This is a genomic window from Halorubrum yunnanense, assembly GCF_026586675.1.
Classification (GTDB): domain Archaea; phylum Halobacteriota; class Halobacteria; order Halobacteriales; family Haloferacaceae; genus Halorubrum; species Halorubrum yunnanense.
In genome coordinates this window covers 44597-100933 of sequence record NZ_JAODIX010000035.1, presented here as the reverse complement: position 1 = coordinate 100933, position 56337 = coordinate 44597, and the positions used below count along the sequence as shown (strand labels likewise).

Annotated in this window: 54 protein-coding genes and 2 pseudogenes (1 of these 56 running past the window's edge); 37 read left to right on the top strand and 19 right to left on the bottom strand. The window is 68.9% G+C overall.

The features are described 5' to 3' along the window. A protein-coding gene (locus N5096_RS09940) for an MGMT family protein (protein WP_267664359.1) crosses the window boundary here: on the bottom strand, positions 1-401 show its 5' portion. Its footprint begins 64 nt before the window's first position; only the first 401 of its 465 coding nucleotides appear in the window; its start codon is at positions 399-401; its stop codon lies off the left edge, out of view. Between the two features lie 137 nt (positions 402-538). Here N5096_RS09940 and trpC point away from each other — a divergent pair, with 137 nt between their 5' ends. The 4 genes from trpC to N5096_RS09920 all read left to right on the top strand — a co-directional run bounded on the left by trpC (position 539) and on the right by N5096_RS09920 (position 4450). Then, positions 539-1351 carry an indole-3-glycerol phosphate synthase gene (gene trpC, locus N5096_RS09935; protein WP_267664357.1) on the top strand — a complete coding sequence of 271 codons (813 nt, stop codon included), beginning with the start codon at positions 539-541 and terminating at the stop codon, positions 1349-1351. Beyond that, positions 1348-2652, top strand: coding sequence for a tryptophan synthase subunit beta (gene trpB / locus N5096_RS09930; RefSeq protein WP_267664355.1), 1305 nt, complete (start codon positions 1348-1350; stop codon positions 2650-2652). The genes trpC and trpB overlap by 4 nt, the downstream gene beginning before the upstream one ends. Further along, complete coding sequence (trpA, locus tag N5096_RS09925) at positions 2653-3576, top strand: tryptophan synthase subunit alpha (protein ID WP_267664353.1); 924 nt, start codon at positions 2653-2655, stop codon at positions 3574-3576. 82 nt (positions 3577-3658) lie between these two features. After that, positions 3659-4450 (top strand): 2-amino-3,7-dideoxy-D-threo-hept-6-ulosonate synthase, encoded by a 792-nt coding sequence (locus N5096_RS09920; RefSeq protein ID WP_267664343.1) that lies wholly within the window; start codon positions 3659-3661, stop codon positions 4448-4450. A gap of 39 nt (positions 4451-4489) precedes the next feature. On the opposite strand, the gene N5096_RS09915 is transcribed toward N5096_RS09920, so the two are convergent. Continuing rightward, positions 4490-6004 carry an HTTM domain-containing protein gene (locus N5096_RS09915; protein WP_267664341.1) on the bottom strand — a complete coding sequence of 505 codons (1515 nt, stop codon included), beginning with the start codon at positions 6002-6004 and terminating at the stop codon, positions 4490-4492. Between the two features lie 155 nt (positions 6005-6159). Between N5096_RS09915 and N5096_RS09910 the strand changes: the two genes are divergently transcribed. Continuing rightward, the gene (locus N5096_RS09910; RefSeq protein ID WP_267664339.1) at positions 6160-7332 is read left to right on the top strand and encodes a 3-dehydroquinate synthase II; all 1173 of its coding nucleotides are present in this window, start codon (positions 6160-6162) and stop codon (positions 7330-7332) included. 131 nt (positions 7333-7463) lie between these two features. Here N5096_RS09910 and N5096_RS09905 read toward each other — a convergent pair whose 3' ends face one another. After that, a complete protein-coding gene (locus N5096_RS09905; protein WP_267664338.1) occupies positions 7464-7856 on the bottom strand; it encodes a winged helix-turn-helix domain-containing protein in 393 nt (130 codons plus the stop codon). A 108-nt stretch (positions 7857-7964) separates the two neighbouring features. Here N5096_RS09905 and N5096_RS09900 point away from each other — a divergent pair, with 108 nt between their 5' ends. Both N5096_RS09900 and N5096_RS09895 read left to right on the top strand, forming a co-directional pair. After that, a complete protein-coding gene (locus N5096_RS09900) occupies positions 7965-8633 on the top strand; it encodes a DUF7509 family protein (protein WP_379790266.1) in 669 nt (222 codons plus the stop codon). Positions 8634-8694: 61 nt separating this feature from the next. After that, positions 8695-9309, top strand: coding sequence for a hypothetical protein (locus N5096_RS09895; RefSeq protein WP_267664334.1), 615 nt, complete (start codon positions 8695-8697; stop codon positions 9307-9309). A gap of 1 nt (position 9310) precedes the next feature. Here the strand turns inward: N5096_RS09895 and N5096_RS09890 are convergent, their stop codons facing one another. Beyond that, a complete protein-coding gene (locus N5096_RS09890) occupies positions 9311-10837 on the bottom strand; it encodes a carboxypeptidase M32 (protein ID WP_267664332.1) in 1527 nt (508 codons plus the stop codon). A 103-nt stretch (positions 10838-10940) separates the two neighbouring features. Between N5096_RS09890 and N5096_RS09885 the strand changes: the two genes are divergently transcribed. The 13 genes and pseudogenes from N5096_RS09885 (at position 10941) to N5096_RS09825 (ending at position 24418) form a co-directional block, all read left to right on the top strand. Further along, entirely contained in the window at positions 10941-11990 is a 1050-nt protein-coding gene (locus N5096_RS09885; protein WP_267664331.1) for a threonine aldolase family protein, read from the top strand. 50 nt (positions 11991-12040) lie between these two features. Next, positions 12041-12130: pseudogene (locus N5096_RS09880) on the top strand (DUF2209 family protein); the annotation flags it as partial. After that, on the top strand, positions 12127-13476 hold the full coding sequence (gene hflX / locus N5096_RS09875; RefSeq protein ID WP_267664329.1) for a GTPase HflX: 1350 nt from the start codon (positions 12127-12129) through the stop codon (positions 13474-13476). The pseudogene N5096_RS09880 and the gene hflX, both read left to right, overlap by 4 nt. Positions 13477-13564: 88 nt before the next feature. After that, positions 13565-15526: an acetate--CoA ligase gene (gene acs, locus N5096_RS09870; RefSeq protein ID WP_267664328.1), complete on the top strand. Its 1962-nt coding sequence runs from the start codon at positions 13565-13567 to the stop codon at positions 15524-15526. A 68-nt stretch (positions 15527-15594) separates the two neighbouring features. Beyond that, on the top strand, positions 15595-15831 hold the full coding sequence (locus N5096_RS09865) for a DUF2061 domain-containing protein (protein ID WP_267664327.1): 237 nt from the start codon (positions 15595-15597) through the stop codon (positions 15829-15831). Between the two features lie 208 nt (positions 15832-16039). Beyond that, complete coding sequence (locus N5096_RS09860) at positions 16040-17809, top strand: bacterio-opsin activator domain-containing protein (RefSeq protein ID WP_267664326.1); 1770 nt, start codon at positions 16040-16042, stop codon at positions 17807-17809. A gap of 145 nt (positions 17810-17954) precedes the next feature. Further along, positions 17955-19949 carry an acetate--CoA ligase gene (gene acs, locus N5096_RS09855; protein ID WP_267664325.1) on the top strand — a complete coding sequence of 665 codons (1995 nt, stop codon included), beginning with the start codon at positions 17955-17957 and terminating at the stop codon, positions 19947-19949. A gap of 113 nt (positions 19950-20062) precedes the next feature. Next, complete coding sequence (locus N5096_RS09850) at positions 20063-20515, top strand: DUF4212 domain-containing protein (protein ID WP_267664323.1); 453 nt, start codon at positions 20063-20065, stop codon at positions 20513-20515. Beyond that, a complete protein-coding gene (locus tag N5096_RS09845) occupies positions 20512-22251 on the top strand; it encodes a sodium:solute symporter family transporter (RefSeq protein ID WP_267664322.1) in 1740 nt (579 codons plus the stop codon). The genes N5096_RS09850 and N5096_RS09845 overlap by 4 nt, the downstream gene beginning before the upstream one ends. Further along, the gene (locus N5096_RS09840) at positions 22251-22712 is read left to right on the top strand and encodes a universal stress protein (protein WP_267664320.1); all 462 of its coding nucleotides are present in this window, start codon (positions 22251-22253) and stop codon (positions 22710-22712) included. Before N5096_RS09845 ends, N5096_RS09840 begins: the two co-directional genes overlap by 1 nt. 86 nt (positions 22713-22798) lie before the next feature. After that, the gene (locus N5096_RS09835) at positions 22799-23059 is read left to right on the top strand and encodes a DUF8119 family protein (RefSeq protein ID WP_267664318.1); all 261 of its coding nucleotides are present in this window, start codon (positions 22799-22801) and stop codon (positions 23057-23059) included. Between the two features lie 515 nt (positions 23060-23574). Further along, on the top strand, positions 23575-23769 hold the full coding sequence (locus tag N5096_RS09830; RefSeq protein WP_267664317.1) for a cold-shock protein: 195 nt from the start codon (positions 23575-23577) through the stop codon (positions 23767-23769). A gap of 109 nt (positions 23770-23878) precedes the next feature. Beyond that, on the top strand, positions 23879-24418 hold the full coding sequence (locus N5096_RS09825) for a hypothetical protein (protein ID WP_267664315.1): 540 nt from the start codon (positions 23879-23881) through the stop codon (positions 24416-24418). 15 nt (positions 24419-24433) lie between these two features. On the opposite strand, the gene N5096_RS09820 is transcribed toward N5096_RS09825, so the two are convergent. Next, entirely contained in the window at positions 24434-25408 is a 975-nt protein-coding gene (locus N5096_RS09820; protein ID WP_267664314.1) for an oxidoreductase, read from the bottom strand. Positions 25409-25587: 179 nt separating this feature from the next. Between N5096_RS09820 and N5096_RS09815 the strand changes: the two genes are divergently transcribed. Both N5096_RS09815 and N5096_RS09810 read left to right on the top strand, forming a co-directional pair. After that, on the top strand, positions 25588-28050 hold the full coding sequence (locus N5096_RS09815; RefSeq protein ID WP_267664312.1) for a DNA topoisomerase VI subunit B: 2463 nt from the start codon (positions 25588-25590) through the stop codon (positions 28048-28050). Beyond that, on the top strand, positions 28050-29135 hold the full coding sequence (locus N5096_RS09810) for a DNA topoisomerase IV subunit A (protein ID WP_267664310.1): 1086 nt from the start codon (positions 28050-28052) through the stop codon (positions 29133-29135). The genes N5096_RS09815 and N5096_RS09810 overlap by 1 nt, the downstream gene beginning before the upstream one ends. A gap of 34 nt (positions 29136-29169) precedes the next feature. Here N5096_RS09810 and N5096_RS09805 read toward each other — a convergent pair whose 3' ends face one another. After that, positions 29170-29406, bottom strand: a complete 237-nt coding sequence (locus N5096_RS09805; protein ID WP_267664308.1) for a CDGSH iron-sulfur domain-containing protein — start codon at positions 29404-29406, stop codon at positions 29170-29172. A gap of 105 nt (positions 29407-29511) precedes the next feature. Here N5096_RS09805 and msrB point away from each other — a divergent pair, with 105 nt between their 5' ends. Next, positions 29512-29931, top strand: coding sequence for a peptide-methionine (R)-S-oxide reductase MsrB (gene msrB / locus N5096_RS09800; RefSeq protein ID WP_267664306.1), 420 nt, complete (start codon positions 29512-29514; stop codon positions 29929-29931). A 21-nt stretch (positions 29932-29952) separates the two neighbouring features. On the opposite strand, the gene N5096_RS09795 is transcribed toward msrB, so the two are convergent. Further along, entirely contained in the window at positions 29953-31155 is a 1203-nt protein-coding gene (locus N5096_RS09795; protein ID WP_267664304.1) for an acyl-CoA dehydrogenase family protein, read from the bottom strand. Positions 31156-31357: 202 nt separating this feature from the next. On the opposite strand from N5096_RS09795, the pseudogene N5096_RS09790 reads away from it, so the two are divergent. The 6 genes and pseudogenes from N5096_RS09790 to N5096_RS09765 all read left to right on the top strand — a co-directional run. After that, positions 31358-31672: pseudogene (locus N5096_RS09790) on the top strand (RNA-guided endonuclease InsQ/TnpB family protein); the annotation flags it as partial. Between the two features lie 80 nt (positions 31673-31752). Continuing rightward, positions 31753-32985: a mandelate racemase/muconate lactonizing enzyme family protein gene (locus N5096_RS09785; protein ID WP_267664303.1), complete on the top strand. Its 1233-nt coding sequence runs from the start codon at positions 31753-31755 to the stop codon at positions 32983-32985. A gap of 97 nt (positions 32986-33082) precedes the next feature. Further along, complete coding sequence (locus tag N5096_RS09780; protein ID WP_267664302.1) at positions 33083-33952, top strand: universal stress protein; 870 nt, start codon at positions 33083-33085, stop codon at positions 33950-33952. 73 nt (positions 33953-34025) lie between these two features. After that, positions 34026-35090, top strand: a complete 1065-nt coding sequence (locus tag N5096_RS09775; protein ID WP_267664301.1) for a CNNM domain-containing protein — start codon at positions 34026-34028, stop codon at positions 35088-35090. Between the two features lie 162 nt (positions 35091-35252). Continuing rightward, a complete protein-coding gene (locus N5096_RS09770) occupies positions 35253-36113 on the top strand; it encodes a M48 family metallopeptidase (protein ID WP_267664413.1) in 861 nt (286 codons plus the stop codon). Further along, the gene (locus N5096_RS09765) at positions 36114-36350 is read left to right on the top strand and encodes a DUF6199 family natural product biosynthesis protein (protein ID WP_267664300.1); all 237 of its coding nucleotides are present in this window, start codon (positions 36114-36116) and stop codon (positions 36348-36350) included. Positions 36351-36445: 95 nt separating this feature from the next. Here the strand turns inward: N5096_RS09765 and N5096_RS09760 are convergent, their stop codons facing one another. The 8 genes from N5096_RS09760 to N5096_RS09730 all read right to left on the bottom strand — a co-directional run bounded on the left by N5096_RS09760 (position 36446) and on the right by N5096_RS09730 (position 43645). Continuing rightward, complete coding sequence (locus N5096_RS09760; protein WP_267664298.1) at positions 36446-36904, bottom strand: DUF4112 domain-containing protein; 459 nt, start codon at positions 36902-36904, stop codon at positions 36446-36448. Between the two features lie 108 nt (positions 36905-37012). Further along, positions 37013-38104 (bottom strand): DUF7972 family membrane protein, encoded by a 1092-nt coding sequence (locus N5096_RS09755; RefSeq protein ID WP_267664297.1) that lies wholly within the window; start codon positions 38102-38104, stop codon positions 37013-37015. A 963-nt stretch (positions 38105-39067) separates the two neighbouring features. Then, positions 39068-39289: a DUF8106 domain-containing protein gene (locus N5096_RS16655; RefSeq protein ID WP_464387855.1), complete on the bottom strand. Its 222-nt coding sequence runs from the start codon at positions 39287-39289 to the stop codon at positions 39068-39070. A 276-nt stretch (positions 39290-39565) separates the two neighbouring features. Then, a complete protein-coding gene (locus tag N5096_RS09750; RefSeq protein WP_267664411.1) occupies positions 39566-40351 on the bottom strand; it encodes a PHP domain-containing protein in 786 nt (261 codons plus the stop codon). Positions 40352-40435: 84 nt separating this feature from the next. Then, entirely contained in the window at positions 40436-41608 is a 1173-nt protein-coding gene (locus tag N5096_RS09745; protein ID WP_267664295.1) for an MFS transporter, read from the bottom strand. Between the two features lie 76 nt (positions 41609-41684). Further along, positions 41685-42251 carry an MOSC domain-containing protein gene (locus N5096_RS09740; RefSeq protein ID WP_267664293.1) on the bottom strand — a complete coding sequence of 189 codons (567 nt, stop codon included), beginning with the start codon at positions 42249-42251 and terminating at the stop codon, positions 41685-41687. Further along, positions 42248-42655, bottom strand: coding sequence for a hypothetical protein (locus N5096_RS09735; protein ID WP_267664291.1), 408 nt, complete (start codon positions 42653-42655; stop codon positions 42248-42250). Before N5096_RS09735 ends, N5096_RS09740 begins: the two co-directional genes overlap by 4 nt. A gap of 72 nt (positions 42656-42727) precedes the next feature. Further along, the gene (locus tag N5096_RS09730) at positions 42728-43645 is read right to left on the bottom strand and encodes a PLP-dependent cysteine synthase family protein (protein ID WP_267664290.1); all 918 of its coding nucleotides are present in this window, start codon (positions 43643-43645) and stop codon (positions 42728-42730) included. A 126-nt stretch (positions 43646-43771) separates the two neighbouring features. Here N5096_RS09730 and N5096_RS09725 point away from each other — a divergent pair, with 126 nt between their 5' ends. After that, complete coding sequence (locus N5096_RS09725) at positions 43772-44152, top strand: TlpA family protein disulfide reductase (protein WP_267664289.1); 381 nt, start codon at positions 43772-43774, stop codon at positions 44150-44152. Between the two features lie 28 nt (positions 44153-44180). Here the strand turns inward: N5096_RS09725 and N5096_RS09720 are convergent, their stop codons facing one another. The 3 genes from N5096_RS09720 to N5096_RS09710 all read right to left on the bottom strand — a co-directional run bounded on the left by N5096_RS09720 (position 44181) and on the right by N5096_RS09710 (position 47270). Continuing rightward, complete coding sequence (locus N5096_RS09720; RefSeq protein WP_267664288.1) at positions 44181-44777, bottom strand: DUF7109 family protein; 597 nt, start codon at positions 44775-44777, stop codon at positions 44181-44183. 3 nt (positions 44778-44780) lie between these two features. Then, a complete protein-coding gene (locus N5096_RS09715) occupies positions 44781-45986 on the bottom strand; it encodes a glycosyltransferase family protein (protein WP_267664286.1) in 1206 nt (401 codons plus the stop codon). A 99-nt stretch (positions 45987-46085) separates the two neighbouring features. After that, positions 46086-47270, bottom strand: coding sequence for an MFS transporter (locus N5096_RS09710; protein WP_267664285.1), 1185 nt, complete (start codon positions 47268-47270; stop codon positions 46086-46088). 172 nt (positions 47271-47442) lie between these two features. Here N5096_RS09710 and N5096_RS09705 point away from each other — a divergent pair, with 172 nt between their 5' ends. Then, positions 47443-47613 carry an HVO_0758 family zinc finger protein gene (locus N5096_RS09705; protein ID WP_267664284.1) on the top strand — a complete coding sequence of 57 codons (171 nt, stop codon included), beginning with the start codon at positions 47443-47445 and terminating at the stop codon, positions 47611-47613. A 137-nt stretch (positions 47614-47750) separates the two neighbouring features. On the opposite strand, the gene N5096_RS09700 is transcribed toward N5096_RS09705, so the two are convergent. After that, positions 47751-48878 (bottom strand): aldo/keto reductase, encoded by a 1128-nt coding sequence (locus tag N5096_RS09700; RefSeq protein ID WP_267664283.1) that lies wholly within the window; start codon positions 48876-48878, stop codon positions 47751-47753. A 153-nt stretch (positions 48879-49031) separates the two neighbouring features. On the opposite strand from N5096_RS09700, the gene dacZ reads away from it, so the two are divergent. The 6 genes from dacZ (at position 49032) to N5096_RS09670 (ending at position 56057) form a co-directional block, all read left to right on the top strand. Further along, a complete protein-coding gene (gene dacZ, locus N5096_RS09695) occupies positions 49032-49841 on the top strand; it encodes a diadenylate cyclase DacZ (protein WP_267664281.1) in 810 nt (269 codons plus the stop codon). A 6-nt stretch (positions 49842-49847) separates the two neighbouring features. Beyond that, positions 49848-50636: a mechanosensitive ion channel domain-containing protein gene (locus N5096_RS09690; RefSeq protein WP_267664280.1), complete on the top strand. Its 789-nt coding sequence runs from the start codon at positions 49848-49850 to the stop codon at positions 50634-50636. A gap of 107 nt (positions 50637-50743) precedes the next feature. Beyond that, positions 50744-51403, top strand: a complete 660-nt coding sequence (locus tag N5096_RS09685) for a GNAT family N-acetyltransferase (protein ID WP_267664279.1) — start codon at positions 50744-50746, stop codon at positions 51401-51403. Positions 51404-51476: 73 nt separating this feature from the next. Further along, entirely contained in the window at positions 51477-53921 is a 2445-nt protein-coding gene (locus N5096_RS09680) for a DEAD/DEAH box helicase (RefSeq protein ID WP_267664278.1), read from the top strand. A 112-nt stretch (positions 53922-54033) separates the two neighbouring features. Further along, positions 54034-54480 carry a phosphate-starvation-inducible PsiE family protein gene (locus N5096_RS09675; protein WP_267664276.1) on the top strand — a complete coding sequence of 149 codons (447 nt, stop codon included), beginning with the start codon at positions 54034-54036 and terminating at the stop codon, positions 54478-54480. A gap of 53 nt (positions 54481-54533) precedes the next feature. Further along, positions 54534-56057 carry a cryptochrome/photolyase family protein gene (locus N5096_RS09670; protein WP_267664275.1) on the top strand — a complete coding sequence of 508 codons (1524 nt, stop codon included), beginning with the start codon at positions 54534-54536 and terminating at the stop codon, positions 56055-56057. Positions 56058-56337 lie beyond the last annotated feature (280 nt).

The following is a 56337-nucleotide window of genomic DNA, read 5'->3' as shown; positions in this document are numbered from 1 at the left end:
TGCACCCGGTGGTCCGGGAAGAGGACCGGGATCGGGTTCTCGTCGAGCGCGCCCGTCACCAGCTCGAGGTCCTCGGGGTCGTCCGCGTCGAGCGCGGCCAGCCGCGTGAGCCGGCTCACGGACACCTCCTCGCCGTAGGGGACCGTCCGGAGCGCCTCGAGGACCTCCCGGCGGTCCGTCGGCACCGTGAGCCCGACGGCGACGTCGGCGAACTCGTCGGGCTCGCCGCGGGCATATGCGGCGATCCGGTCCAGCAGCTCGTGGTCCGTCTCCGCGTCCGCCGGCACCGCTGCCGGGAACGACACCGAGATGACCCGTCCGCCGGCGAAGCCGACTTCCACAGCGCGACCGAGGTCATCGAACTCGCGAGCGAAGACGCCCGACGTCCCCGTGGTATTCATGACCGTGACAACACGGTTCCGATAGTTAAAACGAATGGGCGGAGCCGTCCGACGGATCTCGGGGAGCGCTCAGTTCGCCCCGACGACGGTCCCCGCCCGCAAGTCTTATGAACAGATACGTGCATTAGTGTACACTAATGGAGGATCCAGCCGAGCTGGCCCCCGCGGTCAGATCGATACTGTCGGCCGCGCGCGACCGGGCGGCCAAGGGGCGAACCGACCGCGTCGACGTCGACCCCCGCGACCTGCGGGCGGCGTTCGACCGAGCTGAGGCCGACGGGCGCGTGCCGGTCGTCGCCGAGGTCAAGCCGACGAGCCCGACCACGGGGGGGACCCGCGAGGACGACCCCGTCGCGCTCGCCGAGGGGATGGTCGCCGGCGGCGCCGCGGCGCTCTCGGTGCTCACCGAACCGGAGCACTTCGGCGGGAGCGTCAAGGTCCTCGACCGGATTCGGTCGGCCGTCGACGTCCCGGTCCTCCGGAAAGACTTCGTCGTCGCCGAGTCGCAGCTCGACGCCGTCGAGAGCGACGTCGTCCTGCTGATCGCCCGGTTCGTCGGGGACGACCTCCCCGACCTGCTCGCCGGCGCACGCGACCGCGGCTTCCGGGTTCTCGTCGAGGTCCACGACCGGGAGGAGCTGGCGGCCGCGCTCGACGCGGGCGCGACGACGGTCGGCGTCAACAACCGCGACCTCGCGGAGCTCGTCGTCGACCTCGGAACCTTCGAGTCCGTGGCGCCCCACGTCCCTGACGACGTGACGCTGCTCGCCGAGAGCGGCATCGGCTCCCCGGCCGACGTCCGGCGGATGCGGGCGGCCGGCGCCGACGCGCTGCTCGTCGGGAGCGCGATCATGGACGGCGACGTCGAGGCGAACACGCGGGCCCTGACGCGGGCAGAGGCAGACGACGAAGGCGATTCGACCACTGACACCACGGAGACACCCACATGAGCGAAACCGAATCAACGACGAGCGAGGCTGGAGAACTGTCGCGACGCCCCGGCCGCGAGCGCGGCCGCGACGACGGGAAGTTTGGCCGCTACGGCGGTCAGTACGTCCCCGAGGCGCTGATGCCCGCGATCGAGGAGCTGACCGACGCCTACGAGCGCTACGTCCTCGGCAACGAGGACGGCTTCATGGACGAGTTCCGGGAGCGGCTCGCCGACTTCGGCGGGCGTCCCATCCCGCTCCAGCGGGCCGACCGGCTCTCGGAGCGCTACGACACGGACGTCTTTCTTAAGCGCGAGGACCTGCTCCACGGGGGCGCGCACAAGCTGAACAACGCGCTCGGTCAGGTCCTCCTTGCGAAGTACATGGGCAAAGAGCGGATCATCGCCGAGACCGGCGCCGGCCAGCACGGCACCGCGACCGCGATGGCGGCCGCCCATCTGGACATGCCCTGCGAGATATACATGGGCGAGCGCGACATCAACCGCCAGCGCCCGAACGTCTTCCGGATGAAGCTCAACGGCGCGGAGGTGAACCCGGTCACCGCCGGGCGGGGCACGCTGAAGGAGGCCATCTCGGAGACGATGCGCGACTGGGCGACCACCGTCGAGAACACCCACTACGTCATCGGCTCGATCGTCGGCCCGCACCCGTTTCCGGTGATGGTCCGCGACTTCCAGGCGGTCATCTCCGAGGAGATGCGCGAGCAGTCGCTCGAGAGGACGGGCGCGCTCCCGACCGACGTAGTCGCCTGCGCCGGCGGCGGCTCCAATACGATGGGGTCGTTCGCCGCGTTCGTCGACGACGACGAGGTCGCGCTCCACGCGGTCGAGGCCGGCGGCTCGACGCTGGAGGTCGACGAGGAGGCCGGCGTCGCCCCGAACTCGGCGTCGCTGTACACCGGCGAGGAGGGCGTGCTCCACGGCGCGCGCACGAAGCTCCTGCAGGACTCCGACGGCCAGATCATGGAGAGCCACTCGATTTCCTCCGGACTCGACTACGCCGGCGTGGGCCCGGAGCTCGCGTACCTCGTCGACGAGGGGCGGGTGAACCCCGTCGCCGTCGACGACGACGCGGCGCTCGAGGGGTTCCACCGGCTCTCCTCCACTGAGGGGATCATCCCCGCGCTGGAGACGGCCCACGCGTTCGGGTTCCTGGAGGAGCACCACGAGGACCTGGGCGAGCGCGTGATCGTGAACGTCTCCGGGCGCGGCGACAAGGACCTCGACGCCGCCATCGAGGAGACGGACAAGCGCGACATCGACGAGGCGCCGGACATGTCGATGTTCACGGGGGGTATTTAAATGTCGGAGCGGACCGCGGAGACGGAGACGGGCAACTCGGCTGCGATCGCCGAGGCGTTCGCCGACGGTCCCGCGTATGTCCCGTACCTCGCCGTCGGGGACCCCTCCTACGAGGCGTCGCTGGAGTACGTCCGCGCGCTCGACCGCGGCGGCGCCGACGTCATCGAACTCGGGCTCCCCTTCTCGGAGCCGATCGCCGAGGGGTCGACGATCCAGGGCGCGCTCGTGCGCTCGCTCGACGCCGGGATGACGCCGGACCGGTTCTTCGCGTTCGCCGAGGAGGTGGACGTGGATGCCCCCTTGGTCTGCATGACGTACTACAACCTGATCTACCAGTACGGAACCGAGGCCGGCGAGGCGGGGAGCGCCTCGGAAGCGAACGGCGCCGCCGCGAGTGAGACCGGCCCGCGCGCCTTCGTCGAGCGCGCCGCCGCGGCCGGCATCGAGGGGCTCGTCGTCCCCGACCTCCCGGCCGAGGAGGCCGACCCGCTCCGGGAGGCCTGCGACGAGTTCGGGCTCGACCTCGTCTTCATCGTCGCGCCGACCACGGTCGGCGACCGGCTCGACCGGATCATGGGCCGCGTGTCGGGGTACGTCTACGTGCAGGCGCGGCTCGGGACGACCGGGGCGCGCGACGACGTCTCCGACCAGACCACGGAGAGCCTCGACCGGCTCGCCGAGTACGACGTGCCGAAGGCCGTCGGCTTCGGTATCTCGGCGGGCGAACACGCCGAGCGCATCGTCTCCGGCGGCGCCGACGGGATCATCGTCGGGTCCGCGCTCATCGACATCGTCGCCGAGGGCGTCGAGGGCGACCTCCCGACCGCCGAGGTCGCCGACCGGTTGGAGGCGCTCTCGCGGGAGCTGAAGGAGGGCGCCGAGCGGGGCTACGCCGCCCGGATCGGCGCGGCCGAGTCGCGGTGACGGCGACTTCGAGCCAATACGTCCCCGAACGAAACCCACTTACCTGCGATTGCCACACTCTCACACAACGACCGAACCCATCATGACAGCAGGACTCTCGGCACGACTCGAGCGCATCTCCACGAACGACCGGTACCTCATCGTCCCGATGGACCACGGGATCACGATGGGCGCCGTCGACGGCCTGGTCGACATCGAGTCGACGATCGACGGCGTCACGTCGGGCGGCGCGGACGCGGTCCTCACCCAGCGCGGGGTCGCGCCCCGCGTCCACCCGAACAAGAACGACGCGGGCTACATCGTCCACCTCAACGGGTCGACGACGATCGGCCCCGACGAGAGCGACAAGCGCGTCACCGGAACCGCCGAGGACGCGGTACGGGCGGGCGCGGACGCCGTCTCCTTCCACATCAACGTCGGCTCCGACCACGAGCCCGACCAGGTCGAGGAGCTCGCGGAGCTGACGGCCGACGCCGAACGGCTCGGCCTCCCCGTGCTCGCGATGGCGTACGCGCGCGGCCCCGGCGTCGACGAGACCGATCCGGAGTCGCTCGGGCACGCCGTCCGGCTCGCCGAGGAGCTCGGCGCCGACGTCGTGAAGACGGGGTACTCCGGCGACGGCGACTCGTTCGCCCGCGTCACCGAGTCGACTCGGCTCCCGGTGGTCATCGCCGGCGGATCGAGGGGGACCGACCGCGACACCGTGGAGATGGTCCGCGGCGCGATGGACGGCGACGCGGCCGGCGTCTCGATGGGCCGGTCGATCTTCCAGCACGGGGACCCCGAGGGGATCGCCCGCGCGGTGTCCGCCGTCGTCCACGACGACGCCGACGTCGACGAGGCGCTCCGCGAGGGCGGGTTCGTCGAGGCGTAGCGACTCGCCCCGCCCGGACGCGGTGAAATAGAAGCGGCCTCAGCAGGCGGTGCTGATGCGCTCTTGCGGCTCCGGCTTTCCCACCGGTCCGTTCGGACCGACATCCTGTTCGACGTGGAAGACGGTCACGGACTCCACGTCGCCGTCGGCTCGCTCGCAGACGTACGCCGCCACCGGTCGGTACTGCGTCTCCCCGGCGTACCGCACCCTGTGTCCGAACTGATGCCAGAGGGTCGTCGGGTACGTCTCCGCCGCGTCCGGCGGTCGGTCGAACGCGACCGCGCCGCCGCCGAACGCGTCGATCGACTCGCCCGATTCGAGGGTCGCTCGGGCGACGTACCAGCTGGAGGTGTCCGGCGGGTTCGGCGCGAAGAACGACCAGCTGACCTCCGACAGCTCGCCGGTTGACTCCGACGCCGGGAGGTCGACGAGCCCGACCCCCGCGGCCTGCCACCAGACGAGCGCGAGGAAGGCGCCCACGAGCAGAACGGCGGCTCCCGCCCGGACCCCGCGGCGAACCCGCGACGGAGTCGAAGGCGTCGATGACGCCGGGGCGGCCGCGCTCCCGCCGTCGCTTCGAAGCGCGGGGTCCGCGAACCGGGCTGGCACTTGGACCTTCGAGGCGACCGCCTCGACGACGTCCCAGGCGCGCGGCGGGAAGAACAGCAGCAGGACCGCGATCATGACGAACGGGAACACGGCGAGCCGCATCGTGGCGGCCATCCCGAGGTGCGCGGAGACGAACGCGAGCGCGACCCCGGTCCTGAGGCGTTCGGACGGGGCAATCAGCAGGACGGACGCCGCGAGGAGCCCGATCCAGAGCCAGTTCATCGCGGCGAGGGCCCCGGCCTGCTCCGAGACGAACGGGCCCAGCCGCACCACGAACTCCTCCACCTGGAATATCCGGGGGACCGCGATCCCGGACATCCACGCGTCGCTCCGGTACTTGGAGACCGCGTTCGCCGCGTAGATCGACACGAGCGTCAGGAGGGCGACGGCCGTCCCGAGCGAGCAGATCCGCGGGTCACCCCGGTCGTCGGGGGCGTTCCGGCGGCCCGAGCCGAGCGACCAGCGAGCGTCGAGCGGGACGAAGAGGGCCAGAAACAGGAACACGACGAGGATCGTGTTCCCGCCGTTGATCACGAACGGGTTCCGGGCGTAGAGCGACGCCAGCAGGGCGAGGGAGACGCCGGTCGACAGGCGCGTCCGGTAGCCGACGAGCAGGCAGACGGCTGCGCACGCGGCGACCGCGAGCAGGGCCGTCTGAACCCGCGCCGAGCCGGACATCGCATGGATCGAGGCGGCCTCCAGGGCGGGGTACACCTCGGCGAGCGTCGAGCGCGGCAGGACCCCGTCATCGGTGTAGAACGCGCGCACCCCCGGAAGCCGGTAGACGAGCAGGTCGCCGAGGAGAAGGAGCGCCAGCGCGATCCGGAACGCGCCGAGGGCGCGCGGATCGATCCCGACGAACGGCGCGGCGCGCTCGCGGAGGAACTCGCGCGTCGCGGCGTAGCGGGAACCCGCGTTCGAGAGCCCCTGAGGTGATGGCGTCATTCGGTGCTGTGAGACGAACGATGCGATCTCAGGGATAAGTGTTTTGTCGTCTTCGGGGCGCGCCGCCGCCCGGAGCGGCTACTCGGGTCGCGTCGCCGCCCGCGACGCGTGACCCTTCCGCAGTTTTCAAGCCCGCCCGCCGTGAGGTTCCGACAATGACACGCACGGTCTGGGTGAAAGCCGACGGCAGCGTCGGCGACTGGGAGGCGCGCAAGCGACGGATCACGACCGCCATCGAGGCCGGCGCGGACTGGGTCCTCGTCGACGAGGCCGACGTGGGGCGCGTCCGCGAGCTCGGCGACGTCTCGATCGCCGCCTTCCGCTCCGAGGCGGACGTCATCGACGACGTCGAGAGCGACGCCGAGGCCGACGCCTACTTCGTCGGCAAGGGCGGCGAAGGCGACGGGACGATCGACCTCCCGGACGACTTCTCCGGCTCCGCGGACCTGACGACCGTCCGACGGCGCGACGACCGCGCGCAGGGCGTCTACGTCCGCGTGCTCGGCACCGAGTACGAGCGGTTCGCCGAGGAGGCCGCGAACGACGCCGAGTACACGATCGTCGTCGGCGAGGACTGGTCGATCATCCCGCTGGAGAACCTGATCGCGCGGGTCGGCGAGGAGACGCACCTCGTCGCCGGCGCGACGACCGCCGCCGAGGCGCGGACCGCCTTCGAGACGCTGGAGATCGGCGCCGACGGCGTCCTCCTCGACTCCGACGACCCCGACGAGATACGGGGCGCGGTCGACGCCCGCGACGCCGCCGACCGCGAGACGCTGGATCTCCGACACGCCGAGGTCACCGCCGTCGAGCGCACCGGCATGGCCGACCGCGTCTGCATCGACACCGGCTCCCTGATGGACGACGACGAGGGGATGCTCGTGGGGTCGATGTCCCGTGGGCTGTTCTTCGTCCACGCCGAGACCGCGGAGTCCCCGTACGTCGAGTCGCGCCCTTTCCGGGTGAACGCCGGCGCGGTCCACGCCTACGTCCGCAACGCCGAGGGCGGCACCAACTACCTCGCCGAGCTCTCCAGCGGCGACGAGGTGCAGGTCGTCGACACCGCCGGCCACACCCGCGAGGCGATCGTCGGGCGCGTGAAGATCGAGAAGCGGCCGATGTTCCGGATCCAGGCGGAAATCGAGACGGACGACGGGGTCGATCGCGTCGAGACGCTGATCCAGAACGCCGAGACCGTGAAGGTCGCGACCGCGGACGGGAAGAAGGCGGTCACCGACTTGGAGGCGGGCGACGAGGCGCTCGTCTACTACGAGGACGTGGCGCGGCACTTCGGCGAGGCGGTCGAGGAGAGCATCATCGAGAAGTGAGTGGCTGACCGAAGGGAAGCCACTACAAACGAGCCGGCCTCCGGCCGGCGAGTAGCGGGACCGACCGGATGGGAGGTCTCGTAGGCGAGCGGCGCAGCCGCGGATTTCGGTATCTCGGGGTGTAGACGTACTCACGAGTACGCGTCGTCGAACTCGCGTTCGCGTCGCATCAGTTCCTCGACGCCGTGTTCGAGGATCCCGCGTCCCATTCCGGTCGGCCGGTAGTAGGTGTAAAATCCCTGACTGTCGGCGGTCCGTCGCTGACGCTTCTCCGCGAGCCCCACGTCGACCAGTTCACCGAGGTGGTAGTGGAAGTTGGGAGAGTCGGCGTCGACCACCGCTTTCAGGTCGGTCGCGCTCAGTTCGTCGTTCGCGACGAGCGCTCGGAGGATACGGAACCGCGTCGGGTGCCCGATCGCCTGCTGTATCGCGAGGTACTCTTCGAGCGTTAGCCCGCTCTCCTCCGGGAGCGGGGGCTCGGGACGGCGAACGTCTCTCGAAGACCGACGATCTGTTTCACCCATACGCGTTCTCGTGCGATCGGTGATTCGCTACGCGCTTAATCGTTCTCTAGTCGAATATCTTTGAAATACCCGTTGTTTGTATACTGCTTGCACGGAACAACTACAGAGATGCGAGACCGAATCGTCGACGCCCTTCGCCGGTCAGACGGGGACTCGGAGGCTCTCTCACCGGTTCGTCGTGAGCGATTCCTCGTCTACCTGATGGGTCCGTATCGGACCTTCGACGTCGACGCGATGTTGCCGGCCGGCGCCGATACGAAAGCCGAGGTCCCCTCATTCGCGACGTGGAACCAGGACAGCGGTGAGTACGCGGAAGACGACGTGTTGCGGCTCCTCCAAGAGACGCGAGACTGTCTTCGCGAACGGGGGTTCAACGCGTTCCTCGCTATCGACGTCGGCATCGATCTGGAGGAGATGGACGCGGCGACACAGAGCATCGCGTTCGCGCGAGCGAGCAACGCGACCGTCTTCATCGCCCCGCAGGTGGGCGATAACCTCCGCGTCGGCATCGAGATCGGAAGCGTGTTCGAAGATCTGTTTGCCACCGAGACGATGGATCGACCGGCCGCCGAGGCGACGCCGCCGGAGCGAGCACGGCGGCTGATGGTCGCGACCGAACCGTCCGTCCGGAGCGCGATGCTCGGATCGGTCCACTCCCGATGGGACGCCAGCGTGCGAACGTTCTCCGATGCGGCCGACTGTTGCCGTCTCTGCGCGCAGTTCAGCACGCACATCCAGAACGAGGAGCTGTACGGTTCGGTTCCGAGGAAAGACTGATCTCGGTTCGGCGATTGCGGCGATCCCAATTTTTATCAGAAAATTCACCGATCGGCGTTCCATGGCTGTCAGTCACGAGACCAGTCGCGTCGCGGAGGACAATCTCGTGGAGCGCGTACAACACCTCGCTGACGCCGCGAATCCGGCGTTCGCGGCCGGGAGCCTGCTTATCCCGCTCGCGTTCTTTGGCGCGAGTCTCCTCCTCTCGAGCACGGAACTGCTCTTTTACACGCACGTCGCCGCGGGTGCGGTGTGGTTCGGGTTCGCCCTGATCTTCCCGGCGATCATCGGCCCGACGCTCGGCGGGCTCGACGACGAGGCGTCGGCCGCGGTGAACACCACACTCATTCCGAAGGCCGTCTTCTTCCTCGTCGGCTTCTCGCTGACGACCGTGCTGTCCGGGACGGTGCTGCTGACGCCCGAACTCGGGCTCGGGTACGGGTTCGCCGGGACGTGGTCCGGACTCGCGCTCGGCCTCGGCTGGGGGCTGTTCGCGTTCGGCCTCGCGGTCCCCCACCGACTCCACCTCAGCGCCTACTACGAGACGCTCTCGCCCGAGCCCGACGCCTCGCGGCTCGAATCGATCGAGAAGAAGAACCTCGTGGTCGGGCTGTTCGAGGGTGCCGTGATGCTCGGGATCATCGCCCTGATGACGGGGTTCCGGCTGGGGATCTGAGTTAAATCCCGTACAGCTCGCCGTACTTCTCTTCGACGTAGTCCGTGAACGCGTCCGCGGAGAGCTCCTCGCCCGTCGCGCGCTCGACGAGTTCGTTCGTCTCGTAGCGGGAGCCGTGCTGATGGACGTTCTCGCCGAGCCATTCCTGAAGGTCGTCGAAGTCGCCCTCGGCGATCTTCGCGCCGAGGTCGTCGATCTCGCCGTCGGCGGCCGCGAACAGCTGCGCGGCCATCACGGAGCCGAGCGAGTAGGTGGGGAAGTAGCCGAAGTTACCGTGGCTCCAGTGGATGTCCTGGAGACAGCCCTCGGCGTCGGTGTCGGGGCGGACCCCGAGGTACTCCTCGTACTTGTCGTTCCAGACCTCCGGGACGTCCTCGACCGCGAGGTCGCCGCGGACCAGGTCGCGCTCGATCTCGAATCGAACGATGATGTGGAGGTGGTAGGTGAGTTCGTCCGCCTCGACGCGGATGAGGTTGTCCTCGTACACCTGGTTGAACGCCTCGTAGGCGTCCTCGACGGTCGCCTCGTCGGTCTCGGGGAACCGCTCTTTGAACCGCGGCAGGAACAGCTCCCAGAACGCCCGGCTCCGCCCGACGTGGTTCTCCCAGAGCCGCGACTGCGACTCGTGGACCGAGAGGTCTCGCGACTCGCCGAGCGGGGTCCCCCACTCCTCCTGGGGAAGCCCGAGGTTGTACTGCGCGTGCCCGTACTCGTGGACCGTCGAGCCGATCGCGCCGAGCGGGTCGGACTCGTCGAACCGGGTCGTCACGCGGCAGTCGAACTGGTTGCCGGCGGTGAACGGGTGCGAGGAGACGTCGAGGCGGCCGCGGTCGAAGTCGTAGCCGACGAGTTCGAGCGCTTCGCGGGCGAGTTCCTCCTGCTCCTCCTCGGGGAACGTGCCCTCGAAGGTGTCGACGGCGAGGTCCGCGTCGGAGTCGCGGATCGCGTCGATCATCGGGACGAGCGTCTCGCGGAGCTCCTCGAGGATGGCCTCGGCGCGGTCGATCGAGAGGCACGGCTCGTACTCCTCGAAGAGGACCTCGTAGGGGTCTCGGTCGGGGTCGATCTGCTCGGCGTACTCCCGCTTCAGCTCGACGTGCTTCTCCAGGTGGGGGGCGAACGCCTCGAAATCGTCCTCGGCCTTCGCCTCCTCCCACGCCTGCAGCGCCGCGGAGCCGGTCTCGGAGATCTCCTCGACGAGCTCGACGGGAACCGCGTCGGCGCGCTCGTACTCGCGGCGGACCTCGCGGACGACCGCCGCCCGCTCGTCGGTGAGGTCGGCGTCGTCGAGCTCGGCGAGCAGCTCGCCGGTCGCCTCGTCCGTGATCATGTCGTGGCGGATCGACGAGAGCGTCGAGAGCTCCTTCGACCGGGCGGGGGTGCCGCCCTCGGGCATCATCACCTGCTGGTCCCACCCGAGCACGCCGGCGGCGCTCCCGACCGTGTTCCAGCGTCGAACGCGGTCCAAGAGGGCCTCGTACGTCTCGGAGGCGTCGGTCGCGTCGTCGGCCGCGGCTTCCGTTGCCATACGGCATTGAACGGCTGCGCGGATTAAGAAGGGAGCGAATGCGGAACGGTGCCGCCTCCGAGCGCGACCTATTTCCGATCGGCCGCCGAACCGCCGGCAACGAATGGACATCGACGAGGAGACCATCGACCTGCGATCCGACACCGTCACGACGCCCTCGGACGAGATGCGCGAGGCCGCCCGCGACGCCGAGGTCGGCGACGACGTGTACCGCGACGACCCCACCGTCAACGAGCTGGAGCGCCGCGCCGCCGAGGCGGTCGGGACCGAGGCCGCGATCTACGTCCCCTCCGGGACGATGGCCAACCAGATCGCCGTCCACGTCCACACCGATCCGGGCCAGGAGCTCCTCCTCGAGCTCGAGTCGCACATCTACCGGTGGGAGCTCGCGGGCGCGGCGAAGCTCTCGAGCGCGCAGACCCGGACGATCGACGCCGGCGACCGCTGCGTCCCGACCCCGGACGCAGTCGCCGAGGGGCTCGTGACCGAGGACCTCCATCGCCCCGGGACCGGCCTCCTGTCGCTGGAAAACACCCACAACTACCGCGGCGGGGTCGCGGTCCCGGTCGACGAGATGGCCGCGGCCGCCGAGGTCGCCAGCGACGCCGACGTGCCGGTCCACCTCGACGGGGCCCGCCTGTTCAACGCCGCGGTCGCGCTCGGCGTCGACGCGAGCGAGGTCGTCGACCCGGTCGACAGCGTCACGTTCTGCCTCTCGAAGGGGCTCGGCGCGCCCGTCGGCTCGATTCTCGCCGGCGACGAGCAGTTCATCGAGGCGGCCCGCCGCGTCCGGAAGCTGTTCGGCGGCGGGATGCGACAGGCCGGGATGATCGCCGCGCCCGGGCTCCTGGCGCTCGAGAACGTCGACCGCCTCGCCGACGACCACGCCAACGCCGAGCGGCTCGCCGCCGGGCTCAACGCCCTCGACGGGGTCGACGCGCCCGCGCCGGACACCAACATCGTCGTCGCGCACACCGACGAAGCCGGGATCCCCGCCGCCGACCTCGTGGAGGCCTGCAAGGCGGCCGGCGTGGGGTGCGTCGAGTTCGACGAGCATGCGACGCGGTTCACGACCCACCGCGGCGTCGACGACGGCGACGTCGACGACGCGGTCGAGCGCATCGGCGACGCGGTGGCGGAGCTGTCGGCCTGAGGGGGTGCAGACAGGTGGACCCCGTCGAGCCCGCCGGACCGGAAGCTCGACCCGGCTTTAAATACGTCGAGAGCGTAGGACGACGTGAAACCGTGCAGGCAGCACATCACGCCGCGTCCGCCGCCCGAGACCCGGTATGACCGGGAGCGCCGAGGGAGCGGACGCCGACGCCGAGTCAGTCCCCAGAGAGCGCCGCGCGGTCGTTGCCAAGCGCGTCGACGCCGGCGACGCCGACCTCGCTGAGATCACCCAGCTCGCCGCGGCCGCGGGCTACGAGACCGTCGGCGAGCTCACCCAGACGCGCACGGAGGACGCCGCGTTCATGTTCGGCGAGGGGAAGGTCGCGGAGCTGCGGGACCTAGTCCGCCGGAGCGACGCGGGGGCGGTCATCGTCGACAACGACGTGGGGCCGTACCAGACGTTCAACATCGGCGGGGAGCTGCCGGAGGGCGTCGAGGTGATCGACCGGTTCACGCTCATCCTCGAGATCTTCGGCCAGCGCGCCAACACCCGAAAGGCACAGCTCCAAGTTGAGCTCGCGGAGCTCCGGTACGAGCTCCCGCGGGCCGAGGCGAAGGCGAGCCTCGCGAAGCGCGACGAGCGCCCCGGCTTCATGGGGCTCGGCGAGTACGACGAGAGCGTCGAGCGCGACATCAAACGGCAGATATCGGAGATCCAGGACGAGTTGGAGTCGATCGCGGCGAAGGAGGAGGCGCGCCGCGAGCAGCGCCGGGACTCCGGCTTCGACCTGGTCGCGCTCGCGGGGTACACCAACGCCGGCAAGTCGACGCTGATGCGCCGGCTCGCGGCCGAGATCGACGTCGACGAGAACGCCGACCGCCACCCCGACCTCGACACGACCGCGGAGTCGCAGGACATGCTGTTCACCACGCTGGGCACGACGACCCGGCGGGCCGAGATGGAGAAGCGCGACGTGCTCCTCACGGACACGGTCGGGTTCATCGCGGACCTCCCCCACTGGCTCGTGGAGTCGTTCGAGTCGACGCTCGACTCCGTCTACCGCGCCGACCTCGTGCTGCTCGTCGTCGACGCGAGCGAGCCGGTCGAGGAGATGCGCGAGAAGCTCGTCACGAGCCACGACACCCTCTACGAGCGCAACGAGGCCCCCGTCGTCACGGTGTTCAACAAGGTGGACCGGCTCGCGCCCGGCGAGCTGGCGGACAAGCGCGGCGCGCTCTCCGGCGTCGCGCCCGACCCCGTCGCCGTCTCGGCGAAGACGGGCGCCGGCGTCGCGGAGCTGCGCGACCGCGTCGAGGACGAGCTCCCCGACTGGGAGCGCGAGCGGCTCGTCCTCCCGGTCTCCGACGAGGCGATGAGCCTCGTCTCGTGGATCCACGACCACGGCCACGTCGACGAGGAGTCGTACGCGAGCGACCAGGTGACCGTCGACTTCGAGGCCAAGCCCTCGATCGTGGCTCGGGCCCGGTCGAAGGCGGCGGGGCTCGCGCCCGCCGAGTCGACGTAGGCGGAGGGGACGTCCCCGGCGTGTCGTCACCGCTCATCGGCCGGGGTTTCGGACAAAGTATACATTCCTCCACTTGCGAACAGGTATCATGGATGACGCCGGAGTCGACGGCCGACGGCGGGACGGGCCCGTCGCCGACGACGAGGCCGTCGAGCCGCCGAGGGAGTTCAGCGAGCGTGCCGTCGCGAGCGACGCGGGGGCGGACGACGCGTTCGCCGCCGAGGGACCGGGGGCCTGGCGCCGGGCCGCCGACCTCCTCGACTGGGAGCGGGAGTACGAGGCGGTGCTCGACGACGGCGACCCGCCCTTTTATAAGTGGTTCCCCGACGGTCGGCTCAACGCCTCGGTCAACTGCGTCGATCGACACCTCGACGAGCGGCGGAACCAGCTCGCGATCCGGTGGTTCGGCAAGCGCGGGGAGCGCCGGTCGTACACGTACCTCGACCTCCACCGCGAGGTGAACGCGCTCGCGGCCGGCCTGCGGGAGCTCGGCGTCGAGGAGGACGACGTGGTGACGCTGTACCTCCCGATGGTCCCGGAGCTGCCGATCGCGATGCTGGCGTGCGCGCGGGTCGGCGCGCCCCACAACGTCGTTTTCGCGGGGCTCTCGGCGGAGGCGCTCGCGACGCGCCTCGACGCGGCCGACTCCTCGTACCTCGTCACCTGCGACGGCTACTACCGGCGCGAGGACGCGTTCAACCAGAAGTCGAAGGCCGACAACGCCCGACTCCGGGCCGACACCGATCTCGACGCGACCGTCGTCGTCGACCGGCTCGGCGACGCGCTCGACGTGTCGCTCGGCGACGACGAGCACGGGTACGAGGCGCTCGTCGACGCGCACGACGGCGAGACGGTCGAGCCGGTCCCGCGCGACGCCACCGACCTCCTGTTCGTGATGTACACCTCCGGGACCACGGGGCGCCCGAAGGGGGTCGAGCACGCGACCGGGGGATACCTCTCGCACGTCGCGTGGACGACCCGGAACGTCCTCGACGTCCGTCCCGAGGACACCTACTGGTGCGCGGCCGACATCGGCTGGATCACGGGCCACTCCTACGGCGTGTACGGGCCCCTCTCGGTCGGGACCACCACTCTCCTCTACGAGGGGTCGCCGGACTACCCGGACCGCGACCGGGTGTGGGACCTGATCGAGCGCAACGCCGTCAGCGTCTTCTACACCTCGCCGACCGCGATCCGGTCGTTCATGAAGTGGGGCGCGGAGTACCCCGACCGCCACGACCTCTCGTCGATCCGGCTGCTGGGGACCGTCGGCGAGTCGATAACGCCGAAGGCGTGGCGCTGGTACCGCGAGCACGTCGGCGGCGGCGAGGCGCCGATCGTCGACACGTGGTGGCAGACGGAGACGGGCGCCATCGCGCTCGCGACGCTGCCCGGGATCACGCCGATGAAGCCGGGGAAGGTTGGGCCGCCGCTGCCCGGGATCGACGCGCGCGTCGTCGACGAGGACGGCGCGCCGGTCGACCCCGGCGAGCCGGGGTACCTCACTATCGGCTCGCCGTGGCCCGGCATGCTCCGCGGGCTCCGGGAGGGCGACGAGCGCTACCGCCGCGAGTACTGGATCGAGGCCGAGGACGGCTGGCGATACCGGACCGGCGACGGCGCGACGGTCGACGAGGACGGCTACGTGACCATCCTCGGTCGCGTCGACGACGTGATCAACGTGCGCGCACAGCGGTTCAACACCGCCGAACTGGAGTCCGCGATCGTCGGCGTCGGGGGCGTCACTGAGGCCGCGGTCGTCAGCGACGACGACGGGGAGATCGTCGCCTACGTGACGACTCGGAGCGACGTCGAGCCCGACGAGGCTCTCAAAGCGGCGATCGGCGAGGAGTTGGGCCGCGAGGTTGGCGACCTCGCCCGCCCAGACCGGACCGTGTTCACCCCGGACCTCCCGAAGACGCGCTCGGGGAAGATCATGCGCCGCCTGCTGGAGGACATCGCTCGCGACGAGGAGTTCGGCAACGTCAGCGCGCTCCGGAACCCGGAAGTCGTCGGCGAGATCGAGTCGTCCGTTCGCGAGAGTAACTGAATACGGTTTCTTTGCAAGCGTTTGGAACTGCTATTGGGCTTCTTATGCGTGGACTCCGACGCACCGGTATGGGAACGCTCGTCTCTCGCTCCGCGCTTCACGACCGGAAGCGGGCGATCGCCAAGACGCTCTGTTACCGCGCCGTCATGGTCGCGATCACCGTGCTCGTCGCGTGGGCGTTCGTCGGCGACGCGGGCGACGCCATGAACATCGGGCTGGTGACCAACGTCGTCAAGACCGCGACCTACTACGCGTACGAGCGGCTGTGGGACCACGTCGCGTTGGGGGTCGCCGACGGCGCCTGAGCCGCCTACCGGGTCGGGGGTTCCCCTTCGGTCCGGTCGAGCGACATCTGTTTCGGGATAAATCCGAGAAGCGAAACCGTTGGCGGTCAGTCGTCCGCGACGACGAGCGTTCTCCCGCAAGAGTCGGACGCAGATCGAATATCGGGCCGCAGAAAGCGCGCACGAGCGGAAGTTTTTTCCTTCGGATTTCTGTGTAATTACGAAACAGATGGTCGCCGAGTTCGACGCCGACGCGTACGAGGCGCTCGTGGCCGCCGCCGAGACGTATCGCGCCGCGGTCGTGGTTCGGCTCGCCGGCGAGGCCGGTCTCCGGACCAGTGAGGTGACGCGGGTCGCGCCGCGGCACCTGCGGAACCCGGGCGTCGCCTCGGGGTCGTCTCTCCTGGCCGTCCCGGGGGGCGACGGGGGAGTCCACGCCCCGGACTCGGAGGGATCGATCGACCGCGAGACCGTCGTTCCGGCCTCGCTGGCGGCCGAGCTCCGACGGTACGCCGACAGCGAGGGGCTCGGAGACGCGGACCCGTTCGTCGACGTCTCGCCCCGCCGCGTCCAGATGATCGTGAGCGAGACCGCCGATCGGGCGGCGACGCGGAGCGACGGCGCGGTCCCGGCCGACGTCACGCCCCGCGATCTCCGTGACGCCTTCGCGCGCCGGCTCCTCGTCGACCGCGGCGTCGACCCCCACGCCGTGCGCGAGGCCGGCGGCTGGGAGACGATCGGGACGCTCGACGGGTTCCTCGGACCCCTCGACGGGCGGGAGGTCGCCGAGGCGTTCGCCGCCGCCGGCCCCCGCGGATCCGCTGGGCCCGCGGAGGCCAGCGGTCCGGACCCCGACCGGGGCGGCCGGACGCCGAGCGCGCTCGGCGGGTTCGAGGCCCTCGCCGACGGCGAGGACCGGAGTTCGCCGCTCGCGACCGTCCCGGAGCGGCTGGTCGACTCCGACCGGTGGGCCGAGGCGTGGGTGGTCCGGGGGTCGGCCGACGGCGGTCGGACCGAGGTGGCCGGCGCCGCGGGCGTCGAGCGGGAGGTGCTCGTCGACCGCGGCGTCACGCGGGACGGGCCGTGGCTCGACGCGATCGAGACGGGCGATCCCGTCCTAACGGACGCCGAGCCGACCGCCGACGGGCGACCGGGGATCGCCGTCCCCGCGGCGTACCGGGACGTGACGCACGGGGCGCTCTGCGTCGTCGCCGCGGACGGAACGCCCGTCTCGGCGGTCGAGCGGCGGGAGCTGGTCGCGCTCGGGCGGTGTCTCGGCTGGGCGGTGACGGCCGGGCGGTGGCGCGACCTGCTCCACTCCGACGCGGTCATTGAGGTGGAGTTCCACACCGCCGCCGACGGGGCGTTCCTCGCCGGCGCGAGCGGCGCCCTCGGCTGTCGGGTCGAGCTCGACTCCACCGTCGGCGTCACCGACGAGGCCTCCCGGCTGTACCTCTCCGTCGCGGGTGCGAGGCCGCAGGGCGTCGCCGACGTCGTCAAGCAGGCGGACGGCGTGTCGGACCTCCGGGTGATCGAGACGGAAGAGAACGGCTGCTCGGTGTCCGTCCGCGTCGGGAGCGGGTCGGCCGTTCGGACGCTCACGGAGCACGGCGCGACCGTCCGCGACGCGACCGCGGAGGACGGCCGCGTGCGGATCGTCGCCGACCTCCCCGGGGGCGCCGACGTCAGGCCGGTGGCCGACGGGCTCCGCGCCGCGTTCGAGGACGCGCGCCTCGCGAGCAAGGAGTCCGTCGCCCGGTCGTCGCGGTCCGAATCCTCGTTCCGCGAGGGGGTCGCGGAGCGGTTCACCGACCGCCAGTGGGCCGCGCTGTCGGCGGCGTACCACGGCGGCTACTTCGGCTGGCCCCGCGGGAGCACTGCCGAGGAGGTGGCCGACGCGATGGACGTCTCCTCGCCGACGTTCCACAACCACCTCCGGAAGGCCCAGCGCGCGCTCCTCGACGGGCTCTTCGAGGAGGAACACCGAGAGAGCGCTTAAATTCGCCCTCGCGGGCCGCTGACGCGGGAGCCGTGACGCGCGATTCGGACGGGAGGGAGCCCCCCGCGGCGCGGGGAGTCCGTCACGATTTTTCGTATTTAGCGCCGGCGTTTATATGGTGAGATCGGTTGGGTACGTCCGTACCATGACAGAGGGAGACAGTCAACTGGAAGCGAGACTAGCAGAGCAGGAGGTGTTCGAGCCACCGGAGTCGTTCGTCGAACAGGCGAACGTCTCGGATCCCGGCGTCTACGACGAGTTCGACGAGAACTGGCCGGAGTGTTGGGAGACGGCCGCCGATCTGCTCGACTGGGAGACGGAGTACGACCAGGTGCTAGACGACAGCGACCCGCCCTTCTACGAGTGGTTCACCGGCGGCGAACTGAACGCGTCGGCCAACTGCCTTGACCGACACCTCGACGAGCGCGGCGACGAAGCCGCGATCGAGTGGGTCGGGGAGCCGGTCGACGAGGACGACCGCACGTACACGTACGCGGAGCTCCACCGCGAGGTGAACGAGTTCGCGGCGGCCCTCCGCGAGCAGGGCGTCGAGGAGGGCGACGTCGTGACGATGTACATGCCGATGATCCCGGAGCTGCCCATCGCGATGCTGGCGTGCGCCCGCATCGGGGCGCCCCACAGCGTCGTCTTCGCCGGCTTCTCGGCGGACGCGCTCGCGACACGGATGAACTCCGCGGAGTCCGAATACCTCGTCACCTGCGACGGCTACTACCGGCGCGGCGACCCCCTCGACCACCTCGACAAGGCGAACCAGGGGCTCTCGAGCGTCGACCACGACACGACGACCGTCGTCGTCGACCGGCTCGGGCCGAACGGCGACGACTTCGGACACGACCTCGGCGACGACCAGATCGACTACGGCGACCTCGTCGCGGACCACGAGGGCGCCGAGGTCGAGCCGGTCACCCGCGACGCCGAGGACATGCTGTTCCTGATGTACACCTCGGGGACGACCGGGAAGCCGAAAGGCGTGAAACACACGACCGGCGGCTACCTCTCGTGGGTGTCGTGGACGGCGCAGTCGGTCCTCGACATCAAGCCGGATGACACGTACTTCTGCTCGGCCGACATCGGCTGGATCACGGGGCACTCCTACATCGTCTACGGGCCGCTCGCGCTCGGCACGACGACGATGATGTACGAGGGGACGCCCGACCACCCCGAACAGGACCGCCTCTGGGAGATTGTCGACGAACACGACGCGACTCAGCTGTACACCGCGCCCACGGCGATCCGCGCGTTCATGAAGTGGGGAGAGAAGTTCCCCGACCGCCACGACCTCTCCTCGCTGCGGCTGCTCGGCACGGTCGGCGAGCCGATCAACCCCCGCGCGTGGAAGTGGTACTACAAGCACATCGGGGACGAGGAGTGCCCGATCGTCGACACGTGGTGGCAGACCGAGACGGGCGGGATGATGATCACGACCCTGCCCGGACTGAAGGACATGAAGCCGGGCGCCGCGGGGCCGCCGCTGCCGGGCCTCGACGTCCAGATCCTCGACACGCTCGGCGACGAGGTAGAGCCCGGAAAGGCCGGCTACCTCACCGTACAGAAGCCGTGGCCCGGCATGCTCCGGACGCTGTACAACAACGACGAGCGCTACATCGAGGAGTACTGGGCCGAGTACTCCGACACCGACAGCGACGACCCCGAAGACTGGGTGTACTTCCCGGAGGACGGGGCGAAGATCGACGAGGACGACTACATCACCGTCCTCGGCCGCGTGGACGACGTGCTCAACGTTTCCGGTCACCGGCTGGGGACGATGGAGATCGAGTCCGCCATCGTCGGCGTCGAGGGCGTCGCCGAGGCCGCCGTCGTGGGCGGCAACCACGACATCAAGGGAGAAGCGGTGTACACCTACGTGACGACCGAGGACGGCCACGAGGGCAACGACGAACTCCGCGACGCGATCGTCGCGGGCGTCGAGGACGCGATCGGGCCGATCGCGCGGCCCGAGCAGGTCGTGTTCACGCCCGACCTCCCCAAGACGCGCTCCGGGAAGATCATGCGCCGCCTCCTCGAAAACATCGCCGACGGCAAGGAGCTCGGTAACACGAGCACGCTCCGGAACCCGGAGATCGTCGAGGAGATCCAGCAGAAGGCCGAAGACGAGTAGTCGACTGCGGCGCCGTTTTCCGAGTGCCAGACGAGTGACAACGCGACCGACACCACGCGTAGATATCACGATAAAATGGCACAAACGTACCACAACAACACACATCATAACACATGACAGATAATAGCTCACGAAATCCGGGCGACGCGGCGACCGATGGTGGCCGCGCACCTGACGACGCGGCCACCGACGGCGGCGTCGCCACGGGCGCGGCACAGACGCACAAAAACACCGACTACCTCAGTGAAGAGGTGAACCTGCTGAAACCGAGCACCGCCTATATGCGGGATCACCTCAGAATCGTCTGGACCGGTTTCATCGTTTGGGCACTCATCGTCTTCGGGCCGGTGACGCTGACGATGCTCGCGCCAGGCGTCATGACGACAACGATGCCAGTGCTCGGGTTCCCCTGGCATTACTTCTTGGTCGCCTTCGGGGCGCCGACGGGTGCGCTGATCTTGGCGGCCATCTACGCCCGTCAGCGCGACAAGTTAGACGAGAAGTACGGAATCGACCACAGCACCGCCGACTCCGGTGTCGGCAACGACGGGGGGCAGCAGGAATGACGGTCCCGCTCCAAGCCGAGGCGCTCGACATCTCGTTCAAGCTCCTCCCGGCGATCATTGTCTTCGTGATGATGGCCTCGTTCCTGGCCATCGGCTTCATTTTCAAGGTGGCGGACACCGAGGGCATGTGGGTCGCCGGTCGGGGCATCGGCAACATCGAAAACGGGATGGCCATCGGCGCCAACTGGATGTCGGCCGCCTCGTACCTCGGCCTCGCAGGGCTGGTCGCGCTCGCAGGCTTCTACGGGCTAGCGTTCATCGTCGGCTGGACTACCGGGTACTTCGTCCTGCTCATCTTCCTCGCGGCTCAGATGCGCCGGTTCGGAAAGTACACCGCTCCGGACTTCGTCGCGGACCGATTCAACTCCCCGATGGCACGCGCACTCGCCGCGTTCACCACGCTGCTCATCGCGTACGTCTACTCCGTGGGCCAGGCGCGCGGGATGGGGTTGGTCGGGCAGTACGTTTTCGGACTCGACATCATCCCGATGATCGTCGTGATGATGACCATCACCGTCGGCTACCTCGCGCTCTCGGGCATGCTGGGCGCGACGAAGAATATGGCCGTCCAGTACGTCATCCTCATCGTCGCGTTCCTCGCGGGCGTCTACGTCGTCGGCTTCACAGGGGGGTACTCGACCGTACTCCCGCAGATCGAGTACGGCGCCCTGTTCAGCGAGCTCAGCCGCCAGTTCAGCGAGCCGTTCCTCGGCGGGAACAGCTACTACCTGTGGGTCGCGACGGCGTTCTCACTCATCTTCGGCACTTGCGGCCTCCCGCACGTTCTGGTCCGGTTCTACACGGTTGAAAGCGAGCGCACCGCCCGTTGGTCCACCGTGTGGGGGCTGTTCTTCATCCTACTACTGTACTGGGCCGCGCCGGCGATGGCAGCCTTCGGCGTCGACCTCTTCGCTGTCGTGAACGGTATCTCGTCCGAAGCGGTCTTCAGCGGTGAGCAAGCGATGTCCGGCGCGGAGGGCGACGTCATCGTCGTGCTGGCCGCGCAGTTCGCAAACCTGCCGACCTGGTTCGTCGGGCTGGTCGCCGCCGGTGCGATGGCGGCCGCGATCGCGACGACAGCGGGGCTGTTCATCACCGCCTCCTCCGCGGTCGCACACGACATCTACGCCGAGCTTATCAATCCAGACGCGACTCAGCGTCAGCAAGTGCTCATCGGCCGGGCGACCATCGTCGGAATCGGCGCACTCGTCACGGTGACCGCGTTCAACCCGCCGGCACTCATCGGCGAGCTCGTCGCCTACGCGTTCTCGCTTGCAGGCACCGTACTGTTCCCGATGTTCTTCCTCGGGCTGTGGTGGGAGAACACCAACCGGCAGGGGGCGCTAGCAGGGATGAGCGTCGGCCTGTTGCTGTGGTTCACCTCGATCATCAACAGCGTCCTGCCGGCCTACGTCGGCTTCCTCGCTGACATTGCCGGTGGCTCCGGACAGGCGCTCGTCCCGATATACGCCCAGTACGTCCCGCCAATTGGCGCTGCCTTGATCGGGACGCCGCTCGTGTTCCTCGTCACCATCGCCGTCTCGATGGCGACGCCGGAACCCCCGCTGGAGACCAAGCGGATGGTGCGCCAGTGTCACAGCCCCGAACCGATGGGCCAACAGCAAAGCGCCGAAGAGGTCGCCGGCGATGGCGGCGAGGAAATGGCGACAGACGGCGGCCGCGCAGCGGACGACGATACCGCACCGACTGACGACGAAGCCACGGAGGAGCGATAATGTACGAACGCATCCTCGTCCCCACGGACGGAAGCGACGTCGCGGAGGCCGCCGTCGACCACGCGCTCGACCTCGCGGAGAAGTACGACGCCGAGGTCCACGCGCTGTACGTGGTCGACATCGACTCGGTGAACATCAGCCTCGGCACCGAACAGGTCGACCGGCTCAAACAGGGCCGGTTCGACGAGATGGAAGAGCTGAAAGAGCAGGCCAACGAGGCGACCGGGGTGGTCGCCGATCGCGGGGCCGAACGCGCTGTCGACGTCGCCGAACACGTCGCCGGCGGTCGCCCGCACAAGGTGATCGGCGACTACGCCGAGGGCCACGGTATCGACCTCATCGTGATGGGGAGTCACGGGCGCGCGGGCGTCCGGCGGGCGCTGCTCGGGAGCGTCACCGAGCGTACCCTGCGCTCGACGCACGTCCCCGTCCTCGTCGTCGACTACTTCGACGAGGACTGAACCCCCGCCGAGCGGGCCCCTCTCGGGGCTGCTCGGTCGCCCGACCGTTCCGGAACACCGACGTGTTTCGACGCGGACGTTCACCCATGACCGACGCCGATCAGATCGACGAGTCAGACGCGGACGAGAGCCTCGCCGACCGGGTTCGGTCTCACGTCGAGGGGAATCGAACTGGGATGATACAGGACCTCGCGTTCGCGATCGCCTGGGTGACGATCGTGTCGCTGCTGTACGATTTCCTGTTTTTCGCCTCGCCGCAGTGGGTGCTGTACATGTTCATGCTCGCCGGGATCCCGGCGTACTTCGGCTTCTTCATCTCCCTAAAGATGGCGAGGGCACAGCAGTGAGCCGACGCGTAGCGAGAGCGTGTCAGATGCCCCACGTAAGATCGGCTCGATCGGCGTTTTAGCTGACTATAGGCGCTAAGCCCCCGTCCTCAAGGAGCGAACGAAGTGAGCGAGTAGGGCGGGGATACAGCGCCGTCATCGTTTTAGTTTCACTACACGGCATAGCCTTACTACCCCTGCGATCAACGTCAGTAGTACGATGCTCACCACGCTTCCGGTGGTGTTCAAGCGCGACAAGAAGCGCGCACCCTCGGTTGTGGCTGAGTGTCCATCCGGTAGGAGTGGGACACTCCGAACCACCCGTGAAGGGAAGTCGCCTGCGGAGTCTGGAATCCTTGTGCCCACGTCGGGTATAAATTCCGACGCAGAAACAGGAAGCCCTGTCCTCAACAAGCGAGGGGCGAGTAGCCCCGAGCGCGGTAGGTCAGGGTAGTTCACACTCTGTATTCGGCACACAGTTGGAGTACTCGGGTCACGCAACACTTATGACCCAGACGGGAGTGATCTGGAGTGCGATGGCGACAGGTAAGGTCGACTTCTTCAACGACACCGGCGGCTACGGATTCATCGAGAGCGACGACGCTGACGAAGACGTGTTCTTCCACATGGAAGACGTCGGCGGCCCGGATCTCGAGGAAGGCCAAGAGGTAGAGTTCGAGATCGAGGAGGCGGACAAGGGTCCGCGCGCGACGAACCTCACTCGGCTGTAGCCCGCTCGGCCGTACCCGCGACGACGGACAGCTCTCGAAACGTGTTCCGCGTATATGACGCCCTGAGCCGCGGCGCCGGGATTTTGGTCGCCGCGCGAGGAAGGTTCGTATGGACATCGACGACCTCGACGGGTTCGTCGCCGAGAACCTCGACCGCTACGCCGAGACGCAGGGCGTCCTCCCGGAGCGGCTCGACGAGTTCGGCGAGCGGTACCGCTCGCAGGGGCACCTGACGCGCGAGCAGCTGTACGATATCGCCTACGAGTCGTCGACGCGGAGCGCGTACCACGTCGAGACGAACCCGGCGGAGCGCTGCCGAGAGGTGACTCGGAACGCGCGCCTCGTCGACGGCGACTTCTCGCCGATTCACCTGATCAGCGGCCTCTCCGGCTTCAAGGCGCCCACGGCGTCATGTGTGCTGGCCGCGCTCGACGGCGACCGCCACGCGGTCGTCGACACCCGCGTCTGGGCCTCGCTGGAGCGGTTGGGGTACCTCGACGGCCGAAAGGAGTCGTTCGACGCCGGCGACTACGTGACCATGATCGAGCCGATCCGCGAAATCGCGGAGGCGACCGGCCACCGCGCGGTCGACGTCGGCTACGCGCTGTTCGCCCACGACGATCACGTGCGAGAGGGGACGCTCCATTAGTCGCCGCGGATTCTGTTAAATCGAAAACTCGACGCCCGTCGCCTCCTCGGAGTACTCCCAGAGCCGGCGGGCGTCCGCGCGGTCGTAGGAGGCCTCGTTCGACCGCCCCACGGTCGGCGTCCCGCGCATGTTCATGAGGCCGCTCGGCTCGACGTAGGCGCCGCCGTCGACGTCGGCGGTGGCGGCGTATAGCATCGGCAGGGAACCCGTCGCGGCGTCCTGCCCGAGCACCGCGTTCGCGGCCTTCATTCCGGCTTTTAAAAGCGGGTTGCCGCTTTCCTCTGCGGTTCGAAGCTGGAGGTTCGTGGCCGCGTACCCCGGGTGGCAGGCGACGCTCCGGAGGCCGGGGTCGTCCCCCTCCGGATCGTCGCCTCCTTCCGGATCGTTAATCCGCCGCTGAAGCTCGTAGGCGAACAGCAGGTTCGCGAGCTTGCTGCGGCCGTACGCCTTCCACTTCCCGTACGAGCGCTCCCAGTTGAGGTCCGAGAAGTCCATCTCGCCCTGCTCGTGGGCGCCCGACGACTGCGTCACCACGCGAGCGTCTCCACCGACCCCCTCGGCGGCCTCGAGGAGCGGGAACAGCCGCCCCGTGAGCGCGAAGTGGCCGAGGTGGTTGACGCCGAACTGCGTCTCAAAGCCGTCCTCGGTCTCGCTCCGGGGGATCGCCATCACGCCGGCGTTGTTACAGAGCACGTCGACGGCGTCGTAGTCGTCGCCGAGTCCCTCGCCGAAGGTCGCCACCGAGTCGAGCGACGCGAGGTCGCACTCGCGGACGTCGAGATCTAGGTCGTCGCGTGCGGCGGCGCTCTCCCGTCGGATCTCGTCGGCCGCGCGCTCGCCGCGGTCTACGCTTCGGCACGCCATCACAACCGTCGCGCCCTTCTCGGCGAACGCGCGGGTCCCCTCGTAGCCGAGGCCGCTGTTCGCCCCGGTGACGACGACGGTCTTTCCGTCCAGCCGCGGCATCTCGTCGGTCGTCCAACCTGACATATGATATCGAAGGGGTCTCACGGGGAGAAAGCTGTCGGCGGGCGAACGGTGGGCGTCGATCGAAGCGCAGCGCATGACTGTCCGTGACACCGGTACGAGACGGCGTCTAACGCCGGTATCCACTTTCACCGCGCCGGCGGTGCGTTTTTAGGTGCCTCGGTGGAAGGGAGAGACACCGAATGACGTCCTTCCAGTCGACGATCGCCGACGGGGAGGGGATCGCGGAGGAGCTGGCCGAGGGCCAGCGCGAGATCTCCATCGCCGAGTTCTTCGAGAAGAACAAGCACATGCTCGGGTTCGACTCGGGCGCCCGCGGCCTCGTCACCGCCGTCAAAGAGGCGGTCGACAACGCCCTCGACGCGACCGAGGAGGCCGGCGTCCTCCCCGACATCTACATCGAGATCGAGGAGGTGGGCGACTACTACCGGCTCGTCATCGAGGACAACGGGCCCGGAATTACGAGGGAACAGCTTCCGAAAGTGTTCGGGAAGCTCCTCTATGGGAGTCGTTTTCACGCTAGAGAGCAGTCTCGCGGTCAGCAAGGAATCGGGATTTCAGCCGCTGTACTGTACTCTCAGTTGACTTCAGGCCAGCCCGCGAAAATCACCTCGCGCCCGAAGGGGCAGTCGCGGGCGCAGTACTTCGAGCTCATCATCGACACCGACACGAACGAGCCGGAGATCAAGGCCGACGAGGAGACGACGTGGGACCGCCCCCACGGCACCCGGATCGAGCTGGAGATGGAGGCGAACATGCGCGCCCGCCAACAGCTCCACGACTACGTGAAACACACCGCGGTCGTCAACCCGCACGCTCGGATCGAGCTGCGCGAGCCAGGGCTCGACGAGCCGATGAAGTTCGAGCGCGCGACCGACGAGCTGCCGGCGGAGACGGAGGAGATCCGCCCGCACCCCCACGGTGTCGAGCTCGGCGCGCTGATCAAGATGCTGGAGGCGACCGAGTCGTACTCGGTCTCCGGGTTCCTCCAGGGAGAGTTCACCCGAGTCGGCAAGAAGACCGCCGACAGCGTCATCGACAACTTCCGGGACGTCCACTACGGCCGTGAGCTCTCGTGGACGCCGCCGCGCGCCCACGACGACCGCGACGTCGCGGCCGCGGTCACCGAGGCGGTCGCCAACAAGGGGAAGGCGGCGACGTCGGCCTTCGCCGAGGGCGTCGCCGAGACGGTCGCGGGCAACGATCGGACCTCGCGTGCCGAGCTCGCGACGATCGTCGGCAACGTCGCCGAGACGGTCGAGGGCGACACCGCGAAGACGTTCGGCGGGACCGTCCGCGAGAACGCGGTCGACGCGGCGTGGCGAGCGATCACCGGCGTCGACGCCGACGGCGATGCGGACGAGGAGACTGATGAGAGCGCCGCCGGCGACGAGGACGCCGACTCTCCCCTGGTCGCCGACGCGTACGCCCTCGTCGACGAGGCGACCTCGACGCGGAAGGACGACGCCGCGGTGCAGGCGATGGCCGACGCCCTAACGCGCCGGTTCTTAAACCTCGACGGCGGCGCCTTCCGGATCACCCGCGACGACTTAGAGCGGCTCGTCGCCGACGCGGCGAACTTCGTCGCCGAGCAGCACGACGCGACGTTCGGCGAGACCGCCCGCGAAAACGTCGTCGAGGCGTTCTGGTCGCGGGCCCGCACGGTGCCGGACGACCCGCCGAAGGTCCGCGACATCGCCGGCGACCGCGACACGTCGGCCGACCTGTTGGCCGCGATGCGGACCACCGACATCCTCGCGCCGCCGACCGACTGCCTCGCGCCGATCACGGCCGAGCTGGTCGAGGCCGGGCTCCGCAAGGAGTACGAGGCCGACTTCTACGCGGCGGCGACCCGCGACGCCGAGGTCCACGGCGGCGACCCGTTCATCGTCGAGGCCGGCATCGCCTACGGCGGGTCGATCCCGGCGGAGGGGTCGGTGGAGCTGCTCCGGTTCGCGAACCGCGTTCCGCTCGTCTACCAGCGCGGGGCCTGCGCGACGACGGACGTCATAAAGCAGATCGGCTGGCGCAACTACGGGCTCGACCAGCCCGGCGGCTCGGGGCTGCCGAACGGGCCGGCCGTCATCTCGATCCACGTCGCGTCCACCAACGTCCCGTTCACGAGCGAGTCGAAGGACGCGCTCGCGAACGTCCCCGCGATCGAAGACGAGATCGAGCTTGCCGTCCGGGAGGCCGCCCGCGAGCTGAAGTCGTACCTCAACAAGCGGCGCTCGATGCAGCAGCGCCGCGAGAAGCAGGACGTGCTCGGCAAGATCCTCCCGGAGATGGCCGACAAGGTCTCGGAGGTCACGGGCCGCTCGCGCCCCGACATCGACGGCGCGCTCGCGCGGATCATGAACAACGTCAGCGTCGAGCGCGAGGTGTCCGACGGCATCGTGACGCTAGTCGTCGAGAACCACTCTGACGTCAACGAGCAGTTGGAGATCACCGACATCGTTTCGGCCGAGCCGACGGACCCCTCGGACGGGACGGTCGTCGACATGGACGGCGAGTGGTTCGTCCAGTGGAAGCCCGAGGTGCCCTCGGGCGACGAGCGGGAACTGACGTACGCGGTCGACGACGACGCCGAGTTCGAGGTCAGCGTCGGTGGCGTCGAGACGGAGAAACTCACGGTGAACACCTGATGACGACCGAAAGCGACGCACGAGACGAGCTGATCGACCTGGCCGCGGACTTCTACGACCAGTTCGCGGGCGGGTCGATCCCGGAGATGACGCTCCCGACCCGGACGAAGAGCAACATCGAGTACGACGCCGAAAGCGGCGTGTGGACCTACGGCGACCGCACGTCGACGCGCAGCGCCAACTCGGTGCGGGGCGCCCGCAAGCTGCTGAAGGCGGCGTACACGATCGAGTTCCTCGCGAACCAGCTCGACGAGGGGCGCTCCTCGACGCTGCGGGAGCTGTACTACCTCTCGGAGTCGTGGGACAACGACGAGGCGCAGTTCAGCTCGCAGGACGAGTCCAACGACCTCGTAGAAGACTTGGAGATCGTGACGGGGGTCACCCGCGAGGACTTCCACATGCGCCCGGAGGAGTCGGGCGCGACCCTGATGGGGCCGCTGGAGATCCGCGAGCAGACCCGCCGGGGCGAGCGGGAGATCCACTGTCAAAAGGACGTCGGCGAGGGCGGCTACCAGATCCCGAACAACCCGGACATGATCGAGTTCCTCGACGACGACATCGACTTCGCGCTCGCGGTCGAGACCGGCGGGATGCGCGACCGGCTCGTCGAGAACGGGTTCGACGAGGCGTACGACTGTCTCGTCATCCATTTAAAAGGCCAGCCCGCCCGGGCGACCCGCCGGATCACGAAGCGCGTCCACGACGAGCTCGACGTCCCGATCGCGGTGTTCGCCGACGGCGACCCGTGGTCCTACCGGATCTACGGCTCCGTGGCGTATGGGTCGATCAAGTCCGCGCACCTCTCGAAGTACCTCGCGACGCCGGAGGCGGAGTTCGTCGGGATCCAGCCCGAGGACATCGTCGAATACGACCTCCCGGCCGACCCGCTCTCCGACTCGGACGTGAACGCCCTCGAGTCGGAGCTCGAGGACCCACGCTTCCAGACCGACTACTGGGAAGAGCAGATCGAACTCCAGCTCGACATCGGCAAGAAGTCCGAACAGCAGTCGCTCGCGAGCCGCGGGCTCGACTTCGTTACCGACACCTACCTCCCCGAGCGGCTTGGAGAGATGGGCGTCATCTGATCGGGTCGGCGGCACGGGACAACGGGACTCCCCGTTACTCGTCGCCGTCGTCGAGCTCGCCGACCTCGCGGCGCTCGCCCTCGGCCTCGTCGTTCGCGTATTTATAAACGACGCCGTCCGCCTCGTCCGGGGTCGCGTTGTGCGACCCGTCACAGAGCGGCTTCGAGTCGGAGAGGCCGCACTGACAGACGTATATCTTGTCGTCGTCGCCCATGTCCGACTCGTCGAGTATCGCCGGCCCCTGCTCTTCGTGGGTGACTTCGCGTGCCATACGCGCCGGTCAACGCCCGTCCCAATACGGCTTGTGGCCCGATCGGGAGCGGACCGAACGCGCGACCGCCGGAACCCCCTTGAGCGTGGGCCCCTTACCCGCCGTATGAGCGAAACCGGCGGGCACGACGCGGCCGACTCCGGAGAACTGAGCGACGACGAGTGGCGGGAGCGGCTCTCCGAGGAGGAGTACCGCGTGCTCCGCGAGAGCGGCACGGAGGCGAAGTTCTCGGGCGAATACGTCGACCACCACCCCGACGACGGCGAGTACCGCTGTCGGGCCTGCGGGACTGTCCTCTTCGACGCCGAGACGAAGTACGAGTCCGGCTGCGGCTGGCCCGCGTTCTACGCCGCCGAGGAAGAGAACGTGACGACGACCGTCGACACGAGCCACGGGATGCGTCGCACCGAGGTCCGCTGTGCGGACTGCGACTCGCACCTCGGGCACGTGTTCGACGACGGGCCCGAGCCGACCGGCAAGCGGTTCTGCATCAACTCGGTCGCGATGGAGTACGACGACGAGTAACCCGGCGACGACGGGCAGCCCTCACATCCCCTCGTCGAGCAGCTCGCGGGCGACGATGTTCTTCTGGATCTCCGTGGTCCCCTCGTAGATCTGGGTGATCTTCGCGTCGCGGTAGAGCCGCTCGACGTCGTGGTCGTTGACGAAGCCGGCGCCGCCGTGGACCTGGACCGCCTCGTCGGCGACGTCGACGGCGACGCGGGAGGCGAACTCCTTGGCCATCGACGCGAGCGCGGTGAGGTCGCCGGACTCGTTGTCGACGGCCCACGCCGAGCGGTAGGTGAGCCAGCGCGCGGCCTCGGTGTCCGTGTGCATCTCCGCGAGCTTGTGTTTGATCGCCTGGAAGTCGCTGATCGGGCGGTCGAACTGCTCGCGTTCCTCCGCGTACTCCAGCGCGCGCTCGGCTGCGCCGCGGGCGATGCCGACGCCCTGCGCGGCGACCGCGGTGCGGGTCTCGTCGAAGAACTGCATGAGCTGGAGGAACCCCATCCCGCGCTGGCCGATGAGGTTCTCCTCCGGCACGCGCACGTCGTCGAACCGCAACTCGGCGGTGTCGCTCGCGCGGATGCCGAGCTTCCCGGTGATCTTGTCGCGGGTGAGCCCGTCGCGGTCGCCCTCGACGAGGATCTGCGAGTAGCCCGAGTAGCGGTCCTCGACCTCGGGGTCGGTCTCGCAGACGACGACGAAGTAGTCGGCGACGGTGCCGTTCGTGATCCACATCTTCGAGCCGTTGATCACCCACTCGTCGCCGTCCTTTTCGGCGGCGCTGCCGCTCCGTTCCGAGGCGCTTCGCGCCTCGCGTTTCTCGGCGCGGGTGGCGACCGAGGTCACGTCCGAGCCCGCTTGCGGCTCCGAGATGGCCGACCCCATCACCGCGTCGCCCGCGGTCACCTTCGGGAGGACGCGCTCCTTCTGTTCATCGGTGCCGAACTCCATCAACGCCTCGGCGCCGAAGCCGGCGCTGGAGACGCAGAGGCCGATTCCCGGGTCGGCGGCGAACAGCTCCTCGGTGAGGATCGCGTTCTCCACCGAGGAGTAGCCGACGCCGCCGTACTCGACGGGGACGTGCGGCGCGAGCAGTCCCATGTCGGCGGCCTTGTCCATGACCTCGTGCGGGTACTCCTCGGCCACGTCGCACTCGGTCGCGACCGGCCGGATCTCTTCCTCGGCGAACTTGCGTACCTCCTCGCGGAGCTGCTTCTGTTCGTCCGTTAGCTGGAACTGCATACCAGATCGTTTCGCGGAATCTATGATAATCGTTCGCAAATATTCAAAAATTCAGATCGGGTTTATAGTTCTTCAACAGCAGCGGTAGCGCGGAGTCCCCCTTCTCAAGGAGCGACCGAAGGGAGTGAGTAGGGAGGGGAGGAGCGCGTTCGTGTCAGTCACAAACACTATTTATAACTGCCCTTCTATTTATATTGAACGTGTGGCAGACGACCACGTGCGTCGGGCGGCAATCATTCGTCTTGAGGTTACGGACGAGCAACGGGACCTCCTCGAAGAAACGATCTCCGAGTGGAAGCGTGGATGCCAACTCGCCACGGACATGATGTGGGGCAAGTATAACGCGAAAAGCGACGTACAGCCCCTCGCTTACGACGACGTGCGAAAACATACCGACCTCAGGAGTCAGCACCCGGTTCTCGCCACCCACCAAGCAGCCCAAGCCATCACCGGCTGTCTCGAACGCCGCTCGAAAGGAAAGAAGGTCGGCAAACCGACGTTCACCGCACCCACAGTGAAGAATGTCGTATCACCGCCACCGATCAGTAACGGCGGTCGAGCATAAACGTTTACCCCGCTCCGAGTGAATCGTCGCTCATGAGCCGAAACTACGAGTCGCTCCACGACCCGAACGCGGAGTACACAATGCGGGAACTCTCCGCCGAGACGATGGAGGTCACGGGCTCGCGCGGCGGCGACCGCAATGTCGAGATCACGGACGTCCAGACGACGATGGTCGACGGGAACTTCCCGTGGACGCTCGTTCGCGTCTACACCGACGCGGGCGTCGTCGGCACCGGCGAGGCGTACTGGGGCGCCGGCGTCCCCGAGCTCATCGAGCGCATGAAGCCGTTCGTCGTCGGCGAGAACCCGCTTGACATCGACCGGCTGTACGAACATCTCATCCAGAAGATGTCGGGCGAGGGGTCGATCGAGGGCGTCACCGTCACCGCGATCTCCGGGATCGAGGTCGCGCTCCACGACCTCGCCGGGAAGATCCTCGACGTGCCGGCCTACCAGCTGCTCGGCGGGAAGTACCGCGACCGGATGCGCGTCTACTGCGACTGCCACACCGAGGCGGAGGCCGACCCCGAGGCATGCGCCGACGAGGCCGAGCGCGTCGTCGACGAGCTGGGCTACGACGCGCTGAAGTTCGACCTCGACGTTCCCTCGGGGCTGGAGAAGGACCGCGCGAACCGCCACCTCCGCCCCGGCGAGATCCGCCACAAGGCGGAGATCGTCGAGACGGTCACGGAGCGCGTGAAGGACAAGGCCGACGTCTCCTTCGACTGCCACTGGACGTTCTCGGGCGGCTCCGCGAAGCGCCTCGCGGACGCCATCGAGGAGTACGACGTGTGGTGGCTCGAAGACCCCGTCCCGCCGGAGAACCTCGAGGTGCAGGAGGAGGTGACGAAGAACACGACCACGCCGATCGCGGTCGGCGAGAACCGCTACCGCGTCACCGAGCTGCGCCGGCTCATCGAGAACCAGGCGGTCGACATCGTCGCCCCCGACCTCCCGAAGGTCGGCGGGATGCGCGAGACCCGCAAGATCGCCGACGTGGCGAACCAGTACTACGTCCCGGTCGCGATGCACAACGTCGCCTCCCCCGTCGCGACGATGGCGGCGACGCACGTGGGGGCCGCGATCCCGAACTCGCTGGCGATCGAGTACCACTCCTACGAGCTCGGCTGGTGGGAGGACCTCGTCGAGGAGGATGTCATCGAGGACGGGTACATCGAGGTGCCCGAGAAGCCCGGCCTCGGCGTCACGCTCGACATGGACGCCGTCGAGGCGCACATGGTCGAGGGCGAGGAGTTGTTCGACTGAGCGGAGGGAAGTCGTGCTCGCCTGACGCGGCCGGGCGGTGTTCGACGAAGCGTAACAAGCCACTTGAGAGTGATTCCCGTAGGTACTTGCGGTATACATGTACGAGGACATTCTGCTCCCGTTCGATGGAAGCGATGGGGCTGCGGAGGCATTGCATCACGCTGCTGAGATCGCACACTGGGCCGACGCCACGATCCACGTTCTGTTCGTCGCGGATACGAGACGCGATAGTGTCACGGTCGTCGAAACTCAGGTCGTTGACGCCCTTGTCCAGGAGGGCGAGGACATCGTCGAGGAAGCGGAAAAGACACTGGATACACTCGGCGTCGACTACGATTCCGACGTCGTCCAGGGGCATCCAGCGCCGACAATCGTCGAGTACGCCGAGCAAGACGAGTACGACGTGATCGTGATGCCGACCCGCGGTCGAGAGGGGGTGTCACGATACCTCATCGGAAGCGTCACGGAGAAGGTCGTCCGTTTGTCTTCCGTCCCTGTCCTCACAGCACGGATGCGGCCCGACGAACAACTGGTGTTTCCCTACGAGACCATCCTCCTACCGACCGACGGAAGTGCTGGTGCGGCCCGTGCTGCCGAGCATGGCCTCTCCCTGGCAGCGGCGCTCGATGCGACCGTTCACGTGCTGTCTGTCGTCGACGATACGTCGCTAGGTCTGGACGTTCGCTCCACGGTTTCGGGACGAGAACGTGAACAGGCAGCGACCGACGCCGTTGACGACCTCGTGTCCGAGGCAGAGACACGCGGCGTTTCGAATAGCGTCCGGCACGTCGAACACGGGTCCCCTATCGAGGTGATCCTCGACGCCATCGAATCGAACGATATCCACGCCGTCGTGATGGGGACGACCGGGAGACGCGGAAGCGATCGAATTCTTCTCGGGAGCGTCGCCGAGAAGACCGTCCGCTCTGCACCGGTTCCCGTCATCACGGTTGGACATAGGGAGTAGTGGTTCCGTGAGACGGCTCGTGACTATCGAATTTCCTTGCTTATTTACTGCGAGGGTTTAGTGGCAGGACACAATGACCCCGCTCGAGCTTAGCCTCCGCTTGGTCGCCGGTCTCGCTCTCATCTTGACCAACGGCTTCTTTGTCGCTATCGAGTTCGCGTTGACGCGCGCTCGGCAGTTCAGCGAACAGGAGTTCATCGATGGCACCCCGGCCCTCGAACGGGCGTGGGAGATGACGAACAACTTGGAGATCTATCTCACGACGTGTCAGGTCGGGATCACCGCATCCAGTATCGCAGTCGGGATCGTCGCTGAACCGGCACTGGCCGCATTGTTCGAGCCGTATTTCGCTACTACTCCGCTCGCGTCGATCAGTGCGGGGGCGATAATCGCATTCGGGATCATCAATCTCGTGCATCTCACGCACGGCGAACAGACGCCGACCTACCTCGGTGTCGAGCGCTCCCGGATGGTGTGCCGGTACGGAGCGACGCCCCTGTACTGGTTCAACTGGCTCATCTCCCCGCTCATTACGCTCGGCGACTGGGTCGCCAAGGCCACGCTCAAGCTGTTCGGTATCGAGATGACCGGGGCGTGGCTAGAAACCGAAGAAGAGGTCCTCGAATCACGAGCCCAGCTCCGAAACCGGTTGCACTCGCTATTGGAAGAGGGCGAACTCCCGGAAGAGCGGCGCAACGAAGTCCTCGGCGCACTCGACATCGACGAACTCTCGATTAGTGAGATTATGGTCCCGGCGGACGATATTATCGGGCTCTCGACCACCCGCTCGGTCGACGAGAACTTCGATCGCATCCGAAACACGCCACACACCCGGTTTCCACTGGTCGGTGAGGAACCGACCGACTTCCACGGAATTGTGTACGCACCGTCGATCATCGACCATTACGAAGACCTCGCGGATGGTACCGTCTCCTTCACCGAGATCGCGGCACCCCCGATGACACTCGCGGCGGAGACGAACGTCAGCGACGCATTCGATCAGTTCCAAGCCGAGGACCAGGAACTCGCGCTCGTCCTTGAAGACGGTGACGTCGTGGGACTCCTCACGGCGACGGACACCCTCGAAGCGGTAATGGGCGAACTTGAGGACCCCCTCGACCAGCAGGCATCGACCTGAATCGGCTAACGAAGGGTGCGAGGGTCCATTGAAACGCCCTCGACCGAATTACCCGATCTCGCGGCCCTCAGCCTGCTTACTGTTTTCGTCTTGTAGTAGCCGGGTTTATACGTCCGACTTCGTAATCCGCCCCGTATGAGACATTTCGGGCTCAAGATCCGGATGGCCGTCGTCGGTGCCATCCTCGCGGGATTCTACCTCGTCGCCGTCGCTGCCGCGACGGTGATGTACGGCCAGGGCGTCCTTCCGTTCGCCATCGCCGGAAGTGTCCTCCTCGTCGGTATCCAGTACAAGATCGGGAAGTGGGCCGCCTTACGGAGCGTCGGTGCCGAGGACCTCCCCGAGGACCAGTACTCGCAGATCCACCAGTTCGTCGAGCAGACTTGCCGCGACAAGAATATGGAGAAACCGTCGCTGAAGATCGCTAATATGGGCGTGCCGAACGCGTTCGCTGTCGGCCGCCGCGGCAACGGTACCGTCGTCATCTCCCGGGAACTCATCCAGCTGCTCGACCGCGACGAACTCGAGGGCGTCGTCGCCCACGAACTCGCGCACATCGACAACCGTGATGTCATCACGATGCAACTCGGGCAAGGCATCGCCTCGATCGTCGCCATCGTCGCGCAGTTCGCTATCCTGCTCACGGGCGATAACGACCTCGCGGACTTCTTCCTCGCTATCATCGTCGGTAACATCGTCCAGTTCGTCGTGATGATCTTCGTCCTCGCCATCTCGCGGTACCGCGAGTACGTTGCCGACGCCGATGCGAGACGTACCATTGGTTCCGGCGACCCGCTCGCCCGCGCCCTTGAGAAAATCGATCAGGGCAACCAGCAAGCCCGCGAGTCGGCCCAGAATGCCCAGCGAGGTCGTGGTCGTGCTCGCGGCGACCGGCGCCGCGACGCGAAGGTCGACCAGCAGGTGAGCGCGCTCTGCATCTCCAGTCCCGACCGCGGCTTCCTCCAGCGGATCGTCTCTACGCACCCGCCGATGGAGAAGCGCATCGAACGGCTTCGCTCGTAGATGCCTGGGGCACGCGAACTCCTTGCGGTCGTCCTCGGCGCCGCGCTCGGCGTCGCGTTCTTCGCTGCGCCGCGAACAATGCTCCGGCTGTCCGTGTTCGTCGGCCCGAACCGTCGACGCCGCGGTGACTACGGCACTGACGAACCGATTCTCGCCCGGTGGACGTGGGCCGCCCGTGGACTTGGTGTCGTCTGTCTCGCGATAGCTGCGTTCATCGCCTACCAGACGTACGCCTAACCACTCCGTCTACAGGTTTGGGAACGTGGGTCGAGGATCTGTGTTGGAATGTGAGTCCGCGTCGTCCGACGTTCCGTGTACTCCAGCGACTCCTTTCAGTCGTCAGATTCGATGGGGATGTCGACGCCGCCTGTCCCGCCGCCGGATCCGTCCGTCTCCAGCTCTTCGGCGAGGTCCTCCAGTGCGAGCGCGACGTTGCGCTTGTTCGCCTTCCAGAGCGCGTCGACCACGGTACCGACGTAGGGGATAGACCCACCCGCCACGTCGATAGTAATGTTAGCGAGCATCTTCACGAGCGTCCCGAAGGAGACTCCGAGGTACGCCGACTCGGCGACGATGTACAGGGAGAAGGCGCCACTCACCACGTCGCCAGCGACGGGGAGCACTCCCAGAATCGGGTCGACACCGATGCGGACGCCGATGCCGGGGACGCGCACACTCTCGTCGAGTACGTACGCGACCGTCTCCATCCGCTTGAGCGCGGCCTCGTCGACGCTCCCCGGTAGTTCACCGTCGTAGTCGACGTCGAAGCGAGATTTGAAATCCGCGGGCATGGAGGTGGCGATTTGGGTGGGAGACCTAAAGCCTGTGTGGTGGGTGTCATCCCTTTGTCAGGCCCATTCAGTGGCCATCGGTGGGAGATCGAACGGCTGACGCCCGCGCTACTCACTCTCGTCGTCGACGCCCGCGTTCTCCCCAGCCTTCGCTTCGGTTTTGCCCCAGTCGAGGTCGCGGGACCGGTCAGTTTCCCGGAGGATGAACGGCCCGATGGAGAGCGTGCGCTTCGTCACGGTGACGATGCGGAGGATGTAGGACAACAGGAACGCGAACGGCAGCAGGGAGACGGCGACGCCCGCGCTCGCCACCAGGACGAGCGGGCGCACGCCGAACACGGTCGCCGGGAACAGCCCGGGTTCGAGGTAGACGACGCCCGCGACCGCCGTGATGAGCGCGGGCACGGACGCGTACAGCATCGTCCGGGAGAGGTCGATGAGCGCCCACTGGAAGTACAGCGTCTTGAAGTGCTCGCGCCCCGGCCCGAACAGTTCGAGCGCGTCGATGAGTTCCTCGAACGCCGCGAGAGCGTCCTCGGTGAGCACGTCCTCGTTCTCCGCGCGGATGCGGCGCGCTGCGTACAGCTTCCACGAGTAGTTGTAGTTCAGCGCGGAGAACACCACGTCGAACTCCCCGAACTGGGCGTCCTCGAGGCCGTTCTCGACGGCGTTCGCGTTCTCCTTGACGCTCTCTGTGAACGCGGCCACCTGGTCGGTGAGGGCCTCGTCGTCGATGTCCTGGATGGCGTCCGAGACGGCTGCGGCGCGTCGCCTCGTGAGTTTCACGAGCGACCGGAGGAACGCCGAGGGTTGGGCGGGACTGACGGGCTCCTCGATAACGTCCTCGACGTCCTTCCGGAACGCCATCGCGCCCTCCATGCGTTCGCGCTGATCGCCGACCGGCCCCAGTTCCTGAGAGAGGACGAGCTGACTGAGCGCGAGCACGAGCGTGACGCCCGTGATAATAGACGTTAGCAGCCCCTGAAACAGCGTCTCGATGGGGTCCCCCTGGCTGAACAGCGCCGGCGCCTCGGTCGGGTGGAGGTGCCCGATGATGACGAGCGCGAGGAATACGCCGCCCGAGATCCCGGCGGCGACCAGCCACCGGTTCGCGTTCAACAGTAGCCAGAACACCCGACTGTTCTCCGGCACGCGCTCCCGCATCGTGTCGCTCGGGCGGCCCCCCTCACTGTCGCTCATACTAGCCGTATTCCGCTCACATTTAAAATGCTTGAGGAGTCACAACCGATGGGAGCGGCCGCGCGGCGACTCTCGGGGAGGTCACTCTGGCTCTGCGAGAGGCGGCACGCGAATGCAATACGGAGGCGGCCTCCTGGGCGCCCCTGAAGGAGTGCAAAACCTCAGATATTCCCCTCGTCAGCGACAACCTCGCGGCATGGCTGAACACTGCGATAAGTGCGGGACCGAACTTGACCCATCGCAGGACCGCCACCAGCAGTACCAAATCGAGCACGCATCGGATTCGGTCGAGACGCTGGAGGGTCGTTTGTGTTCGGATTGTTTCTGGGAGTTCAAAGAGTGGCTCGAAACGGAGCAGGTCACTTGACATCCTCCTCCGCGTAAACGCGGAGGAATCCCGAGCGGTGGGAGTTTCAGGTTTGTAGTCCAATCACCGGACTACCAGCCCTTTCGGGCACGGGTAGTCCCACAGCGTCGGACTGGTGGACTGCTGGCCATGCCAACTGGCCGTTACCCCTATCCTCGGTCGTGTACGGCGTCTCAGTGTTGTTTTTGCCACAGGGACGCCAGCAGGCGTCAGCGGACTCGGGGGTACCTTCTGACTCGCTTTGAGCAGTCGGCACAGACACACTCTTCTGGAATGTGCGTTCACCGACTACCCTTTCGGATACTGTCTCATTGCGCGGGTGGACAGGCCACCTCCGAAGGACGGCTCGGAATCCGCTCCGTTCCGACCGATTCCTACCTACCGATAGGATTTCCTGTCGCTTAAACGCCAGTATTCTGAAACTCAAAGTGCTGTCGAACGTGGATACTTTCCCCAAGTGACGGCGCGTATCCACGGCGTGAACGCCGTGGTATTGCGCCTGTTCAGCGTATAAGAACAGTTGACATCTTCCTCCGCGTAAAGGCGGGGGAATCCGAGGACGGGCTCTCCCAGGTGAACTGCTGGATACTCGTGAGTCAGTCTTCGGGCGCGAAGCGAAGCGATCCGCGGGTCCCTGCGGTCAGCGCTTCCCGATTAGGGTGGGAATCAATCGTCCTGCCACATTCAGGACACCCACAGGTCGTGGAATCGACGAGTTCGTGGGTGATCCAGTCTGCGTTGATGTGACTCTCGTGACCACACTCGGGACAGTAGAGGATCGCTTTCCCGGTCGGCTCGCGCCCGGCAGAAACTGTCATTTGTGTATGGATCTTCACCGTGTGGAAACGCAACAGGGAGGTGGGCTCGTGCGAAACGCCGCGGGGATATCTCCGTCACAGTACAGGATAGGGTAGGGAGACGGATGACCCTCTTGCACGGTCCATCAGGGGGCATAATGCCCTCATTCGTCTCCATTACGATTCCAAGCGACACCGAGTTCCGCAGTTCGATCGGGCGTACGCCGGATCGAGCCAGCAGCGCCCTAGGCTGCCTCGTTCGACGTAACGTGGCTTCGACGACCCCGACCGGCCCCGTCAGTTGTCTTCGACCAGCTCCTCGCCCATGACCGGGTCGAGTCCCCGCCGGTTCAGCTCCGCCTCGATCTCGCGGAGCCGGGGCGAGATCTCGTCCGGCTCGTGGCTGTCGGTCCCGACGGTCACGCGCGCGTCGGCGTCGACGAGCCGGTCGAGGAACGCGGGAGCCGGGTGGAACTCCCCGTAGTCGTCGAGGAGCCGACCGGCGTTGATCTCGGGGACGGTCCGCGAGCCCCGGAAGGCGTCGGCGACCGCGGCGTACTGCTCCTCGGTCGCGAACCCGCGGAGGTGCGGGTTGCGCTCGATCAGATCCGGGTGCGCGGCGATCGCGAACAGCTCCGAGTCGATCAGCGCGACCAGCTTCTCGAAGTACCGGTCGACGAGCGCGCGCCGCTCCGATTCGGGCTTATCGGCGAAATGGGGCCGCGCGTGGACGTTCGCGCCGTCGAGCTCGTGGACGCTGCCGACCGCGTAGTCGAACTCGGCCTCGGCGAGGAAGTCGGCGATCGCCGTCTCGTGGTCGGGGTCGTAATCCATCTCCACGGCGTCGAACACGTCGATCGCGGCGTCCTCCCGCACCGCCTCGATCGCCTGCCGGCGTCGCTCGTAGGTCAGGTCGAGGTTGAAGCCGAGCGCGCGCTTGTACCGCTCCGCGCCGGCCTCGGGCGAGACGTTGCAGTGGTCCGTGAGCCCGATCCCGTCCAGTCCCGCGTCCGCAGCGGCGTCCACCATCCACCGCAGGAACGCCCCGTCCGAGTAGTTCGTGTGGGCGTGGTAATCGTACACGCGCATTCGTAGGCCCCGCGTCGACTCGTAGCTTCGGGTCCGCGGGCGTCGAGGGGGTCCCTTCGGGCCCGCGTCGGCGACGCCTCAGTACCCGGTCCCGAGCGCCCGGTTCGCGACGAGTACGGCGAACGTGACGCCGAACAGCGCCGCCAGGATCGCGAAGGAGACGCCCCAGCCGAACAGGTCGGCCGCGAGCCCGACACCGAAGGAGCCAGCGGAGCCGATCACGGTGTAGACGGTCCGGACGAGCCCGAACCCGGTTCCCCGCTCCGCGTCGCTGAGCGCGTCCATGAACCGCGGGTCGATCGCCGAGAAGAAGCTCGCGCCGGAGCCGGCCAGCAGCACCGCGACCGCGACGCCCGCGATCCCGGGCCCGAGGACGAACGAGGCGGTGCCGACCGCGCCCGCGAGCATCGCCGCGCCGATGGCGACGTCGCGACCCGCTCGGTCGGAGAGCCGGCCGAGCCCCACCTGCGCGACGGCCCGGACGACGAAGAACGCGGAGAAGACGCTCGCGGCGAACGCCGGCGAGTAGCCGCGGAACTCGACGAGGAAGGTGGGGAGAAACGACATCACGCCCTGCACCACGTAGGTGCCGGTCATCGCGATGAACAGCGGCAGGAGGACGCTCGGCCGCGAGAGGAGCTCGACCAGCGGCGCGAGCGCGAACCGCTCCCGCATCGCCTGGTCGGGGCGCCGCGGCTCGGTGGGCCGGACGCGCCACGCGAACAGCAGGAACACCGGCCCGCCGACCAGCGCGGCCAGCGCGACCGCGGGGCGCCAGCCGTACCGGAACCCCACCCACGCCGCGGCGACAGGCGCCACGAGCCCCGCGAGCGGACCGCCCACCGAGTGGAGACCGATGGCAGTCCCGAGATCGTCGAAGGTGCGCGAGAGCAGCGTCGTCGCCACCGCGTAGTGGAGGCCGGCGACGAGCCCCAACAGCACGGCCGCCAGCACGAACAGGGGGAAGACGGGGGCGAGGCCCAACACGACGCTCATCGCCGCGGTGCCGCCGACGGCGACGAGGATCACGAGGCGCTCGCCGTACCGGTCCGCGAGCACGCCGCTCGGGAACTGCGCGGCGCCGTACGCCAGCCACATCCCCGAGAGCGCGACGCCGATGGCGGTGTTCGACACCGCGAAGTCGTCGACGATGAGCGGGACGACGGGGCTGATCGCCAGCCTGGCGAAGTACGTCACCAGGAACGCGAGCATACACAGCGACAGCACCGTGTGGCGGTACTGCCAGCTCATCCGACGGTCACTGGCGAGTCGTCCGTCCGGTCCGGGGTCAACGCTTTCGATTCCGGAACCGCGGGCGGGGCGTCGGTCACTCCCCGTGAGAGCCGGGTCGGTTACCGCCCGCGGCCGACTCCTCCCGCAGCCGGTCCGCGATGGCGACGCCCGCGGTACGGGGGTCCGGCTCCGCGACGCCGACCGGGTCGCCGACAGCGACGCGTCCGGGCTCGACCACGTCGCAGCAGAGCCCGCCGCGGTTCTGCAGCGCCGACGCGAGCCCCTCCGCGCCGGCCAGCGCCTCGAGGTGCGCGCATGGCGGTCGGCGCCGGGTCGGTCGCAGGCGCGCGTCCCCGACCGCGACGGTCGCCTGCAGCAGGTCGTCCAAGCCCGGGCCGAACCCCTCGACGACGACGTTCCGACGGTGACGGCCGTCTGCGACGTCGGTCCCGGTCTCGTCCCGGACCGCGTCGAGCGCCTCGGCGGCCACGAGGGTGACGGCGCAGCCGTCGAGCCGGAAGGTCCCCTCGCCGCGTCGGTACCGGTCGCCCTCGACGCCCTCCGGGAGAATCTCGGCCGTCTCGTGGAGCTCGGGCGCCGCGCCGGCCTCGGGGGCGGTGACGATGCTCCGGACTTCGCCGCTCGCGTCGCCGTCGGTCACGCGGCGCCTCCGAGGAGGTCCGGGTCGCCCGGCCGCAGCCACTCCCGGTGCGCGTAGTAGACGGCGGCGACCGGCGGCGCGACCAACGACGCGAGCGCGTAGATCCATTTAAATAGGCCGAAGTCGGCGACCCCGCGCTCGTCCAGCGACAGCGCGTCGAGGAGGACCGCGGCGGTCGCGAGCGGCGCGAGGAGGTAGCCGTGGGCGAACGCGACGGCGGCGCCCGCCGGGGTGCCCGCCGAGAGCAGCGCCCAGTCGAGCGCGTAGAGGACGGTCCACCCGCCGGCGGCGACGGCGAGGACGGGGAGCCACGGGCCGTCGAACCGCCGGCCGGACGGCTCGGCGGCCGATCCGTCGGAGTCGTCGGACGAGCCGTCGTCGGGGGACACGGCGTGCGTGCTCACGGTCGAACTGGGGGTCGGACGATACTCAACGTTCGGGTCGGCGGCGGGCGGCTGCCGCGCCTTGCCGGCGGGCTACCCATCGAACGTCCCGGCAGTGAGATACCGCTCGCCGCTGTCCCAGAACACGGTGAGGACGAGCGGCTCGTCGCCGACGTACGCGCCAGACTCGCGGAGCTCCGCGGCGACCGCCTTCGCGGCGAGGTTCGAGGCGCCGGAGGACTGCCCGACGAGCAGCCCCTCCTCGCTGGCGAGCCGGCGGCACTCGGCCTCCGCGTCGCCGACGTCGACCGCGTGGGTCTCGTCGAGGAGGTCGACGTCGAGGTTCGGCGCGACGAACCCCGGCCCCATCCCCTGAAACGCGTCGTTCCCGGGCTCGTCCCCGGAGAGAACCGCGTTGTCGCTCGGCTCGACCGCGTCGATCCGGACGTCGGGGAAGGCCTCTCGGAGCCGACGACCGAGTCCGGAGAGGGTCCCCCCGGTCCCGACGCCGGCGACGAGCGCGTCGACGGTCCGGTCCCCGACCTGCTCGACGACCTCCGGGCCGGTCGTCTCGTAGTGGGCCCGCGGGTTCGCCGGGTTCTCGAACTGGCGGAGCTGGACCATCCCCCCCTCGGCCTCCAGCTCGTCGGCGCGCTCCTTTGCCGCGGAGATGTCGCCGTCGACGACCTCGAGGTCGGCGCCGTACGCGCGCATGAGCCGGCGGCGCTCCATCGACTTGCCGTCGGGCATCACGAGCGTCACGTCGTACCCCTTGACCGCGCCGACCATCGCCAGCCCGATGCCGGTGTTGCCCGAGGTCGGCTCGACGATCCCGTCGCCCGGCTCCAGATCGCCCGACTCCTCGGCGTCCTCGACCATGTACCGCGCCGGACGGTCCTTCGCGGAGCCGCCCGGGTTGCGCGACTCGACCTTCGCGGCCACCGTCGTCGCCGGCGGCGAGTCGACCCGCACCAGCGGCGAGCCGAGCCCCTCCAGCACGTCGTCGTCCATTGAGCGATCGAACGGGGCCGATACTCAAATGCCCGACGGACCGCGGCAAGACGCGTCTCTCCCGCTCCTCCCGCCGCGGTTGCCACCGGCGCGCCGTTTACAAGGGCTCCCGGCGTATCGGGCGGTATGACGCTCGAAACGCTCACGCCCGCGGCCGACGGCGACGCGCTCGACGACGAGGTCCCGGACGCGCTCGGGGCCGGCGACTACCGGTTCAAGGTGTGGGGCGGCGACTGGTGCGGCGACTGTCAGCGGCAGCTCCCGGCGTTCGCGGCCGCGCTCGACGCGGCCGGGGTCCCCGACGACCGGATCGAGGACTTCCCGGTCACGAAGGGCCCGGACGGCAAGGAGGGTGACGGGGTCGAGGAGTACGGGATCGACCTGATCCCGACCGTCGTGGTCGAGAGCGCCGATGGCGAGGAGCTCGCGCGCTTCGTCGAGGAGGCGGACGTCTCGATCGCGGCGTTCCTCGCCCGCGAGCTCGCCGAGGCCGAGGCGAGCGCCTGAGCCGCGACGCACCCGTTTCGGACACCGCTCACGAGTCCAGCTCGGCGACGATCCGCTCCCGGACGTCTCCGGCGTCGACCGGCGCCCACGCCTCGACGTCGTAGGTCACGTCGGCGAGGACCTCCAGCCGGTCGGCGTCGCCCTCGCCGATCGCCGCGACCGCGTCCTCGGAGAGCCGCGCGAGCGCCGCCGCCGAGAGCGCCTCGCGGTCCACGCCGCGTTCGGGCACGTCGAGGATGTGCGGGAGGTCCGCCGCGCCGTCCGGCAGCGACGGGAACGCCGCGGGTCCGACCGCGAGGGCGACGTCGTCGCCGTCGAGGCCCTCCCCGGGGTCGGCGACCGCCGCGGGGGCGCCGCCCGCGTTCGCGTCCCCGCCCTCGCCTTCCGAGAGCGCCGCGGGCGGCGCCGGCACCAGGGCGTACTCCGCGACGGCGACGTCGATCGCGGCGGCGATTGCGCCGTCGTCGACCTCGGCCCGCCGTTTAAAAGCGAGCTCCGACAGCGCGCGCGAGAGCTCCGCGCGGGTGAGCCAGCCGAACAGGTCGACGACGCCGGCGAGGTCGTCGCGCGCGGCCGCGCTCGGCGCGTCTGCTCCCGGGCCGTCCGGGTCGCTCTCTCCGGCCACGCGTTAGTCCTCCCCCGGCGCCGGATCGGAAGGGGGAGACGCCGCCTGTCGGTGGCCGTTGCCGCGGACGTCGGTCTCGCCGGTCGGGGCGCTCGTACCGGCCCCTTCTTCCGACGCCTCCGCGAGGTCGGCTCGGGCCGCCTCGGCGACCTCGGCCGGGGTGACCGGCGCGTCGCGCCACGCCGGGAGCCGGGTGTCCGGCCCCGGCGCGCCAAGCGCGTCGGCGTACGTCGCGACCTGCGAGCGCTCGTCGCCGCGGTCGTAGCCGAGGCCGTTGAACGCGGCGTCGGTCTCGTAGCCGTCTATCAGCCCCGCCGCCGCCTCGCGGTAGCGGTCGGCCAGCCCGTCGTAGTCGACGCCGACCCCGCTCTCCTCGACCGCTCGGAGCGTCGCCTCCCCGACCGCGCGGCTCATGTCGGCGAGGCCGGTCGGCCCGTCGACGGAGCGGTGGTCGTGCTCGTAGCGGCCGAGGTCGACCTGCGCGCTCCCCGCGAAGCCGGCGTGCGCGTACGCCTCGCCGAGCGTCCCGACCTCCAGGCCCCAGCCGCGCTGGACGCGGAGCTTCGAGACGAGGTCGGTCGTCGCCGCGAACTCCCCGGCGAGCGCGTACCGGAAGGATTCGAGGTACTCGATCACGCCGGAATCTCGGCGCTCGGTGGCGGCGGCGAGCGCCCGGACGAGCGGCCGGAAGAACAGCCGGAAGAGCCGGCCGTACAGCGCCCCGTCCTCGACGCGGGCGTAGTATCCCTTCGAGAACGAGTGGCCGTTCGCGACCGGGAACAGCAGGCGATCGACGAACGCCGGCGAGTACGTCTTCGTGTCGGCGTCGTGGACGACGACGTACTCCTCCTCCAGGGCTCGGCCGAGGGCGAGCCACACGTCCCGCCCCTTCCCGCGCTCCCCGTCGAGCCCGCGATCGGCGAGCAGCGCCGTGAGTCGCGGACCGCCGCACCAGAGCGTCTCCACGTCGAGGTCGAACTCGGCGAGCCACCGGGCGAAGGGACCGACGCGGTCGGGCGGGGCCCGGAGGGGGACGATCACCCGGCCGGGATCGACGGTCTCCAGCGCCGAGAGGACGCGTTCGGCCGCGAGCGTGCCGTACTCGCGCTCCGTCATCGGGACCACGACCGCCGCCCGGCCGGCCGGGGCGTCCGGCCGGTGGTCGGTCAACGCGTGCAGCGTCGTCACGCGCTCTTGCACGTACTCCATTTATGCGTTACACGGACGGGACGCCCTAAATAGGTGCGATACCCGCGGTCCGTGCCGGCAGGGGCCGCGGGCGCCGACCGCGGGCCGTGCCCCCGATCCTCACGCCGCCGGCTCCGCGCCCGCCGCGCCGCCCGGGACGCGACCCATGCGCTCCAAGGCGGCGTACGCGACGACGACCGCGCCGAGCCCCCCGGAGAGCCCGAGGAACACGACGTCGTAGGCGATCCCGGCCTCGATCGCCTCGCCGACGACCCACGAGCCGGCCGCCTGCGTCGTCATCATCCCGGCGGAGTAGACGGCGTACGCCGACGCCCGGGACCCGTCCGGGAGCGACGCCAGGAGGTAGGTGTCGCTGGCGGGGAACAGCATGTGAATGGCGAAGCCAACCGCGACGCTGGCGAGGACGACGGCGACGGTCCCGGAGGCGACGACCACGAGGACGACGCTGCCGATGAACGCCGTCACGATCCCGAGCAGGTACGGGACGTGCGGCAGTCGGTCGGCGAGGTCGCCGGAGACGAGGAACGCGGGCACGCCGGCCGCGAAGATCACCGTCAGGAGGTTGCGGGCGGTCGCCGGCGCGAGCCCCTTGTCTATCATGTACAGCTCGTAGAAGTTGAACAGGCCCTGCCAGACGAACGCCGTGAGCCCTATCAACACGACCGCCGCCAGGACCAGCTTCCACTCGGAGAGCGCGCCGCCGACGAAGTCGGTGTCGCCCGCGCCGGCGTCCGGGAGGTCGGTCCGCGAGGCGAGGAGGACGAAGGCGACGGTCGTCACGGCCGCGGCGACCGCGAGCCCGTAGAAGGCGAGCCGCCAGTCGTACCACAGCGCGACGGTGACGACCGGGGCGGCGGCGACCGCGGCGAGCTGGCTCGCCATCCCGTGGACGCCCATCACGCGCCCGACGCGCTCGGGGAACAGCTCGGCGACGAACGGGTTCGCGGCGACGAAGTAGACGCCCGAGGCAAGACCGATCGCGAACGCGGCGACCATCAGCGTCGGCACGCCGGGCGCCAGCGCGACGCCGAGCGCCCCGACGGTGAGCATCGCTCCCGAGGCCAGGACGACCAGGCGGCGGGAGAACCGCGTGAGCGCCCAGCCGGCCGGGAGCCGCGGCGCGGCCGACCCGAGCCACGCGAGCGTGACGATGAGCCCGGCGGTCCCCTCGCCGATCGCGAACTCGCCGATGAACTCCCCCACGAGCGGCGCGAACACGACGCGCGCGAAGTTGACGAGGAAGACGAGGGCGCAGAGCGAACCGAACAGCCGGGTCCGTGACACGGACGCGCTTCGCGTCGCCCGGAGACAAGCGTTGCGAAAGCGAGGCGCCGCGGTACGCTCTTGCGTGTCGCGCCCCCGGACGAGCGCCGCCCGCCCCGTCGCGGCCGGCCCCCTCGCCGTGTGACTCGCGTCGTACGGGGTTTTTATACCCCCACGCGATCAACCGGAACACATGAAATCGACGCGCAAGGGACTCCGCGACGGCGACCTGTTCAAGGACACCTACGAGCGCCTGAACTGCGCCGACTGCGAGCAGGTGCTGAAAAAGAAGAACGACCCCGACGAGGTGTTCTCGGTCCGGGTGTGTCCCGAGTGCGAGGCGACGTTCAAAGAGCTCCGCTGACCGGAACCGTCGCGGTACGGCCCGCAGATCGACCACTCTGTCCCCGCGCGTCGCGTTCTCGCCCTCCGTTCGGTCTCCGCTCTGTTCCCTTCGACACGCGATCGAGGGGCCGCCTGTTCGCTCGAAGAGCCGCGCGTTCACTCGAAGACGGCGTCGAACGCCGACGCGCCGAGCGGGTCGAAGGTGCCGGACGCGACGTTCTCGCGCACGTGGTCCTGGTCGCTCGTACCGACCAGCGAGGAGGTGACCCCCGGCGCGCTCCGGGCGAAGTTGAGCGCGCGCTGCGCCGGCGTCTCGCCGGCGAGGGTCGCGTCGACGTCGGCCGGAATCGCCCCCTCGCTCGCGAGCTCCCCCTGTCCGATGCTCGCGCTCGTCACGACCGAGAGCCCCGCCTCGTGGGCGAACTCCAGCGTCGAGACCGGGTCGGCGTTCGCGCCCCCGTCGGCGTCGGACGGCTCGGGTAGGCGTTGGTTCCGCCGCGTGAACGCGTCCGCCATCGCGACGTTGAATGGGAGCTGTACCGCCTCGAACCCGTGGTCGTCGTCGGGGCCGACCGCCTCCCCGGCCGCCTCCGCCCGCGAGAGGACCGTCGCGAGCGAGAGGTACCGCTCGTCGCCCTCGGGGACGCGGAAGGCGTCCCACGTCGCGACGCCGTAGGCCCCGATGTCGCCCGCGACGCGCCGACGCTCCAGGGCCTCGAACGCGGCCTCCAACTGGTCGTACACCGCCTCGCGGGAGCGTTCCGCGAGCTGCGTCTCCGGGTTGTGGAGATAAAAGCAGTCGACGGCGTCGAGGTCGAGCCGGTCCAGCGAGCGGTCCAGCGACCACTCCAGGTAGTCGGGGGCGATCGCGTGCGCGCCGTTCACGAGGTCGGCGGCGTCAACGATCCCCTCAGCGAGGAAGCGGTCGCGGACGTACGCCGCGGGGTCGTCGGGCCGCTCGCCGTCGAACGGGAGGAACCCGCCCTTCGTCGCCACCACGACCGCGTCGCGGTCGATCGGGGACGCTTCGATCGCCTCGCCGACGACGCGCTCGGCGCGCCCGCAGCGGTAGTTGACCGCGGTGTCGACGTGGTTCACGCCGGAGCGGAGCGCGAGGCCGATCGCCTCGCGGGAGGCGTCGTCGACCGCGCCGGTCGGCTCGCCGAGGTAGGTCCCGATCCCGACGCTGGAGGCCACGCCCGGCCCGAAGCGTCGGAAGTAGGTCCGGCCGAAGGCGTCGCCGAAGCGGTCGCGGTAGGCCCACAGCGCGTCGCTGGTCGACATGTTCGTCCGATCGGTGGCGGCGCGGGGAGAAAAGTCGCGCGGCGTCGCATCGGCGCGCGACCGGCGGCGCTCGTTTCTCACGTGCGGAGCGTGTCAGACGTCCGCATGACCCCGACACAACGACTATACGTCGTCCGGGAGTTGCTTCGAGCAATGGCCTCGCTCACCGACCACCTGTCCGATCTCGTCGCGGACGCGGACGCGGTGCTGCTGTTCTCGCCGGCGAGCTCCTTCCACGACCGGTTCGAGGACGGCGACACGGAGATCGTCGTCGTCGCCCCCGACAACGACGTCGACGCCGGGACGTTCGTCGAACTCCCCCTCCCGTTCGAGAACGTCAAAGACCGGATCCGGTTCGGAATCGAGGGCGCGATGGACGCCGAACTGGTCAGCGAGGGCGACGAGGTCGTCTGTATCGCCTCGGTCTTCGATGGGGGCTCGGACGCGGTGATCCGCGTCACCGTCGACGAGACGATCCACACCGGCATCTACGACCTGTTCGTCCACTCCCGCGCGGAGCCCAGCGTGATCCGCGACGTCTTCGAGGTCGCGATCGAGCTCGGACAGAAGGGGCAGAAGGGGAAGCCGGTCGGCGCGCTGTTCGTCGTCGGCGACGCGGGGAAGGTGATGAACAAGTCCCGCCCGCTGTCGTACAACCCCTTCGAGAAGTCGCACGTCCACGTCGGCGACCCCATCGTCAACGTGATGCTCAAGGAGTTCTCGCGGCTGGACGGCGCGTTCGTCGTCTCCGACTCCGGGAAGATCGTCTCCGCGTACCGCTACCTCGAACCCGGCGCGGAGGGCGTCGACATCCCGAAAGGGCTCGGCGCGCGACACATGGCGGGCGGCGCGATCACCCGGGACACGAACGCGACGTCGATAGTGCTCTCGGAGTCGGACGGCCTCGTCCGGGCGTTCAAGACGGGCGAACTCGTCTTGGAGATCGATCCGGAGGAGTACTGACCACCCATGCTCGCGGCACAGAACGCCTTCGCGGAGTTCGCGGGTAGCGTCCCCGAGCGACTGTGGCTCGCGCTGTTCGTGCTCGTTTTCGGCCTGATCGCAGCGTTCCTGGTCGGGATAATAAACCGGCGGCTACTGACCCGGGCCGGTGTCCCGGAGGCGATCGAGGGGACCACCTTCGAGCACACCGTCCGGGAGTTCAACACGTCGACCGTCCGGATCCTGGCGCAGCTGTCCAGCTACTTCATCGTCGCCATCACGATCATCGTCGCCCTCACCGTCGCCGAGGTGAACTACCTCGACCGGTTCTGGTCCTCGGTCGCCGCCTTCCTCCCGCGCCTGTTCGTCGCCGTGGTCGTCATGATCGTCGGCGTCGTCGTCGGCGACAAGGCGGAACTCCTCGTCGCCGAGCGGCTCCGCGGGATCAAGCTGCCGGACCTCGGCGTGTTGCCGCCGCTCGTGAAGTACAGCGTCGTCTACGTCGCCGCGCTGGTCGCGCTCGGACAGGTGGGCGTCCAGACGCTCGCGCTGGTCGTGCTGCTCGCGGCGTACGCGCTGGCCGTCGTGCTGTTCGCCGCGCTGGCGACGAAAGACCTCGTCGCGAGCGCCGCCGCCGGGGTGTTCCTCCTGCTCCGGGAGCCGTACGGCATCGGCGACGAGGTGAAGGTCGCCGGCGAGCGCGGCGTCGTGCAGGAGGTTGACCTGTTCGTCACGCACATCGAGGCCGACGGAGAGGACCACATGATACCCAACCACTCGGTGTTCCGCGACGGGATCGTCCTGATCCGGGAGTGAGACCGGTGCGATCCGGGGGTGATCCCCGCCCTGCATCCCCGCCCCCCGTTCCCACGCCGTGGGAGCAGCTATCACGATATATCCCCGCGAGCGACCAACCCGCACCTATGAGCCACGACGCTACCGCCGCCTGCGACGGCTGGGACGGCAGCGAGTGCGAGGGGACGGTCCACTGTCCGCCGCGCTGTCCGCGCTTCGTGGACAAGGAGGGATCCCGGTTGACGGTCCGGCCCGCGGTCGACGGGGACGCTGCCCCGCTCGCCGAGATGTACGAAGGGTTCGACTCGGGTGACCGCGCCCAGGGGCTCCCGCCGGTGACGCGGGACCGCCGCGCGCAGTGGATCGAGTCGATGCTGACCGAGGGGAGCGACGTCGTCGCCGAGCGCGACGGCGAGCTGTACGGCCACGCGATGTACACGCCGACGGACGCGGCGCGCCCCGAGCTCGCGGTGTTCGTCCACCCGACGATGCAGGGGCAGGGCGTCGGCACCGAGCTCTGCCGACACGTGATCGCGGACGCCGCCGCCGCGGGACGCGAGGGGCTCGAACTCCACGTCGAGAGCGGCAACCGCGTCGCGCGCCGCGTCTACCGGACCGTCGGGTTCGAGCTCGCCGAACGCCGGGGTGACCTCCGCATGGAACTCGACCTCGACGACCCGGTCGCGACCGAAGTGCGCTGGCCGCCCTTGGCGCGCCTCGGACCCGCCGAATCGGAGGCCGACGGGGCGCCGGTCGCCGGTCGCTCCCGCGTCCCGGCAGACGACTGACCGATCCGGACGCTCCGTCTCGGTCTCGGCGACCGCAACGATTACGACCGGCCGACCCCACAGTACCGTAGCCGTGGAGGACGCCATCGACTGGCTGCGGAACCGGCCGTTCTACGAGGGACAGATCGCGGAGCAACGCCGCCTCCCCGCCCGCGAGCCGACGTACCGCGATATCGACCTCGCGCCCCGGATGGCCGACGCGCTCGCGAAAGACGGGATCGACCGCCTCTACCGCCACCAGGCCGACGCGATCGAGGCGGTCCGCGACGGCGACGACGTCGCGCTCGCCACCGAGACCGCGAGCGGGAAGTCGCTCGCGTACACCGTCCCCGCCTTCGAGGCCGCGATGGACCACGGGGGCCGGACCCTCTACGTCGGCCCCCAGAACGCGCTCATCGCCGACCAGGAGGAGAGCCTGAGCGAGCTCGCTCACGGGCTCGGCTTCGGCAGCGGCGTCTCCGTCGGCTCGTACACCGGTCGGCTCTCTCGGAGCGAGAAGCGGGACGTGCGCGACCGGGAGCCGACCGTGTTGCTGTCGAACCCCGACATGCTCCACTACGCGCTACTCCCGTACGCCGGGCGCCTGTGGGACTGGTTCTTCTCCTCGCTGGAGTACGTCGTGATCGACGAGATTCACAGCTACCGCGGGGTGTTCGGCTCGCAGGTCGCCATGACGATGCGCCGGCTCGCGCGGACCTGCGAACGCTTCGGCTCGAGCCCGCGGTTCGTCTGCTGCTCGGCGACAATTAACAACCCCGTCGAACACGTCGCGTCGGTGACGGGCCGCGACCCGGACGGGATAACGCTCGTGGACGAGGACGCGTCGGGCCGCGGGCCGCGCGACTGGGTGCTGTGGAACCCGCCGGAGTACGACGACAACTGGCAGGAGCGCGGGAGCGGTCGCCGGAAGTCGAGTCACACGGAGAGCAAGCGGCTCTTCTGTGACCTCGTGACGGCCGGCGAGCAGACGCTGGCGTTCACGCGGGCCAGACAGACCGCCGAGCAGTACGCCACCGACAGCGCGAGCGACCTCCGGGACCGCGGCGAGCGCGACCTCGCGGGGAGGGTCGGCGCGTACCAAGCCGCCCTGAACGACGACCGGCGCCGAGAGATCGAGGCCGACCTCCACGCCGGCGACCTCAGGGGGGTCTGGTCGACGAGCGCCCTGGAGCTCGGCGTCGACGTCGGCGGGCTCGACGCCGTGATCCTGGACGGCTACCCCGGGACGCGGATGTCCGCCTTCCAGCGCGCGGGCCGGGCCGGCCGCGGAGACGACCCCGCCCTCGTGGTGATGGTCGGCGGGGAGGACCAGCTCGACCAGTACCTGATGAACAACCCCGCCGACTTCTTCGAGGCGCCGCCCGAGGACGCGATCTGCGACCCCGAGAACGCCCAGCTGCTCCCCGGCCACGTCGCCTGCGCGGCCGACGAGAGCTGGCTCTCGCCCGACGACGAGCGCTTCTTCGGCGAGACGTTCCCGGGCGTCGTCGGGGACCTCACCGACGAGGGGACCTTGGAGAGGCGGGAGACCGCCGACGGAATCAGGTGGACCCACGCCGGGTCGTCGAGCCCGCAGCAGTCCGTGAGCCTCCGGACCGTCGGTGACCGGGAAGTCGACCTGATCGACTCCTCCCGGAGCGAGACGGTCGCCTCGCTCGGGTTCGGCGACGCCCTGCGCGACGCGCACCCCGGCGCGATCTACCACCAGCAGGGGCGCACCTACGAGGTGACGGCGCTGGACCTCGACCGCGACGTCGCCGAGCTGCAGTCGTCGTGGGCGGACTACTACACCCAACCCCTCACCGAGAAGGACATCGTCGTGAACGAGGACCTCGCGGAGCGAGAGCTGTCGGCGCGCCCCGACGTCCCGGTCCGGCTCGCGGACGTGACCGTGACCGAGCGGATCACGGGGTTCGTCCGCAAGGACGCCAAGACCGGCGAGTCGCTCGGGGAGTCGACGCTCGACCTCCCGGAGACGACGCTGCGGACGAAGGCGCTGTACTTCCCGGTCCCCGCCGACATAGAGTCGGAGATGCGGGCGATCGGCGCCCGAGACGGGGACGACGCCGGCGCCGAGGCGGCGACTGACGGCAGCGGGGAGGCCACTGGCGGAGAGGCGGCGACCGGGGGCGGGGCGGGCGCGCCCGGCGGCGAGTACGCCTTCAACGGCGGGATCCACGCGGCCGAACACGGGATCATCTCTCTGTTCCCGTTCCACCTCCTCTGCGACCGCGCCGACGTCGGCGGCATCTCGACCCCGTACCACCCGCACACCGACGCGCCGGCGGTGTTCGTCTACGACGGCTACCCCGGCGGCGTCGGGCTCACCCGTCGCGGACACGAGCGGGTCGAGGAGCTGATGGCCCGCACCGCGCGGCTCATCGACGGCTGCGACTGCGAGGGCGGCTGTCCGGCCTGCGTCCAGTCCCCGCACTGCGGTAACGCCAACGACCCGCTCGCGAAGGCGCCTGCCGTGCGGCTGTTGGAGGCCTTGACCGGTACCGAGTCGGGTCGCTGATCGGGGCGGGATCGGGTCGCCGACCCCAGTCCCGTCCGGACAGGTCGCGAGACCCGGGAGGCCGCGACCACCACCCCAACTGACTTGCCCGCGGCCCCCGACCGTTCCGTCGATGCGGCTCGATCTCGACGAGGCGGCCGACCCCGCGGCCCGGGCGATGGAGTGGCTCGTCCTCAGCGCGGCGTACTTCCTCCTCCTCCTGTTTCTCATCGGCGTGTTCGACCTGTTCGTCTCCCTGTACCGCCTCCTCGTCACGGGAAGTTTCACCGACCCGGCCGAGGTGGTCGGACTGCTCGACAGCGTTCTGCTGCTGTTGATCCTCGTTGAGGTCCACCGGACGCTCGTGGCGTACGCGCGCGGTCAGCCCGTCCTCCGGATCGTCGTGAGCGCCGCGATCATCGCCGTCTCCCGACGGGTGATCAGCTTTCGGCTGGAGGATTACGGCGGTGGCAACGAGGCGCTGCTCGCGGCCGGAGCGCTCGGCATCCTGATACTCACGCTCACGGTCGGCTACTTCCTGCTCGATCGCGTCAGCGTCCCGGGTCGGTTGGAGCTCTGACCGCGGCGCGTCGCCGCCGGTGGTTTCACGGTCCTCGCATCCGTGATGATCCCATGGAACTGTTCTGGCACCGGCGGGACCTCAGAGCCGCCGACAACGTCGGGCTCGCGACCGCCGCCGACCGAGGGGAGGTCGCGGGCGTGTTCGTCTTCGACGACGACGTGCTCGCCCACGCGAGCGACGTGCGGGTCCGACGCCTGCTCGACGGGCTCGCGGCGCTGCGAGACGACTATCGCGACCGCGGGAGCGACCTCGTCGTCGCGCGCGGCGACCCCGAGACCGTCCTCCCCGAACTGGCGGACGCGCTCGACGCCGACCGCGTCGTCTGGAACCGGGACTACTCGGGGGTCGCGCGGGAGCGCGACGCCGAGGTCCGGAAGGCGCTCAACGAGGCCGGGATCGAGCGCGAGGCCCACCACGACGCGGTGTTGCACACTCCGGACTCGATCCGGACGAACGCCGGCGACCCGTACTCGGTGTACACCTACTACTGGCGGAAGTGGACCGACCGGCAGACCGACCCGCCGGCGCCGACGCCCGAGGAGACGGACCTCGCTGACGCCAACGCGTTGGCCGCAGCGGTGGGGGCCGACGACGGTGCCCTCGCCGACGGCGGCGCCGCGATCGACCGCGTCACCGTCGGCGACCTGCCCGCGCCCGCGGACCTGGGCTTCGCGGAACCCGACGCCGACGTCGGTCCGGCAGGGACGGCGGCCGCCCGCGAGCGGCTCGACGACTTCCTCTCGGAGGCGGTGTTCGGATACGACGCGGAGCGCGACTACCCGGCCCGCGAGGCGACCTCCCGGATGTCCGCGTTCTTGAAGTACGGCGAGATCGGGGTACGTGAGGCGTACGAGGCGACGAAAGAGGCGATGGCCGTCGCGGAGGAGCGGGCGGGGGAGAGCGGGGACGGGGACGGGACTGACGACGACGAGGGGCCCGTCGCCGCGGTCGAGGAGTTCCAACAGCAGCTCGCGTGGCGGGAGTTCTACACGCAGGTGTTGTACCACAACCCCGAGGTGGTGTCCGAGAACTACAAGGAGTACGAGGAGGGGATCGAGTGGCGCGACGACCCCGAGGAGATCGCGGCGTGGAAGCGGGGCGAGACCGGCTACCCCATCGTCGACGCCGGGATGCGGCAGCTCCGCGAGGAGGCGTTCATGCACAACCGCGTGCGGATGATCGTCGCCTCCTTCCTCACGAAGGACCTGCTCGCGGACTGGCGGCACGGCTACGACCACTTCCGGGAGCGGTTGGCCGACCACGACACCGCCAACGACAACGGCGGGTGGCAGTGGGCGGCCTCCACGGGGACCGACGCGCAGCCCTACTTCCGCATCTTCAACCCCATGACGCAGGGCGAGCGCTACGACCCCGACGCGGAGTACATCACGGAGTACGTCCCCGAGCTTCGGGGGGTCGATGCCGACCTGATCCACGAGTGGAACGAGCTGTCGCCGACGCAACGCGCGAACGCGGCGCCGGAGTACCCGTCGCCGATCGTCGACCACTCCGAGCGACGCGAGGACGCGCTGGCGATGTACAAGCGGGCGCGCGGCGAGGACCCGGACGAATAATCGGACGATGTTGGGGGATACGCCGTCGCTGCGACGAGGAAGACCTCCGAAGTCCCAGCCGTTCGTTTATAAATGGTTGCCGGTAGATCGATTGCGAACACCTCCAAAGCCCCAGCCGTGAGGCGGTCGCACGCTCGCTGTGCTCCTCGTCGCTCGTTTCACTCGCTCCTGCGGTGCTTACGTCGCCTGCGACCGCCTCACGGCTGCCCCTTTGCGTCCCGCCCGGCCGCACCCCAACCGCTCCTCACACCTCCCCAGCCTCGGGGGGGGGGGGGGGGGG

Bases quoted from the DNA above. Each gene is read 5' to 3' on its own strand.
- trpC (WP_267664357.1), top strand. From the start codon at position 539: ATGGAGGATCCAGCCGAGCTGGCCCCCGCGGTCAGATCGATACTGTCG.
- trpB (WP_267664355.1), top strand. From the start codon at position 1,348: ATGAGCGAAACCGAATCAACGACGAGCGAGGCTGGAGAACTGTCGCGA.
- trpA (WP_267664353.1), top strand. From the start codon at position 2,653: ATGTCGGAGCGGACCGCGGAGACGGAGACGGGCAACTCGGCTGCGATC.
- N5096_RS09920 (WP_267664343.1), top strand. From the start codon at position 3,659: ATGACAGCAGGACTCTCGGCACGACTCGAGCGCATCTCCACGAACGAC.
- N5096_RS09915 (WP_267664341.1), bottom strand. From the start codon at position 6,004: ATGACGCCATCACCTCAGGGGCTCTCGAACGCGGGTTCCCGCTACGCC.
- N5096_RS09910 (WP_267664339.1), top strand. From the start codon at position 6,160: ATGACACGCACGGTCTGGGTGAAAGCCGACGGCAGCGTCGGCGACTGG.
- N5096_RS09905 (WP_267664338.1), bottom strand. From the start codon at position 7,856: ATGGGTGAAACAGATCGTCGGTCTTCGAGAGACGTTCGCCGTCCCGAG.
- N5096_RS09900 (WP_379790266.1), top strand. From the start codon at position 7,965: ATGCGAGACCGAATCGTCGACGCCCTTCGCCGGTCAGACGGGGACTCG.
- N5096_RS09895 (WP_267664334.1), top strand. From the start codon at position 8,695: ATGGCTGTCAGTCACGAGACCAGTCGCGTCGCGGAGGACAATCTCGTG.
- N5096_RS09890 (WP_267664332.1), bottom strand. From the start codon at position 10,837: ATGGCAACGGAAGCCGCGGCCGACGACGCGACCGACGCCTCCGAGACG.
- N5096_RS09885 (WP_267664331.1), top strand. From the start codon at position 10,941: ATGGACATCGACGAGGAGACCATCGACCTGCGATCCGACACCGTCACG.
- hflX (WP_267664329.1), top strand. From the start codon at position 12,127: ATGACCGGGAGCGCCGAGGGAGCGGACGCCGACGCCGAGTCAGTCCCC.
- acs (WP_267664328.1), top strand. From the start codon at position 13,565: ATGGATGACGCCGGAGTCGACGGCCGACGGCGGGACGGGCCCGTCGCC.
- N5096_RS09865 (WP_267664327.1), top strand. From the start codon at position 15,595: ATGGGAACGCTCGTCTCTCGCTCCGCGCTTCACGACCGGAAGCGGGCG.
- N5096_RS09860 (WP_267664326.1), top strand. From the start codon at position 16,040: ATGGTCGCCGAGTTCGACGCCGACGCGTACGAGGCGCTCGTGGCCGCC.
- acs (WP_267664325.1), top strand. From the start codon at position 17,955: ATGACAGAGGGAGACAGTCAACTGGAAGCGAGACTAGCAGAGCAGGAG.
- N5096_RS09850 (WP_267664323.1), top strand. From the start codon at position 20,063: ATGACAGATAATAGCTCACGAAATCCGGGCGACGCGGCGACCGATGGT.
- N5096_RS09845 (WP_267664322.1), top strand. From the start codon at position 20,512: ATGACGGTCCCGCTCCAAGCCGAGGCGCTCGACATCTCGTTCAAGCTC.
- N5096_RS09840 (WP_267664320.1), top strand. From the start codon at position 22,251: ATGTACGAACGCATCCTCGTCCCCACGGACGGAAGCGACGTCGCGGAG.
- N5096_RS09835 (WP_267664318.1), top strand. From the start codon at position 22,799: ATGACCGACGCCGATCAGATCGACGAGTCAGACGCGGACGAGAGCCTC.
- N5096_RS09830 (WP_267664317.1), top strand. From the start codon at position 23,575: ATGGCGACAGGTAAGGTCGACTTCTTCAACGACACCGGCGGCTACGGA.
- N5096_RS09825 (WP_267664315.1), top strand. From the start codon at position 23,879: ATGGACATCGACGACCTCGACGGGTTCGTCGCCGAGAACCTCGACCGC.
- N5096_RS09820 (WP_267664314.1), bottom strand. From the start codon at position 25,408: ATGTCAGGTTGGACGACCGACGAGATGCCGCGGCTGGACGGAAAGACC.
- N5096_RS09815 (WP_267664312.1), top strand. From the start codon at position 25,588: ATGACGTCCTTCCAGTCGACGATCGCCGACGGGGAGGGGATCGCGGAG.
- N5096_RS09810 (WP_267664310.1), top strand. From the start codon at position 28,050: ATGACGACCGAAAGCGACGCACGAGACGAGCTGATCGACCTGGCCGCG.
- N5096_RS09805 (WP_267664308.1), bottom strand. From the start codon at position 29,406: ATGGCACGCGAAGTCACCCACGAAGAGCAGGGGCCGGCGATACTCGAC.
- msrB (WP_267664306.1), top strand. From the start codon at position 29,512: ATGAGCGAAACCGGCGGGCACGACGCGGCCGACTCCGGAGAACTGAGC.
- N5096_RS09795 (WP_267664304.1), bottom strand. From the start codon at position 31,155: ATGCAGTTCCAGCTAACGGACGAACAGAAGCAGCTCCGCGAGGAGGTA.
- N5096_RS09785 (WP_267664303.1), top strand. From the start codon at position 31,753: ATGAGCCGAAACTACGAGTCGCTCCACGACCCGAACGCGGAGTACACA.
- N5096_RS09780 (WP_267664302.1), top strand. From the start codon at position 33,083: ATGTACGAGGACATTCTGCTCCCGTTCGATGGAAGCGATGGGGCTGCG.
- N5096_RS09775 (WP_267664301.1), top strand. From the start codon at position 34,026: ATGACCCCGCTCGAGCTTAGCCTCCGCTTGGTCGCCGGTCTCGCTCTC.
- N5096_RS09770 (WP_267664413.1), top strand. From the start codon at position 35,253: ATGGCCGTCGTCGGTGCCATCCTCGCGGGATTCTACCTCGTCGCCGTC.
- N5096_RS09765 (WP_267664300.1), top strand. From the start codon at position 36,114: ATGCCTGGGGCACGCGAACTCCTTGCGGTCGTCCTCGGCGCCGCGCTC.
- N5096_RS09760 (WP_267664298.1), bottom strand. From the start codon at position 36,904: ATGCCCGCGGATTTCAAATCTCGCTTCGACGTCGACTACGACGGTGAA.
- N5096_RS09755 (WP_267664297.1), bottom strand. From the start codon at position 38,104: ATGAGCGACAGTGAGGGGGGCCGCCCGAGCGACACGATGCGGGAGCGC.
- N5096_RS16655 (WP_464387855.1), bottom strand. From the start codon at position 39,289: ATGACAGTTTCTGCCGGGCGCGAGCCGACCGGGAAAGCGATCCTCTAC.
- N5096_RS09745 (WP_267664295.1), bottom strand. From the start codon at position 41,608: ATGAGCTGGCAGTACCGCCACACGGTGCTGTCGCTGTGTATGCTCGCG.
- N5096_RS09730 (WP_267664290.1), bottom strand. From the start codon at position 43,645: ATGGACGACGACGTGCTGGAGGGGCTCGGCTCGCCGCTGGTGCGGGTC.
- N5096_RS09725 (WP_267664289.1), top strand. From the start codon at position 43,772: ATGACGCTCGAAACGCTCACGCCCGCGGCCGACGGCGACGCGCTCGAC.
- N5096_RS09715 (WP_267664286.1), bottom strand. From the start codon at position 45,986: ATGGAGTACGTGCAAGAGCGCGTGACGACGCTGCACGCGTTGACCGAC.
- N5096_RS09705 (WP_267664284.1), top strand. From the start codon at position 47,443: ATGAAATCGACGCGCAAGGGACTCCGCGACGGCGACCTGTTCAAGGAC.
- N5096_RS09700 (WP_267664283.1), bottom strand. From the start codon at position 48,878: ATGTCGACCAGCGACGCGCTGTGGGCCTACCGCGACCGCTTCGGCGAC.
- dacZ (WP_267664281.1), top strand. From the start codon at position 49,032: ATGGCCTCGCTCACCGACCACCTGTCCGATCTCGTCGCGGACGCGGAC.
- N5096_RS09690 (WP_267664280.1), top strand. From the start codon at position 49,848: ATGCTCGCGGCACAGAACGCCTTCGCGGAGTTCGCGGGTAGCGTCCCC.
- N5096_RS09685 (WP_267664279.1), top strand. From the start codon at position 50,744: ATGAGCCACGACGCTACCGCCGCCTGCGACGGCTGGGACGGCAGCGAG.
- N5096_RS09675 (WP_267664276.1), top strand. From the start codon at position 54,034: ATGCGGCTCGATCTCGACGAGGCGGCCGACCCCGCGGCCCGGGCGATG.
- N5096_RS09670 (WP_267664275.1), top strand. From the start codon at position 54,534: ATGGAACTGTTCTGGCACCGGCGGGACCTCAGAGCCGCCGACAACGTC.